The organism is Tsukamurella sp. DT100 (genome assembly GCF_049844855.1).
In the GTDB taxonomy this organism is placed as follows: Bacteria; Actinomycetota; Actinomycetes; order Mycobacteriales; family Mycobacteriaceae; genus Tsukamurella.
In genome coordinates, this window is the sequence record NZ_JBNCLV010000008.1 from 211,640 (window position 1) to 269,310 (window position 57,671).

Sequence of the window (57,671 nt, forward strand, 5' to 3'; positions counted from 1 at the left end):
TCGGTCCGGGAGCAGATCGTCGACCAGTTCGTGAGCCAGGCCGAGAACATCGGCATCGACCGCTCGCCCCGCTTCGTGCTCGCCGTGCACGGCTGGATCGCCGTCGTCGAGGAGACCCTCGTGCAGTGGCTCGACGAGAACACCGGATTCGCCACCATGACCCGCGACGAAGTCGTCGACCACCTCGCCACCATGTTCGTGGGGATGGCCGGGGCGGTCGGGCTGGATCTCACGTCGGGCGTGGCCTGACGGTGCGCCGCGGGCCTCGGCGTGGGCCGCGTGGGCCGGGCCGACCCTCGTGCGGCAGCCGTCCCACGTCGGGCCCTGCGTGCCCTCGTGCGGCACCTGGTCTCGAGGCGTCGGGGTTCGAGGGGCACGGCTCTCGGATTCTGACCGGATTGGACAGCGTGTCCGAAGTGGACAGGAATCGAGAGCGGCCGGCGGGGAAACATCAACCCGTCGGCCGTCGGTTGATCCGACCGTCGCGCCTGGAACGGCGCAACGAGAAGGGCCGGTCCTCCCCAGGGAGGACCGGCCCTTCTACTGGCTCAGCAGATCAGATGACGAAGGCCTCGTCGATGATCTGGGCCTGCTCCACGGCGTGCACCTTCGACGAGCCCGAGCACGGGGCCGACATGGCGCGGCGCGAGACGCGCTTGATGCCGATCAGGCGGCCGTCGAGCTCCGGCAGGGCGAGGCCGAAGAACGGCCACGCACCCTGGTTCGCCGGCTCCTCCTGCACCCAGCGCACGTCCGTGGCGTTGGGGTACAGGTCGAGCGTGGCGGGCAGGCGCCGCGAGGGCAGCGGGTAGAGCTGCTCCATGCGGACGATCGCCACGTCGTCGCGGCCGTCCTTCTTCCGGCGGGCCTCCAGCTCGTAGTAGAGCTTGCCGGAGACCAGCAGCAGCTTGGTGACCTTGCTGCGGTCGCCGCCCTCCACCTCGAACGCCGGGTCGTCGATGACCGAGCGGAACTTGCCGCTCGTGAAGTCCTCGACGGGGCTGACGGCGGCCTTGTTGCGCAGCATCGACTTCGGCGTCGCGACCACCATCGGGCGGCGCACGCCGTCGAGGGCGTGGCGGCGCAGGAGGTGGAAGTACGAGGCCGGCGTCGACGGCATGGCGACCGTCATCGAGCCCTCGGCGCACAGCTGAAGGAACCGCTCGATGCGCGCCGACGTGTGGTCGGGTCCCTGGCCCTCGTGACCGTGGGGGAGCAGCAGCGTCACACCCGAGGTCTGGCCCCACTTGGCCTCGCCCGAGCTGATGAACTCGTCGATGATCGACTGGGCGCCGTTGACGAAGTCGCCGAACTGCGCCTCCCAGCACACCAGCGCCGACTCGTCGGCCACGGAGTAGCCGTACTCGAAGCCCAGGCCCGCGAACTCGGTGAGCGCGGAGTCCAGCACCTCGAATCGACCGGGCGACGGGGTGCCGTCGGGCCCGAGGTGCTCGAGCGGGGTGTACTCGGCGCCCGACTGCCGGTCGATCAGGACCGCGTGGCGCTGCGTGAACGTGCCGCGGCGGCTGTCCTGGCCGGCCAGGCGGACCGTGCGGCCCTCCTCGAGCAGCGTGCCGAAGGCGAGCAGCTCGCCGAAGGCCCAGTCGATGCCGCCGTCGCGCGACATCTCGAAGCGGCGCTTGACGACGGGGGCCACGCGCGGGTGCACGGTGAAGCCCTCGGGGACGTTGGCGTAGGCGTCGCCCACCCGCTGGATCTGCTCCAGCGGCACTGCGGTCACCAGCGAGCTGGGCAGCGGCTGGTCGGCGATGATCGACGGCGCGGGCTCGGCCTGGAACTTCTCGAGCTCCTTGACCTCGTTGAACACCCGTTCCAGCTGGCCCTGGTAGTCGCGCAGCGCGTCCTCGGCCTCCTTGGTCGAGATGTCGCCACGACCGATGAGGGCCTCGGTGTAGGACTTGCGGACACCGCGCTTGGTGTCGATCACGTCGTACATGCCGGGCTGGGTCATCGACGGGTCGTCGCCCTCGTTGTGGCCGCGGCGGCGGTAGCAGACGAGGTCGATGACGACGTCCTTGTCGAACTTCTCGCGGAAGTCGACGGCCAGCTTGGCCACCCACACGCAGGCCTCGGGGTCGTCGCCGTTGACGTGGAAGATCGGCGCACCGATCATCTTCGCGACGTCGGTGCAGTACTTCGAGCTGCGCGAGTTCTCCGGCGAGGTGGTGAAGCCCACCTGGTTGTTCACCACGATGTGGATCGTGCCGCCGTTCGAGAAGCCGGGCAGGTTCGCCATGTTCAGCGTCTCCGCCACGACGCCCTGGCCGGCGAAGGCCGCGTCGCCGTGCAGCATCAGCGGCATGATCGGGTGCTCGCCCTCGGGCGGGTTCTTCATGTCCTGCTTGGCGTGCACGATGCCCTCGAGCACCGGGTCGACCGCCTCGAGGTGCGAGGGGTTGGCGACCAGCGAGACGGTGATCTCGTTCTCGCCGAACATCTGGTAGTACTTGCCCTCGGCGCCGAGGTGGTACTTCACGTCGCCGGAGCCGTGCGCCTGCGACGGGTTCAGGTTGCCCTCGAACTCGGTGAAGATCTTGCTGTAGGGCTTGCCGACGATGTTCGCCAGCACGTTCAGCCGGCCGCGGTGCGGCATGCCGATGACGACCTCGTCGAGCTGGTGCTCGGCGGCCTGGTCCAGCACCGCGTCCATCATCGGGATGACGGACTCCGCGCCCTCGAGCGAGAAGCGCTTCTGGCCGACGTACTTGGTCTGCAGGAAGGTCTCGAAGGCCTCGGCGGCGTTGAGCTTGCTGAGGATGTACTTCTGCTCGGCGACGGTGGGCTTGACGTCCTTCGTCTCCACGCGCTCCTGCAGCCACTTCTGCTGCTCGGGCTCGAGGATGTGCGCGTACTCGATGCCGACGTGGCGGCAGTAGGCGTCGCGCAGCACCGAGAGCACCTTGCGCAGCTTGAGCCGCTCGGCGCCGTGGAAGCCGCCCACGTTGAACGTGCGGTCCAGGTCCCACAGGGTGAGCTCGTAGGTGAGCACGTTCAGGTCGGGGTGCGACTCGAGGCTCTCGTTGTTGTAGCGCAGCGGGTCGACGTCGGCCATGAGGTGGCCGCGCGCCCGGTACGCCGCGATGAGCTCGAGGACGCGGGCGTCCTTGTCGATGCCGTGGGCGGGGATGTCCTGCCGCCAGCGGATCGGCTCGTAGGGCACGTGCATCGTGCGGAAGATGTCGTCCCAGAAGTCGTCGCTCAGCGTGAGCTCGTGGACGTACCGCAGGAAGTCGCCCGACTCGGCGCCCTGGATGATGCGGTGGTCGTAGGTCGAGGTCAGCGTGGTGAGCTTGCCGACCGCGAGCTCGGCGATCTTCTCGTCGCTCGCGCCCTGGAACTCGGCGGGGTACTCCATCGCGCCGACGCCGATGATGGCGCCCTGGCCGACCATCAGGCGAGGAACGGAGTGCACGGTGCCGATGCCGCCGGGGTTGGTCAGCGAGATCGTGACGCCGGCGAAGTCCTCGGCGCCCAGCTTGCCGGTGCGGGCCCGGCGGACGATGTCCTCGTAGGCGGCCACGAACTGGCCGAAGTCCATCGTCTCGGCTTCCTTGACGCCCGCGACCACGAGGCTGCGGCTGCCGTTCTTGCCGACCAGGTCGATGGCGATGCCGAGGTTCACGTGCGGCGGGGTCACCGCGTTCGGCTTGCCGTCGATCTCGGCGAAGTGCCGGTTCATGTTCGGGAAGGCCTTGACGCCCTGCACCAGGGCGTAGCCCAGGATGTGGGTGAAGCTGATCTTGCCGCCGCGGGTGCGCGCGAGGTGGTTGTTGATGACCACGCGGTTGTCGAACATCACCTTCACCGGCATCGAGCGCACCGACGTCGCGGTCGGCACCTCGCGGCTGGCGTTCATGTTCTTGACGACCGCGTTGGCGGCGCCGCGGAGCACGGTGCGCTCCTCCTCGGACGGGAACGAGGCGGGGGCCGGGGCCTTGGGGGCCGGGGCGGGCTTCGCGGGCGACGACGGTGCCGGCGTCACCGGGGCGGACGGCGCGGGGGTCAGCGTCGTGTCGGCCGTCTTCGGGGCCTTCGCCGCCGGCGCTGCCGCCGGAGGGGCGGGCTGCGCCGCGGGGGCCGCTGCGGCGGTGGCGGCCGCAGGGGCCGCGCCGTTACTCGCCGCGCTGCTACCCTCTGCAGCTCCCGGGGTGTACTTCGAGAGGAATTCGTGCCAGCTCGGGTCGACCGAATTAGGGTCGGCCTTGAACCGCTCGTACATCTCCTCGACCAGCCATTCGTTTTGGCCGAAATCCGATACAGAACTGCTGCTCACGGCAGGTCCTCGCCTCGATTCATCATCGTCGTATCAAGCGCGCGCCGCCCTGGATCGCAGAGGGCGCAGGTCCGCGCGGTCCAGGGTAGTCCACCACGGAAAACCTGTGTCGGTTACTCCCGTTCCGCGGCCCTGGATCAGTCGCTGCCGGGCGCCGGCAGACCGGGCGTGGATCCGTCGGAGACGGACCCGTCGATCACCCGCAGGTGGGCTGCGGGCCACGTGGTGGGGACGGGGCCGAAGGCCGTCCGGGAGTTCTTGATCACGCCCTTGCCCAGGACCCGGTTGCCGCCCGCGCCCACGACGGCGCCGATCCCCGCGGGGAGCAGCTTGCCGAGGATCAGCGGCGACTTCTTCGCCAGGAACCGGCGGCTGAACATCTTCATCAGCTGCTTGTTCAGGTTGCCCAGCCCGGGGAGCTGGGTGGGGTTCTTCTTGAGGTTCATCAGCGAGGCGTTCTTGGCGCCGACGGTGGCGCGCAGCGCGCCGAGGCCGGCCTCGCCGAGCACCGCGGTGAGCACCAGCGCCTTGCGCAGCTCACGGTCCTCGGGGGAGATGCCGTACACCTCCGCGACGGCCAGGGCGTACAGCGCCGAGGCCTCCATGAACACCACGGTCTCGGCGCCGATGGTGCCGATCGCGGCCAGGGTGCCGACGCCCGGGACGGCGGCGGTGGCGCCGGCCGCGCCGCCCGTGCCGGTCACGGTCAGCAGGTAGCGCTTCTCGAGCCGCTCGATGATCTGCGTGGGCGACTCGTCGGGGTGGTCGGCGCGCAGGCTCGCGACGTACTTCGCGACGGCGGGCGCCTGCAGGCGGGCGGCGCGGTCGATGACGGAGCCGAGGACGCCGCCACCGTCGCGCTGGACGGCGGGGAGCTGAGGCTCGTCGGACTGGATGCGGGCGGGCTTGTTCGCCATGGTGACCTCCGTGGGAAGCGATCCTGGTGACCTTGTACTCCATCTAACCCCCGGCAACCCCCGGAAAGTTCCCGACCGGCGCACGCACCCGCGCGCCGCGCGCGTACCGTCGGAGATCGTGCCGAGCATCGACGAGCAGCCGTACACCCTGGTCATCCCCACGCGGTGGAAGGACAACGACGTGTACGGGCACGTCAACAACGTCGTCTATTACAGCTTCTTCGACACGGTGATCAACACCTTCCTCATCCGCGAGGGCGGGCTGGACATCCACGACGGCGCCGTGATCGGCCTCTGTGTGGAATCTCACTGCCGCTACGACGCCCCGCTCGCCTTCCCGGAGCCCGTCACCGCCGGTCTCGCGGTCACCAAGCTGGGCCGGTCGAGCGTCACCTACGCCGTCACGCTGTTCGACGGTGCCGGCGCCCCCGCCGCCGAGGGCTGGTTCGTCCACGTCTTCGTCGACCGGGAGAGCCGACGCCCCGCCGGGGTTCCCGACGGGATCCGCGCCGCGCTGGAGCGCCTGCTCGTCAGTGCCCCGCAGTAGCCTGCGAACCATGGCCTTCCGCACCCCGCTGGAGCCCGTCACCCTGACGGGTCACCTCGTCACGCTCGCGCCGCTGGCGCATGACCAGCACGACGGCCTCCTCGAGGCGCTCGAGGACGGGCAGCTCTGGGACCGCTGGTACACCTCAGTGCCCGCCCCGTCGGGCCTGCGCGCCGAGATCGACGGCCGCCTGGACCTGCAGGCGAAGGGCGAGATGATCCCCTTCACCGCGATCGACACGGCGGGCCGGGTGCTCGGCATGACCACCTACTACGACATCGACCCGACGGTCCCGCGGATGGAGATCGGCTACACCTGGAACCGCGCCTCCGCGCACGGCACCGGCACCAACGCGGAGTCCAAGTTGCTGCTGCTCCAGCACGCCTTCGATGTGCTCGGCTGCGAGTGCATCGGCCTGCGCACCCAGTGGGTCAACACCCAGTCCCGGGAGGCCATCGCCCGGCTCGGCGCCAAGCAGGACGGCGTGCTGCGCAGCTACAAGCGGTACCGCAACGGCGCCCTGCAGGACGCGGTGCTGTTCTCGATCCTCCGGCACGAGTGGCCCACGGTGGACGCGCACCTGCGGCACCGCCTGCGCCACCGGCACGAGGCCTACCGCTCCGTCCCGGAGTAGTCGTGCCCCGCCCCCAGGCCGCGGCGCACGGGCTGTGGCGCCCGGGCCTCGGGCTCGCGCTGTGGTTCACCGACGAGGTCGGCGAGCCCACCGCCGATCCCGACGTCGCGGTGCTGCCCGCGCCGATCGCCGAGGTGCTCGGCGACCGCCGACCGCGCCGGTCGGTCGCCCTCACCGGGCCGCAGGGCCGGCTCGTCGCCCCCGCTCTCACCCTCGGCCCCGCCCGCGCCGCCGCGCTGCTCGACGAGCTCTCCCCGTCCGACGGTGCCGGCGACCTGCGCTACCTGCGCTGGGTCGCGAAGTCCGTCGAGCGGTTCGTCGCCGCCGGGGCCGTGACCCCGGCGCTCCGCAGCGACGACGGCGACTGGATCGTCCGCTGGGCGCCCGTCGAGTCCGTGCAGTGGCGCACCTGGGTGCAGACCGCGGCCGCCGCGATGCCGCCGGTGCTGCGCCGCACGGGCGACCTCGCCGCCGTCCTCGACATGGGCGCGGAACTCACTGACCGGTACGCCCGCCTGCGGCTCGGCGACGGGCCGTGGTCCTGGGTCGCGGCGCCGTCCCTGCGTGCCCTGGTCGACGGTGAGCCCCTCCCGCCCCGGTCCGTCGCCGATGCCGGGGCGGCCGCCGCGTGGACCGAGTGGGCGGGCAGCGTCCGCTCCGCCGAGACCCTGCTGGTGCTGCGCCTCGTCGAGCCCGACGGCCGCAGCGTGGGCGAGAACCCGCTGGCGCCGCGTGCCACGCCCGGCGGGACGCCGTGGCGGCTCGAGGTCTGCCGCCGCGTCCCCGGCGCTGCGCCCGTGCGGGCGGATCCGGCGCGGATGAGCCCCGTCGACCTGGACGATCTCGCGGGCGAGCTGGCGCGGGCCCTGGCCGTGTATCCGCCGCTCAAGCGGGTCGCGCAGGACGATTCCTCGCTGGACTTCCTGCTCACGACCGAGGAGGCGGAGGCGCTCTTCCTCGAGGGCGCGCCCGGGCTGACGAAGGCCGGGTACGAGGTGCTGCTGCCCGCCTCGATCGCGACGGTGCGCCCCGCGCTGCGGCTCGTCGGGCGGGAGCAGCCCGGGCGCACGGCGCTCACGGTGCAGGCCGGGCTCGCCGAGATCAAGGACTTCGCCTGGCAGCTCGCCGTCGGCGACACCGTGCTCACCGCGAGCGAGCTGGCCTCCCTGGCGAACTCGGCGTCCGGGCTGGTCGAGGTGCGCGGCAAGTGGGTGCGCGCCGACCGCCGCACCCTGGCACAGGCGGCGCGGTTCGTCGCCGAGCAGCGCTCCGCCGCCGAGTCCGGTACGGACCTGAGCGACCTGCTGGGGATGATCGCCGATCCCGCGGCCCTGCCCGCACCGCTCGCCGCCGTCGACGGCCTCGGCTGGCTCGACTCGGTCTACCGCGGCGGCACCATCGCCCCGGCTGAGGTGACGGCACCGTCGACGCTGAAGGCGGTGCTGCGCGACTACCAGCTGCGCGGGCTCGAGTGGCTGGTCACGCTGTGGCACAGCGGCATCGGCGCCGTCCTCGCCGACGACATGGGCCTGGGCAAGACGATCCAGGTGCTCGCGCTGCTCTGCCACGAGCGCGAGGCGGGGGAGTCGGTGCGGCCGACGCTGCTGGTCTGCCCGATGTCGGTGGTCGGCAACTGGGTCGCCGAGGCGCAGCGCTTCGCCCCGGGCTTGAACGTGCACGTGCACCACGGCACCGACCGGCCGACCGGCGAGGAGTTCGGGCGGGTCGCGGCGGCCTCGGACGTCGTGGTCACCACCTTCGCGCTCGCCGCGCGCGACCGGGAGCTGCTCGCGGGGCACCACTGGGGCCGCGTCGTGGTCGACGAGGCGCAGCACGTCAAGAACGTCAACACCGCCGCCGCGAAGGCGCTCCGGTCGATCCCCGCGGCGCACCGCGTCGCGCTCACCGGCACGCCGGTCGAGAACCGCCTCGAGGACCTGCGCGCCGTGATCGACCTGGTCAACCCGGGCCTGCTCGGCTCGGCCCGCACCTTCCGCAATCGGTTCGCGCTGCCCATCGAGCGGGAGCAGGACAAAGCGGCCGTGCGCCGGCTCAACACCCTGACCTCGCCGTTCATCCTGCGGCGCGAGAAGACCGACCCCGCCATCGCGCCGGAGCTGCCCGAGAAGGCCGAGTTCACGGTGCGCGCCTCGCTCACGTCCGAGCAGGCGGGGCTGTACCAGGCCACGCTCAACAGGCTCGTCGAGGAGCTGCGGGAGTCGCAGGGCATGGGCCGGCGCGGCCTGGTGCTGGCCTCACTGACCCGGCTCAAGCAGATCTGCAACCACCCGGCGCACTACCTCGGCGACGGCTCGCCGCTGCTGCGCCGCGGGCAGCACCGCTCGGGCAAGGTCGAGCTGCTCGCCGACATCCTCACCACCGTCGCCGACGAGGGCGAGCGCGCTCTGGTCTTCACCCAGTACGCCGAGTTCGCGCGCATGCTCCAGCCCTGGCTCACCGGCCTGCTTGGCGCCGAGGTGCCCGTGCTCGACGGTGCCGTGCCCCGCACCGAACGCGACGCGATGGTCGCGCGGTTCCAGTCCGGCGACGGCGCCCCCGCCCTCGTCGCGACGGTGCAATCCGGCGGTACGGGCCTCAACCTCACCGCCGCGAATCACGTGATCCACGTGGACCGCTGGTGGAACCCGGCGGTCGAGAACCAGGCCACCGACCGCGCCTTCCGCATCGGCCAGACGCGGGCGGTCCAGGTCCGCAAGTTCGTCTGCGCGGGGACGTTGGAGGAGCGGATCGACGGGGTGATCGCGGCCAAGAAGGAGCTCTCGTCGATGACGGTACAGACGGGCGAGGCCTGGCTGACCGAGCTGAACAACGACGAGCTCTACGAGCTGGTCGCCCTGCGCGACGAGGCGGTGGTCTGAGATGGCGCGATCGCCGAGAAAGGCGCGCGACACCGCGCGGCCCATGGGTGCGACGTGGTTCAGCCGGCGGCTCATCCAGCAGCGCGAGGAGGTCACGGAGCGGCGCAAGGTCCAGTACGCGCGACGGCTCTACCAGGAGCACCAGGTGTACTCGCTGGCCGTGGTGCCCGCGTCGATCACCGCGACGGTGCAGGGCAGTCAGCTGGACCCGTTCGGCGTCGCGCTCGCCCGGGTGCCCGGCGACGCGGCCGCGGTGGTCTCGCTGCTCGTCGCCCAGGGCGCGACGGCGGAGCTGCTCGGCGTCACCCGCGGCGAACTGGGGCGCACGCTGGGGGAGCTGGTGCTGCCCGAGACCGCCTCCGACGTGATCGTCGACTGCGCCTGCCCCGACGACTCCGGCGCCTGCGTACACGCCCTCGCCGTCACCTACGAGTTCTGCGCCGCCGCCGACGGCGACCCGTCGCTGGTCCTCGACTTCGCGGGCGTCCCCCTCGCCGGGCTGCTCGCCCGCGTCAGCACGTCCGAGCCGTCGCGGGCACCGTCGAGTCCGGAGGCCGACGGTGCCCGCGGCGACTGGGAGGGAGATTCCTGGGACGCCGGCGCCGCGGCCTTCTACGGGGAGGGCTACGACCTGCCACCGCTGCCCGAGCCGTCCCCGATCGATGCCATGACCCTGCTCGACCCGGCGCTGCTGCGCACGGCGCTGCGGCGTACGGGCGCGAAGCCCGCCGACGTCGCCGAGGCCCAGGACGAGCTCGCCGAGCTCTACGACCGCCTCCGCGACCCGCGCTGAGCTGCGCAATGTGGATGATGTTGGTAGTCTGCATACAGGCCCAACAAGGAGTTGCGCATGTCAGTCACACAGATCGACCTCGATGACGAGGCGCTGGCCGAGGTCATGCGGCTGGCGGGGGTCCGCACCAAGAAGGAGGCGGTGAACCTCGCGCTGAACGACTATGTCGACCGGTTTCGCCGTGTCGAAGCGCTTGCGCGCTCCCGTGAGCGGGCGAAAACGTGGGACTACGACGGGTGGGTCGCAGCACGTGCCGACGAGAAGGCGGTGCGTTGATTCAGTTCCTCGCGGATTCCTCGGCGGTGTGGCGCCTGCAGCGGGACCCTGAGCTGACGGGACAGTGGCTGGAAGCCCAGCTCAGCGGTGCGATCGGGTCGTGCGACCCTCAACGAGCCGAGTACCGCAGGTCTGCGCGGAACACCGATGAGTTCGACCAGATGAGTGCGATGTTCATCGACCTCTACCCGGACGTTCCGGTGCCGAGGACGGTCTGGAGCTGGATCGATGCGGCGCAGTACCGTCTCGCGAAGGTCGGCGCGGCCCGCGCATTGTCCGTCGTCGACCTGCTCGTGTGTGCGACGGCGGCATCCGGTGGCCTCGTCGTCCTCCATGATGACGCCGACTTCGAGCTCGCGGAACGCCACCTCCCGGATGTGCGGGCGCGACGTGTCGTCGGCACGGTGAACGAATGACCCGCGGAGGGATGACGGCACCGCGGGCCCCGATGGGCGCGACCGCCGGTCCCGGCTGCGGGCAGCAGCCGCTGCCGAGGGCACGTTGGATCAGGTGGGTTCGCCGACCGATGATCCGGAGCGTCGTCAGCGGGTCCTCTACGCCATGCGCAGTGGCGGTCCCGTCATCGATGATCTGATTGGCGAAGAGCGCGACAGGCGATGATCGCTTACCTGGATTCATCGGTGCTCGCGCGTGCGTACTTCTGGTCCGGACCCACGCGCTGCGGGCGATGGACGTCTGGCATGTTGCAGTCGCGGAAACGTGATTCCTCCGCTCTTGCGGCCCGGCGAGTCGCGCGTTCGTACCCCGCGACGATCAGCAGCACGCGGTGGCAGTCGCCCGCGGATTCGCGGCATTGCAGGCCGGTGTGCCTGCCTGGACTTGTCAGTGATCGCCGCTAGGTTCGTCGCATGGATGCAAAGGGATTCGCGACGGTGGTGTCCGAGTTCGGTGCGCGCACCAAGTCGAAGCTGTCGGCCACGATTTCCGGTGAGCCCGAGGAACAGCTGCGCGCGCCGATCGAGCACCTGCTCGAAGACATGGCAGCGGTCGTGGGGCTCGACCCGAAACACCTCGTGGTCGTGGGCGAAACCTCGCTATCGGACCTGAAGAGCCGTCCCGACTTCGCAGTGACGGATCAGAACGTCCTCGTCGGCTTCGTGGAGGTCAAAGCCCCGGGGAAGGGTGCGGATCCGCGGCGGTTCAAGGGGCACGACAAGCAGCAGTGGGAGCGCCTCAAGGCCTTGCCGAATCTCATCTACACGGACGGCAACGCCTTTTCGTTGTGGCATGACGGTGAGCTTGCCGGCAAGATCATCCACCTCGACGGTGACGTCGAGAGCTCCGGTGCTGCGCTCGCGGCGCCGGAATCGCTGCGCGGGTTGTTTCACGACTTCTTCCGGTGGGAGCCCACGCCGCCGCGGCGCGTCACCGAACTCGCCACGTTGAGTGCGCGGCTGTGTCGCCTTCTGCGTGACGAGGTGCGAGAGCAGCTCGCCGCCGGCGATTCGGATCTGGAGGCACTGGCTCAGGACTGGCGGAAGATGCTGTTCCCCACCGCTGACGATGCCGAAGTCGCCGACGGATATGCGCAGACCGTGACGTTTGGCCTCTTGCTCGCCCGGTCACGGGGCATCGATCTCGATGATGGGCTGTACAAGGCAGCGGTGGAACTCGGTCACGTGCACTCGCTGGTCGGCACCGCTCTGCGGGTGCTGACTGATCCCGCAGTCGCGGACGTCGCTTTGCGGACTTCGGTGAAGACGATGCAGCGGGTTCTCAATGTTGTCGATTGGTCCGCCGTCACGAAAGGCGACGCGAACGCGTGGCTGTACTTCTACGAGAACTTCCTGCAGGAGTACGACCCAGCGTTGCGGAGGAAGACGGGTTCGTACTACACGCCTGTCGAGGTGGTCGAGTCCATGACCAGACTGGTCGACGATGCGCTGGCTCAGCGGTTCGGGATCAGCCAGGGGCTCGCCGACAAAGGTGTCACGGTGCTGGATCCGGCAGTCGGCACGGGTACTTTCCCTATCGCCGTTCTCGAACGGATCGCCGCTCGCGTAGTGCAGGATCAGGGGCCCGGTGCGAAGGGGGCGGCCATCACCGCGGCGCTGAATCGCCTGATCGGGTTCGAGCTGCAGCTGGGGCCTTTCGCCGTCGCACAGCTTCGCGTACTTGCTGAGCTCGCAGAACTCGGCTCTGACGCCTCGCCGACGAGCCTGCGGATGTACGTCGCCGACACATTGGCGAATCCCTACATCGAGCAGCAGGAGCTCGGCGCGGTGTATGAGCCGATCGCGAAATCCAAGCGGGAGGCCGACAAGATCAAGGCCTCGGAGTCGATCTTCGTGGTGCTCGGGAATCCGCCTTACGACAATCGTGCGAAGGGGCGTGGCGGATGGATCGAGTCGGGCAATCCAGCCGTCGGTCAGGTGCCACCGCTCGATGACTTCATTCCCCCTCGGGACTGGGAGGTGGGTCGGCACACGAAGCACCTGCGGGATATGTACGTGTACTTCTGGCGCTGGGCGACGTGGAAGGTCTTCGACTCCGGAGACGAGGACACCGGCATCGTCTGCTTCATCACCCTCGCGGGCTTCCTCGACGGTCCGGGGTTCCAGCGGATGCGCGAGTACCTGCGGCATCGCTGCGACCATCTGTGGGTCATCGACGCGAGCCCGGAAGGACAGCAGCCACCGGTCAATACGCGGATCTTCCAGGACGTGCAGCAGCCGGTGTGCATCGTGCTCGCGGCGCGGACGAAGGCGAAGGATGATGCCGAGCCCGCGGCCGTGCACTACCGCGAGCTTCCGGCGGGCGACCGTACTGTGAAGTTCGACGCGCTCGCGGAGCTGACACTCGACGATGGGTGGGACGACGGCGCTACCGGGTGGCGGGATCCCTTCCGTCCCAAGGTGGGCGGCGCGTGGGCGACCTTCGTGCCGCTGGATCAGATCTTCTGGTGGAACGGCTCCGGCGTGATGCCTGGGCGTACCTGGGTCATCGCGCCAGACGCGAAGAACCTCACGGATCGGTGGGGCGCGCTGAAGAAGGCATCCCCTCTGGACCGGCAGCGGGAGTTGTTCTCGGAGCACGAGGATCGTCGCATCGACGGTGCGCAGCGGGACGGGCTTCCCGGCTTCCCCGCCCGGACTACGTCGGTCCTGGCTGACACCGGTGCCTGTCCGCCGCCGATCCGGTACGGATTCCGCTCCTTCGACAGGCAGTGGATCATCCCCGACAAGCGCCTCATCAACCGGCCGAATCCGACACTGTGGAAGGTCCGCTCCGACCAGCAGGTGTATATGACGGCGTTCGAGCGTGTTGTGCCGGGCACGGGGCCGGCGGTCACCTTCTCGGGGTTGGTTCCCGACCTGGACCATTTCCGAGGAAATCATGGGGGAAGGGCGTTTCCGCTGTTGGCGGATGGCGTCACGGTGCCGAACACTGCCCCCGGGCTGCTGAGCCTGCTGACTGCGCGATACGGATTCGCAGTCAGCGGCCCCGATCTTATGGCCTACCTGGCGTGCTTGCTCGCTCATCCGGGATTCCTGATTCGCGTCAAGGACGAGTTCAGCTCCCCGGGTATTCGCGTCCCTCTCACTGGCTCTGGCGAACTGTTTGCACGCTGCGTGGAACTCGGTCGTCGGGTCATCTGGCTGCACACGTACGGCACGAGGTTCACCGATCCAGCCGCGGGCCGGCCAGCAAGTGCGCCGCGGATTGCCGCTGGGCAAGCGCCATCAGTGGTGGCGGCGATCCCCTCGGATCCCGACTCAATGCCGAACGAACTGGGCTACCACGCGGCACAGGAGGAACTCCGAGTTGGGTATGGCCGCGTCGCGAACGTCACCGAAGGCATGTGGGACTACCAGGTCTCCGGCGTGAACGTGCTGCACAAGTGGTTCTCGTACCGGAAGCATGATCGGGAACGCCCCGTTATCGGGGACCGCCGAGTCTCAGACCTCATGAAGATTCAGACCGATCACTGGCTCGCCGACTACACGTCTGAGCTGATCGACCTCCTCAACGTTCTGGGGCTGCTGTGCGAGCTGGAACCGCAGCAGGATGCCCTGCTCGCGGAGGTCGTTGTTGGGCCCCTCATCGAATGGGCGGCGCTGGAGCAGTCGCTGGGGAATCCCACGGCGGGGAATCGAACTCCTCCTACGTCCGAATCTGTTGCAGACGAAGGCGATACGTTGTTCTGATGTTCGCGTATTGTCGTGTCCATGGCGGCGATCATCAGATTCCGGCCTGAGGCGCACGATGCGCGGATCATTCAAGCGGCGAAGCGCGACGGTGAGTGCAAGAGCGACGTCATTCGGCGGGCGCGCCGATTGTTGGAGCGTGAAGCGTGGCTCACACAGGCGCGGCACGATGCGGAACGGCTGGCTAAGGAAGTTCTTTCAAATGAGCCGGACGCCTGGTGATTCCGCGGGTCGTCCATCATCCCCGGGTCGCTGCCGGAACTTGTCAGTGCCGATCACTACCCTGAAAGCGACGGACGGCGAGGCTCGAGGAGGGATGGCATGCGGTTTCTGCACACGGCGGACTGGCAGCTGGGGATGACCCGGCACTTCCTCGACGCGGACGCGCAGGCCCGGTTCACCGACGCCCGGCTGGACGCGATCTCCCGCCTCGGCGCCGTCGCGGCGGAGCGGGACGCGGAGTTCGTCGTCGTCTGCGGTGACGTCTTCGAGGACAACCGGCTCGCCCCCGCCGTCGTCGCCCGCAGCCTCGACCGGATCGCCGCGATCGGCTGTCCCGTCTACCTGCTGCCCGGCAATCACGATCCGCTGGATGCCGCCTCGATCTACACGTCCGAGGTCTTCCGGCGGCACCGCCCGGCCAACGTCGTGGTGCTCGAGAGTCCCGGCGTGCACGAGGTGCGTCCGGGCGTCGAGCTGTTGGCCGCGCCGTGGTTCTCCAAGCACCCCGCCGGGGATCCGCTCACCGAGGCCGTCGCCGCGGCCGCGCCGCCGGCCGCGGGCGTGATCCGGATCGCCGTCGGGCACGGCGGCACCCTCCCCGTCGGCGCGCGGGACCAGCGCCTCATCGACGTCGCCGCCCTGTCGGAGCGGATCGCCGCGGGCGAGCTGCGCTACGTCGCCCTCGGCGATCGGCATTCGGTCACCGAGGTCGCCCCGGGCGTCTGGTACTCCGGCGCCCCCGAGGTCACCAACTTCGACCACAAGGAGACGGGGTCGGGCTCGGTCCTCGTCGTCGACGTCCCGGACGAGGGTCCGGCGCGGGTCGAGCCGGCGCGGGTCGGCACGTGGCGGTTCGCCTCCCGCGAGTTCCCGCTCACCGCCGAGCGCGACGTCGACGCGGCCGTCGGCGCGCTCGCCGCGCTCCCGGACAAGGACCGCACGGTGGTCAAGGTCGGCTTCACCGGCACCGTCGGGCTGGCGGCCAAGGCTCGGCTGGACGCCGAGATCGAGGCCCTGCGGGCCCGGTTCGCGGCCGTCGAGCTGTGGGAGCGCAAGACCGACCTCGCGGTGCTCCCGGGCGAGGAGGAACTGGACGCGCTCGAGCTGACGGGCCCGGCCGCCGATGCCGCGCAGGAGCTGCTCGGCGTCGCGCGCAGCGGCGGGGAGCGCGCGGCCGACGCCTCCGGCGCGCTCGCGCTGCTGTACCGCCTCACCCGCCAGGAGGTGGGCGCATGAGGCTGCACCGCCTGGCGGTCAAGGATTTCCGCGGCGTCACCGAGCGCGAGATCGCGTTCGCCGACACCGGCGTCACGCTGCTGCACGGCCCCAACGAGGCCGGTAAGTCGTCGATGGTCGAGGCGCTCCAGCTGCTCCTGGAGGTCAAGGCCACGTCGAAGTCGCAGCGGGTCGAGGCCGTGTGCCCCGCGCACCGCGACGCCGGCCCGTTCGTCGAGGCCGAGCTGACCGTCGGCCCGTACCGTTTCGTGTACGCCAAGCAGTACCACCGCCGCCCCGGCACCGTGCTCACGGTGCTCGAGCCCACGCCGCTGCAGCTCACCGGCGGCAGCGCCGAATCGTGGGTCGCGGAGCAGATGGCCGCGCACGTCGACGGCGACCTGCTCGCCGCGCTCACCGTGCTGCAGGGCCCCGGCCCCGGGCAGCCCTCGCTGCGCGACAGCGCCGCGTTCGCGAAGGCGCTGGACTCGGCGTCCGGCGGCGCGGGGGAGGACGAGCCGGGTGCCGAGCGGCTGGCCGAGGCCGTCGCCGCGGAGCGGGCCCGCTACTTCACCCCGACGGGGCGCCCGACGGGCGAGCTGTCCGCCGCCCGCGCCCGCGAGGCCGCCGCCCGCACCGCGCTGGACGAGGCCGAGGCCGCGCTGCGCGAGGTCGACCGGGTCGTCGAGCAGCACTCGCTCGCCTCCGCCCGCCTCGGCGCCCTGGTGGAACGACGGTCCGCTGCCGCCGCGGCGCTCGAGGCGCTCAGCGCGGATCAGGAGCGGATCGGCGCGCTCCAATCGCGGCTGGCGCAGTCCCGCTCCGTGCTCGAATCGTCGGTGCTGCGCGAGCAGCACGCGGGCGACGCCGCCAACCGCCGGCGGCGGCTGATCGACCGGCAGGCCCTCGCCGTGGAGCGCACCGCGCAGGTCCGGACCCAGCGCGACCGGGCGCTCGCGGACCGCGAGGTCCTCGCCGCGGAGGCGTCCTGGCTCGAGACGACGGTGCACGAGCTGTCGGCGGTCTCGGCCGACCGGCGGGAGCGGAAGTCGCAGGCGCAGTACGCCGTCGACTACGCCCGCGAGTCCGTGGGCTATCAGCGCACCGTGAAGCGGATCGAGCAGGCGCAGCTGCTCGGTAAGGACGTGGAGGACGCACGGAACAGGCTCGCCGCGAACCCGATCGACCGCCGTGCCCTGCAGACCATCGCGGTCGCGGAGCAGCGGTACGAGAAGGCGCAGGCCCGGTTCTCGGCGCTCGCCGCGACGCTGACGCTCGAGCGGCTCGGCTTCTCCGATGTGCTCGTCGACGGCCGCAACATCGGCGAGGAGCCGGTCGAGGTCGTCGCGGGGAACGGCACCGTGATCGAAGTGCCCGGCGCGGTCCGGATCGAGGTCGTGCAGCGTGGCGAGAGCGCCGACGCCGCCGCTGAGGTGAAGGCCGCCCACACCGCGCTGCTCGCCGCCTGCCGCGACGCGGGGGCGGAGGACGTCGCCGCGGCCCGCGAGCTGCACGAGCAGCGTGACGCCGTCGAGATCGAGCTACAGGAGGCGCGGATCGCCCTCGCCCACGCGCTCGGCGACAACACCCTCGCCGAGCTCCGGCAGCTGGCGGAGGAGTCGGCGGAGCGGATCGTCGCGCTGGAGGCCGCGGTCGACCCCGAGCTGCTGGCAGTGGACCCGGAGCGGGCCAAGGCGAACCTCATGGACGCCACGCAGGCGGAGGTCGCCTCGCGCGGCGAGGAGCGGCAGACGCGCGAGCAGCTCGGGCAGAAGCAGCAGGAGCTGCATCGGGCGACCACCGACGCGCAGGTCGCGGCCGATCGGCTGCAGCACTTCGACCAGCAGGCCTCCGAGCTGACGGCGGAGCTGGAGCGCGCCCGGGCGGAGTCCGCCGACGACGCCGTGGGCACCGCCGCGGACGCCGCCGTCGCCGCGCGGGAGGCCGCCGCGGCCGAGGTCGCCGCGCACGAGGCCGCTGCCCGGGAGGCCGACGTCGCCGGTTTCGCCGCCAGGCTCGCGGCCGCCCGCGCGCAGGACGAGCGGGCCCGCGCCGCGGAGGCGTCGGCGCGGGAGGAACTCGCCGGCCTGAACGGTCAGCTGCAGCTGTTCCAGGCCGACGGCCGCCGCGACCGGCTCGACACGGCCGAGGCGGAGCACGTGCACGCGGCCCGCGCCCTGACGTCGGTGGAGGAGCGCGCCCGCGCGGCGGCACTGCTGCACGAGACCCTGACGGCGCACCGCGACGCCCGCCGCGCCCGCGTCCAGGCGCCGTACCAGCGGGCGCTGGAGGAGCTGGGCCGCACCGTCTTCGGCGATCCCCTCACCATCACTGTCGGCGACGACCTGACCATCGCCTCGCGCACCGTCGACGGGGTCACCGTGCCCTTCGACTCCCTGTCGGGCGGCGCGCAGGAGCAGCTGGGCGTGCTCAGCCGGCTCGCCTGCGCCCGCCTGGTCGACGGTGCCGACGGCGCTCCCGTCATCTTCGACGACGCCCTCGGTCACAGCGACCCCACGCGCCTCGGCGCGATGGCCGACGCCCTGGTCGAGGCGGGGCGCGGCGCGCAGGTGATCGTCTTCAGCTGCGTCGCCGGCCGGTTCGACGCCCTGCGCGGCCGCGACGGCGTCACCGAGGTCGCCCTCGGCTAGACGGGGCCATTTCACCGGCGCCGAGGACGCTCCTCGACTACACCTGCTCGCGGAGCTTGAACTTGAGCACCTTGCCCGCGGGGTTGCGGGGGAGGGCGTCCACGAGGTGCAGGGCCAGCGGCAGCTTGTACGGCGCGAGGGAGTCCTTCGCGAAGTCGCGGACCTCGTCCAGCGTGAGCGAGGCCTCGGGCTTGAGCGCGACGATCGCGGTCACGGCCTCGCCCCACTTCTCGTGCGGCGTACCGATGATCGCGACCTCCGCGATCGACGGGTGGCGGTAGAGCACGGACTCGACCTCGGCGGGGTAGACGTTCTCGCCGCCCGAGATCACCATGTCCTTCACGCGGTCGACGACGGTGACGTAGCCGTCCTCGTCCTGCTCGCCCACGTCGCCGGTGTGGAACCAGCCGTCGGCGTCGATGGCGGCGCCCGTGGCGTCGGGGTTCTGCCAGTAGCCGGGCGTGACCTGCGGGCCGCGCACGCAGACCTCGCCGCGCTCCCCGGCCGGGGCGGGGGCACCGTCGGGCCCGAGCAGCGCGACCTCGGAGAGCGGCAGGACGTGGTGTCCGGCGGCGCCGATCTTGCGCGCGGTGTCGTGGACGTCCATGACCAGGGCGAGCGGCGCGGTCTCGGTGAGCCCGTAGCCCTGGCAGAAGGGGATGCTGCGGCCGTTGTACAGCGCGATGAGCGGCTCGGGGACCGGCGCACCGCCGCAGGTGAACTGGCGGACGCTGGAGAGGTCGGCGGTCTCGAAGGCCGGCACCTGGCTCATGAACAGGAACATGGCGGGCACGCCGAACATCGTGGTGACGCGGTGCTTCTCGATGAGCTGCAGCGCGGCGGTGGGGTCGAAGGCGGGCAGGATCACCAGCTGTCCGCCCTTCTGCAGGGTGATCAGCGTGGTCACGTTGAGGCCGCCGATGTGGAACAGGGGCGCCGCGACGAGGCTGATGTCGGTCGACATGGTGTCGAGGCTGAGCAGCGCGTTCATGTTGTTCCAGAACATGTTCCCGTGCGTGAGCATCGCGCCCTTGGGACGGCCCGTGGTTCCCGAGGTGTACATGATGAGCGCGAGATCGTCCTCCGCCGGCGACTGCGGTTCCGCGATCGGCGCGCGGTCCGCGAGGAGGGCGTCGAGCTGCTCCCAACCGTCGACGGGCTCCAGCGCGATGGCGCGCGCGAGGCCCGACGAGGCCCGCACCGGTTCCACGACGGCGGCGCGGTCGGCGTCGGCCACCAGGGTGTGCACGCCGGCGTCGGTGAGGATGTACTCCAGCTCCGCCGAGGTCAGGCGGAAGTTCAGCGGCACGAAGACCGCGCCGGCCCGCGAGGCGGCGAACATCGTGGTGAGGAAGTCGGGGTGGTTGAAGCCCACGTAGCCCACGCGGTCGCCGGTCCGCACGCCCCCGGCCACCAGGTCGGCGGCCAGTCGGTCGACCCGATCGGCGAGTTCCCGGTAGCTCCACGTCGCGTCGCCGTAGGTGACGGCGGGGCGGTCCCCGCTCACGGCGGCGCGGCGCGCGATCCAGGATCCGAGGTCGACGGCGGGGCGAGCGGGCATGGTGACTCCTTGACGTGCGGGGAAGGTGGCACTGATCTTCTCCGCCCGCGGTGCCCGCGGGTGCCGATTTGCCAGATTCTCAGGTCCGTGGGCGCTCGGCGGGCTGGTGGTCGGCACCGGTCCGCCGAGCGGAGTGCCTAGCGGTTCTCCGCCCGCGCCTTCAGGGCGGCGAGGCCCTTCTCGAAGTCCTTACCGACGAACCTGTCCATCGGGACGATCCTGCCGAGAAGCGAGAACAGGCCGCTGGTCTCGCCCGTCATGGTCCAGGTGACCTCGACGCCCTCCCGCGACGGGACGATGTCGAAGCGCACGTGGTTGTTCGAGGACATCGGCTTGATGAACTCGAGGTCCACGTCGACCGAGCTGCCGGGTTCGACCGCGGAGATCGTCATCCGCCCGGCCCCGGCCTTGCGGTTGCCCTTCCAGGCGTAACTCGCGCCCGTGCCGCTCGGCGGCCCCGTGTACTCGCGGTGCAGCTGCGGGTCGATGTCCTCCCACGGCGACCACAGGCGCCACTCGTGGAAGTCGGCGATGAGGCCGTAGACGGTGTCGGCGGGCGCGGCGATATCGGTGGATCGCTCAACGGTGAAGGCGGTCATGCGCGGAAGACTACTTTGCTATCGCAGTCGGAGCGCGGCGAGCGCGATCACCAGCAGCAGCACCGTCAGGCCCGCGAAGCCCGCGCTGAGTCCCGCGGCGGCGGCGAGCGCTCCCACCAGCAGTGGTCCACCCGCGTCGCCGAGCTCGCGACCGATCTCCGCGGACCCCATCGTCTGGCCCATCCGCTCCTTGGGGGAGTTCTGCGCCAGGTGCGCGAAGCCGAGCGGCGTCACCAGCCCCACGCCCGCGCCGATGGCGATCGCGGACACCACGATTCCGGCAGGTCCGGGGATGCTGATGGCGACCAGCCCGAGCGCGCTGAGGACCAGGCCCGCGGCGATGCCCGCACCGTCGGACAAACGGCCTGCGTCCCGCGCCCGACCCGCGCGCGGCTGGATCAGTGAGGCGGTCAGCGCGAGCACCGAGACCACCGCGCCGGTGAACAGCGGTCCCATGCCGTGCTGCGACCCGGCGACCGGCAGGAAGCCCACGCCGACGGCGAGCACCCCGGTGGAGCCCGCGAGCGCCGCCGTGGGGAGCAGGAAGGACCTCGAGCCGAGGCGGCGCGCCAGGTCGACGACGGTCTGCCGCTGCCGGGGCAGGGGCGGGAGCACGGGCACGGCGGCGATTGCCCACGCGGCGACGAGCGCCGAGACGCCGCCGAGCACAGCGAACAACAGGGGGTAGCCGCCGGCCCAGATGAGCGCGCCGCCGAGCACCGGACCCAGCGTGTAGCCCAGGCCCTTCCATGCGCCGTAGCCGCCGAAGGCGCGGCCCTGAGCGGTGTCCGGGGTCAGCCGGGAGACCATCGCGCTGGCGGCGGGGGAGAAGGCGGCGGCCGCCGCGCCCTGCGCGAACCTTGCCAGCGCGAGCCACCCTGCGTCGCCCGCGAGCACGAAGGCCGCCGACGCGACCGCGAACGCCACGAGGCCACCGAGGAGCACTGGGCGGGGCCCGATCCGGTCGGCGAGCGTGCCGAAGACAGGCTTGAGCAGGACCTCGGCGCCGTCGTACAGAGCGAGCAGCAGCCCGAGCGTCAACAGCTGGGAACCGACCGTGCCCGTGAGGCCGCCGAGGCTCGCCGCGATGCTGTGGGCGCCGAAGGCGGTCGTGAAGCCCGCGGCGTACAGGGGGTACAGAGCGCGGCGCCGCGTCGTCGTGGTCACGAGGGGAACCTAACAACACGCGGTGTCACGGGCATCACCACAAGGCCGCGAGCGTGAGGGCGTCATTAGACTCGCGGTCATGACTGCTGCCCCCGACACGACCTCCGGCGTCCCCGCGTCCGGCCTCACCGCGGCGCAGGTCGCGGAGCGGGTACGCGACGGCCGGGTCAACACGCTGCCCAACCGGTCGGGCAGGAGCACCTGGGACATCGTCCGCGCCAACGTCTTCACCCGAATCAATGCGATGCTCGGCGTGCTGTTCCTGCTGGTGCTGTTCACGGGCTCGCTCATCAACGGGCTGTTCGGCCTGCTGATCGTCTTCAACTCGGGCATCGGCATCATCCAGGAGCTGCGCGCCAAGAAGACGCTGGACTCGCTGGCCATCGTCGGGCAGGCCCACCCGGTGGTGCGGCGCGACGGTGTCGCCACCGAGGTGGGGCAGTCGGACGTCGTGCTCGACGACGTCATCGAGATCGGCCCCGGCGACCAGATCGTGGTCGACGGCGAGACCATCGAGTTCGAGGCCCTCGAGGTCGACGAGTCGTTGCTCACCGGCGAGGCCGATCCCGTCGACAAGCAACTCGGCGACGAGATCTTCTCCGGCAGCTTCGTGGTCTCCGGCTCGGGCGCCTACCGCGCGACGAAGGTCGGCGCCGACGCCTACGCCGCGAAGCTCGCCGACGAGGCCAGCAAGTTCACCCTGGTCAACTCCGAGCTCCGCTCCGGGATCGACAAGATCCTGCAGGTGATCACCTGGCTGCTCGTCCCCGCCGGCGTGCTCACCGTCTTCAACCAGCTGGTGATCTCGAAACAGGAACTCAACCAGGCGATCTTGGGCATGGTCGCGGCGCTGGTCCCGATGGTCCCCGAGGGGCTGGTGCTGATGACCTCGATCGCCTTCGCGGTCGGCGTGGTGCGTCTCGGGCAGCGCAAGTGCCTCGTGCAGGAGCTGCCCGCGATCGAGGGCCTGGCCCGCGTGAACGTGGTGTGCGCCGACAAGACGGGCACGCTCACCGAGAACGGCATGCGCCTCTCGGAGCTCGACGTCCTCGACGGGGACCGCGCCGACATCGAGCGCGCGCTCGCCGCCGTCGCCGCGCTCGATCCGCGGCCCAACGCCAGCGTGCAGGCCATCGCCGAGGCGTACCCCGACGCGCCGTCGTGGCGCTCCTCGGCCGTCGCGCCGTTCAGCTCCGCCAAGAAGTGGTCCGGGATCTCGCTCGCGGACGGCTCCGCGCCGCAGGGCAACTGGATCCTCGGCGCCGCCGACGTCCTCCTCGACCCCGAGTCCGACGGTGCGCGGCGCGCCACCGAGCTCGGCTCGACGGGGCTGCGGGTGCTGCTCGTGGCCTCGACCGACGTGGCGGTGGACACCGAGGTCGACGGGCCGGAAGCGCCGGGGAACCTGGTGCCGCGGGCGCTGATCGCGCTGGAGCAGCGGGTGCGCGTCGACGCCCGCGACACCCTCGACTTCTTCGATTCGCAGGGCGTCGCCGTCAAGGTGATCTCCGGCGACAACGCCGTCTCGGTGGGCGCGGTCGCGCACTCGCTGGGACTGGGCTCGCCCGATTCGTCGGTCGACGCGCGGAAGCTGCCGTCGGACAACGACGAGCTGGGCGAGGTCGTCACCGACAACGTGACCTTCGGCCGGGTGCGCCCCGACCAGAAGCGGGCGATGGTCAAGGCGCTGCAGTCGCGCGGCGACACCGTCGCCATGACCGGCGACGGCGTGAACGACGTGCTGGCGCTCAAGGACTCCGACATCGGCGTGGCGATGGGCTCCGGCAGCTCCGCCGCGCGGTCGGTCGCGCAGATCGTGCTGCTGGACAACAAGTTCGCCACCCTGCCCTACGTCGTCGGGGAGGGGCGGCGCGTGATCGGCAACATCGAGCGCGTCGCGAACCTCTTCCTCACCAAGACCGTCTACGCCGTGCTCCTGGCCTGGCTCGTGGGCCTGGCCGGGCTCGGCGCCAAGATCTTCGGCTTCGCGCCGATCTCCTACCCGTTCCAGCCGATCCACGTGACGATCGCGGCGTGGTTCACCATCGGTATCCCAGCCTTCGTCATGTCCCTGGCGCCCAACAACGAGCGGGCCAAGACCGGGTTCGTCGGGCGGGTACTGCGGCTGGCGGCACCGTCGGGCGTGGGGATCGGCCTGGCGACCTTCCTGTGCTACCTCGTGGTGAACCCGGGCGGCTCCGGCGCGGCGCTGGGCGGGAAGGCCGCGACGTTGAGCGTCGAGCAGATCCAGGCCTCGACGGCCGCTCTGATCACGCTGCTCGTCGGCTCGCTGTGGGTCCTCGGGATCGTGGCACGCCCGTACACCTGGTGGAAGATCCTGCTGGTCGGCGGCTCGGTGGCGTTCTACGTGGTGCTGTTCTTGATCCCGCTGGCGCAGGAGAAGTTCTTCCTCGACATCAGCGATCCTGCGATGGTGGGCACCGGCTTCGCCTTCGGCGGGCTGTCGATCGTGCTGGTCGAGGTCCTGCGGCGGGCGGCACCGTCGGTCTTCCGCGCGGTGGCGCACCGTCGGGCCTGAATCCTCACCCGGGCAGCGGCGTTCCCCAGTGCCCGGTGGTGCCCGCATCGATCACTCCGACGCACCACTCCTCGGTGATGCCGCCGTCCCGCAGCGCCGTCAGGCACCCGAGGAGCGCGGCCTCTTCAGGCGTGCGCGGTACGCCGCACTCTTCGATGAGTCTGTTGTGGCTGCGGGTCGTTCGCGGCAGCTCCGGAGAGAAGGTCGCAGCGGCCTCGTCCGGGGCGAAGAAGTCCTCGTCGACCACGGAGCGGCGGATCACCATGTCTCGATCGTAGGCGGCGGGCGATCGGACTCATGGGCCGTCACGCTCGGGCCCGTCGCGAGCGGGGCGGTTCGGCGCGCGGCGACGGGTTCAGCCGTCGATCGTGGTGGTCCGGTTCCGCCCCGCGGTCTTGCTCGCCTTCAGTGCGCGATCGGCGCGGTCGTTCAGGTCGTCGAACACGGCCTCCGCGGTGCGCGTGGAACGGCCCGTCGGGGCGTGGTCCACGTGGACGAGCCCGATGCTCAGGGACACCGCGCTGCCGTCGGGCAGTCGCACCGGGTCTCGGTGGATGGTTTCGGTCAGGAAGGTCGAGTCGTGCTCGGGGTCTGCGCTGATGACGGCGAACTCGTCGCCGCCGAGGCGGGCGACGACGGCGTTCGGCGTGGTCCCGGTGGCGATCAGGCGCGCGACGTTGCGCAGGACGCCGTCTCCGACGGTGTGGCCGAAGCGATCGTTGATGGTCTTGAACTGGTCGACGTCGATCGCGGCGACGAGCAGATCGCCGGTCGCGCGGTGGAGGAGTCGGTCGCTCGAGAACGCGAAGCCCCGACGATTGAGGACGTTCGTCAGCGGATCGAGGGACGACTCGAGCAGTTGCTTGCTGATCAGGCGCTGCATCTCGACGGTGTACCGGCGCAGCAGCTCCACCACGGCATTGGCCACGACGATCGCGACGACCATTGCGACGACGACGCTGACCGGCTGGAAGCCGGCGACGAGCAGCCTCGCCCCGAGCACCAGGATCACCGTCGTCGAGAAGGCGATGTGGAGGGCCATGACCCGTCCGCCCACGAAGTGCGCCACGTAGGCGCCGATCACGGAGAACAGGCCCGTGCCGATCAGCGACGCTTGGGTGTTCTGAAAGCACAGCACGACGCCGGCGAGGCCGAGGTCGGCGTAGGCGACGAAGGCGATGCTGCGCTTGTCCCGTGGCCCCTTCGTCCACCACGCGCCGGCGAGTGGAGTCCTGGCGACGATCGCCGCCGCGGGGAAGACGCTGAGGCAGATGAGCCCGATCGTGATCTGTCGCCACCGGCTGTCGCCGGCACCGTCGGGGGAGAAGATGGTGATCGCCCCGAACGCCCCGAAAGCGAGGGTCAGAACTGTGATCGCATACCGCCACACCCTGTCCTGCAACTCGATGCGGCGGAGGAGGTGGCGCGGCGCCCCGGCTCCGGGTTTCATCTCCTCCATGGGGACATCGTCCCACGGGTGAGCGCCTCCGAGTTCAGAATCGCAACAGCCTCGGGATGGCAGCGGTCCGGGGGCGCCGGGTACGGGCGCTGGTCAGTGGTCGATGGTCGTGGTCCGGTTCCGCCCTGCGGTCTTGCTCGCCTTCAGTGCGCGATCGGCGCGGTCGTTCAGGGCGTCGAGTACGTCCGCGGTGGTGTGCGCGGTGCGGCCCGTCGCGTCGTGGTCCAGGTGCGCGAGTCCGATGCTCAGGGACACCGCGCTGCCGTTGGGCAGTCGCACCGGGTCTCGGTGGATGGTCTGGGTCAGGAAGATCGCGTCGCGGTCGGGGTCTGCGCTGATGACGGCGAACTCATCGCCGCCGAGGCGGGCGACGACGGCGTTCGCCGTGGTCCCGGCTGCGATCAGACGCGCGACGTTGCGCAGGACCCCGTCTCCGACGGTGTGGCCGAAGCGATCGTTGATGGTCTTGAACTGGTCGACGTCGATCGCGGCGACGAGCAGATCGCCGGTCGCGCGGTGGAGGAGTCGGTCGCTCGAGAACGCGAAGCCCCGACGATTGAGGACGTTCGTCAGCGGATCGAGGGACGACTCGAGCAGTTGCTTGCTGATCAGGCGCTGCATCTCGATGGCGTACCTCCGGAGGAGGGCCACCACGGCATTGGCCACGACGAGCGCGACGACCACTTCGAGGCCCACGGTCAGCGGGTAGAACCCTGATGCGAGGAGCGTCCCTCCGAGTACGAGGATGACCGCCGTCGAGAAGGCGATGTGGAAGGGCCATGACCCGCCCGCCCACGAAATGCGCCACATAGGCGCCGATCACGGAGAACAAACCGGTGCCGATCAGTGCCGCCTGGGCGTTCTGCATGCACAGCACGACGCCGGCGAGTCCGACGTCGGCGTAGGCGACGAAGACGACGCTTCCCTTGCCCCGGGATCCCTTCGACCACAGCGCGCCGGCGAGCGGAGTCCTGGCGACGATGGCGGATGCAGGGACCACGCTGAGGCAGATGAGCCCGATCGTGATCTGTCGCCACCGGCTGTCGCCCGCACCGTCGGGGATGACGATGGTGACCGCGCCGAACGCGCCGAACCCGAGCGTCAGGGCCGCGATGGCGTACCGCCACAGCTGATCCCGGAGCTCGATGCGGCGGAGGAGGTGGCGCGGTGTCCCGCCTCCCAGGGGCATCTCCTCCATGCGGCCCATCGTCGCACGACCACTCCTGCCGCGATCGCGATTGCAACGGCTTTGAGATCGGCAAGAGCCGGTGTCGATGACTGCGTCGATGGCGTGACCGGCTCCACGAAATCTAATTGGTCCAAACAAAAGTCATGTCCGTTGGTTACGGCAGAGCGTGGAGATCTCGCGCGCGGGGTGACCGTCACTCCGGCGCCTACGGCCGGGGTCGCGAATGAACATTCGAGTGTGTGGTATGTGTTCGAACGGGACCGTATGATCGAAAGGGAGCGAGGGGGTGAGTTCGAATGAATTCCTGTACGGCAGAGGAATATCTCGACGCCCTCGTCGTGTTCGAGCGGGCCGCCGAGCGGCTCGCCGCGGCAGATCCGGTGATGCTTTCCTCGCAGCAGGTGCTCGAGTGTCTGCGCCGCCTGGAGACGGCCGCCCGCAAGGTCCCGTACGGCCAGAACGTGCTGGCCGGGGTCGCGTTCGAGCAGGGGCTGCCCGCGGAGCTGGGGTACACCGGGCTCAAGGAACTCCTCGTCGACCAATTGCGCCTGGCCGGCGCGGAGGCGCGTGACCGGATGCACGGCGCGTACAACCGGGTGCCGCGTCACGCCCGCGGCTTCGCGCCTGAGCCCAAGTACGAACTCATCGCGGAGGCGCAGCGCGAGGGCAGGATCTCCGAACGGCACGCCACGGCGATGGGGCGGATCCTCGACAAGTGCTACCGCCTCAACGGCGGCGACCTCGACGATGTCGAAGAGATCCTCGTGACGGCGGCGGAGAGTGTGCCGCCGGAGGACATCGGTCAGATCGGTAAGCGCGCCGTCGCCCTCCTCGATCCCGACGGTGCCGAGCCCGACCAGGATCGCATCCGGCGCTCGCGCGAGCTCACCGTGAGTGCCCAGGGCGACGACCTGATGTCCGACATCGGCGGCGCGCTCTCGCCCGAGTGCCGCGCCCTGCTCGATGTGGTACTCGAGATGTTCGCCCGCCCGGGCGTGGGCCATCCCGACGACGTCGCGGCCCCGGTCGATCCGAGCGACGCGGACGCGGTCCGCGCCGCCGCCGCGCGCGACACCCGGAGCGCGGCGCAACGCAACCACGACGCCCTCGCCCATGCGCTCGGCATCGTCATCGGTTCGGGTGGACTCGGCAGCCATCGAGGGCTGCCCTGCGTCCCGATCATCACTGTGGGGATCGATCAGCTCGAGTCGGAGACCGGCATCGCGACCACCGCCACCGGTGGCCGGCTCCCGGTCGCCGACGCGCTACGCATGATGGGCGCCAATCCGAAGTACGTCCTCGTGCTTGACTTGGCTTCTCGGCCACTGTTCCTGGGCCGGGAGAAGCGCCTCGCGTCCGCGGATCAGCGGATCGCGCTGTACGGCTCCGAGAAGGGCTGCACCGCACCCGGATGCGACGCGCCCGCCACCCGCTGCCAGGTCCACCACGTCACCGAGTGGGCCCACGGCGGCGCCACCGACGTCACCGCGCTCACCCTCGCCTGCGACGCCCACCACGGCAAGGTCGTCCCCGACCTCACGGAGAACCCGCGCGGATGGGAGACCATCACGATCCCGCACGGCGAGCCGTACGCCGGGCGGACCGGCTGGCGCCGCGGCGCCGATCCCGCAGGGATGCATCGCGTCAATCACCGGCGCCACGCCGAGGAGCTCCATCGCGAGGCGCTCGTCCGCTGGCGCACCCGGTGTGCGCAGTTCCGGGACGCGTGGGTCGAACAGGACCTCCGCCGCCAGTTCGAGGACAGTTGTGCCGACCACGAACTGATCGCGAAGGTCCTCGATGGTCCGCACGGCCCGCCGCTCCTCGAGCAGTTGCTCGCCGACCACGATGCCGACACCGCCTGGTGCGCACCGTCGAACACCGGCGCCCACGCGGCCTGAGGCGTCAGAACCGGCTCCGCCAGGCGGCGGCGTCGGGGAGGCGGGCATCGGGCGCGGTCGTCCAGAAGGCGGACGTCAGGTCGTAGCCGTCGTGCACCAGTCCTGCTCGCGCCGGCCAGTGCTCGGCCGCCCACTCGGGCTCGTTGTGCATCGAGTCGATGCCCGCGCGCACGCCGCCCTCCAACTCGAAGTGCAGGTGCCGGGCCGCCTCGCGGGCGGACTCGGCGCCCACCGGCACGGCCGCGGCGGCGGCGACGAGATCCGTGGCCGCGCCACGGATCCGACGATCGGTCCAGGCGAACGTCCGACGGTGCGCGCCCGGGTCCAGCAGGTACATCGCGAGCAGCGCGATCACGACTCCCACCAGGGTCTCCAGCAGGCGGTCGCGCATCACCGGTCCCGCCGCCCCGCCGGTGACGCCCGCCCCGCTCGCCAGCAGCGCCACCGGGGTGATCACCACCACCGCCGCGGCGTAATTGCGTACGACGAGGATCTCGATGCAGAACTGCAGTGCGGCGACCACCGCGATCAGCGCGTAGCCCTGCGGAGCCGCCGCGTGCAGGCCCGCGAACAGAACCAATCCGACTGCGGTGCCGAGGAATCGGTGCAGCGCCCGCACGGTCCCGTGCACGCGGTCGACCCCGGTCTGCAGCACCACGAGGGCGCTGATCGCCGCCCAGTGCGGCCGCTCGAAACCGAGCGCGATGCTCACCGCGCCCGCCGCGAGGCACGCGACGCCGACCCGGCCCGCGGTGATCGCGGCGTGGGAGGAGGGACTGAGCGAGCGGCGCAGGCGGTGGCCCACCGTCGGCCGAAGCCGCGACGTGGTGACCGCGCGCGTGGGGTCGGCCTCCGTGTCCGCGTCGTCGGACGAGGCGGCGGCGAAACGCCGGTTGGCGTCCCGCAGGTCGGCCAGCAGCGCCGCATCGGCGGGGCGGCTCGCCGCCCGGGCGTCGTCCATCGTCGACCAGGCCGCGACCAGGGCGGAACCGGCGGCGTGCCGGCGCTCGGCGGAGGGCGGACCGTCGGTGGCGAGATACGCGTTCACCGTCCCGATCGCGCGCCCCGCGGCCTCCCGCTGCGGCGCCGACGGATCGACCAGCACCCCGGACATCGAGACCAGCACCGACGAGATCGCGCCCAGGGAGGCACCGACTACCAGCATTGCGGGATCGGCGCCGGATTCGACGGCGATCAGCCCTCCGGACCCGACGAGCGCGAAGAACAGGGCGCCCGGCGGACCCAGCCGCAGCGCGTCGACCACGAAGACGGCCGCCACGGCGGGGATGACCGTCATCAGCACGGCGCAGGTCTTGAGAAGGGCGCCGCCCGCGGGCACGGCCCACCCGATCGTCGCCCCGATGGACACCGCGACCAGCAGCGCCAGCCCCGCGGCCGCCACCACGTGCCCGCGTACGCGGTAGGCGCGGCCCTCGCCGTACAGCACGGCGAAGGCGCCGAAGGTGGTGAAGAGGGCCGAGCTCGCGTGCCCCGCCGCGACCAGCCCGGCCCCGGGGATCGCCACCGCCGCCGCAGCCCGCAGGCCGGCCCGCCACCGCCAGACGGGCGCACCGTCGGCGAAGACGAGCGAGCGGACCCGCGCGACGCGGGGCGGGGGATCGTGGAGTGGTTCGCTCACCGGACCATTCCAACACCGCCGCCGCGGCGGCGCACACGCGGCAGTGCGGGGGAGAGATCGGGGCGAAGAATGCAGTGACGCAGAAGAAAGTGCCCCCGGCAGGATTCGAACCTGCGGCCTTTCGCTCCGGAGGCGAACGCTCTATCCCCTGAGCTACGGGGGCGCAGGGCGTAGCAAGGTTAGCGCATAGGGCAGGCCCGGCGGAAACCGGGCGGTCAGGCGCACCTTAGGATGGACCGGTGACTCCCGCTGACCTTTCGGAACTCCTGCACGCCACCGCGACCACCGTGCTCACCGAGCGCGGCCTCGACGTCTCCGTGCTGCCCGAACGCGTCACCGTCGAGCGGCCCCGCAACCCCGAACACGGCGACTACTCGACCAATATCGCGATGCAGGTCGCGAAGAAGGCCGGCGTCAATCCGCGCGACCTCGCGACCTGGCTCGCCGAGGCCCTCGGCAACGCCGACGGCGTCGACGAGGCCACCGTCGCGGGCCCGGGCTTCCTCAACATCCGGCTCGCCGCGGACGCGCAGAACCAGCTCGTCGTGAACATCCTCGAGCAGGCGGGCGCGTTCGGGCAGGGCAAGGCGCTCGACGGTGCGCTCATCAACCTCGAGTTCGTCTCCGCCAACCCGACGGGCCCCGTCCATCTCGGCGGCGCGCGCTGGGCCGCCGTGGGTGACAGCCTCGGCCGCGTGCTCGAGGCCCAGGGAGCCGAGGTCACTCGCGAGTACTACTTCAACGACCACGGCGCGCAGATCGATCGGTTCGCCCGCTCGCTCGACGCGGCCGCCCGCGATCAGCCGACGCCCGAGGACGGCTACGCCGGCGACTACATCGGCGAGATCGCGGCGACCGTCGTCAAGGACCACCCGGGCATCCTCGACCTCCCCGAGACCGAGCGGGTGGAGGCCTTCCGCGCCGACGGCGTCGAGCTGATGTTCGGGCACATCAAGCGCACCCTGCACGAGTTCGGCACCGACTTCGCCGTGTTCACCCACGAGGACGAGATGTTCAGCTCGGGCCTCGTCGAGAGCAGCGTCCAGCAGCTCAAGGACAACGGCAACCTGTACGAGAAGGACGGCGCCTGGTGGCTGCGGGCCACGGACTACGGCGACGACAAGGACCGCGTCGTCATCAAGTCCGACGGCAACGCCGCGTACATCGCGGGCGACATCGCCTACATCAAGCACAAGTTCGACCGCGGCTTCACTCTCGCGATCTACATGCTGGGTGCGGACCACCACGGCTACATCGGCCGGCTCAAGGCCGCGGCCGCCGCGCTCGGCTACGACCCGGCGCAGATCGAGGTCCTGATCGGCCAGCTGGTGAACCTGGTCAAGGACGGCAAGCCCGTCCGCATGAGCAAGCGCGCCGGCACCGTCATCACCCTCGACGACCTGGTGGACGCCGTCGGTGTCGACGCCGCGCGCTACTCCCTGGTGCGCAGCTCGGTGGACACCTCCATCGACCTCGACCTGGATCTCCTCGCCCAGGCGAGCAACGAGAACCCCGTCTACTACGTGCAGTACGCGCACGCCCGGCTCTCGGCCATCGCGCGCTCGGCGGCCGAGCTCGGCGTCGTCGCCTCGACGGAGCACCTCGGCCTGCTCGACCACGCCCGCGAGGGCGATCTGGTGCGCACCCTCGGCGAGTTCCCCGCCGTGGCCGCGGGCGCCGCGAATCTCCGTGAGCCGCACCGCATCGCGCGGTACCTCGAGGAGCTGGCCGGCGCCTACCACCGCTTCTACGGCGAGTGCCGCGTGCTGCCGATGGGCGACGAGGAGCCGACCGACCTGCACCGCGCCCGCGTGGCGCTGTGCGCCGCCACCCGTCAGGTGCTCGCCAACGGCCTGGCGCTCGTGGGTGTTTCGGCACCCGACCGGATGTGAGAGGCCACCACTCGTGAGTGAACTGGATCGGGCCGTGTGGCCCGCCCACGCGCGCCGGGAGGCCGACGGTGCCGTCTCCGTCGCCGGGGTGCCCGTCACCGCGCTCGCGGCCAAGTTCGGCACGCCGCTGCTCGTGATCGACGAGGACGACTTCCGGGCCCGCTGCCGCGGCATGCGGGAGGCGTTCGGCGCGGACGCCGCGGTGCACTACGCCTCGAAGGCGTTCCTCTCCATGGAGATCGCCCGCTGGGTACGCGACGAGGGCCTGAACCTCGACGTCTGCAGCGGCGGCGAGCTCGCCGTCGCCCTGCGCGCCGGCTTCCCCGCGGAGCGGATCGCGCTGCACGGCAACAACAAGTCGGTCGCCGAGCTGGACTACGCCGTCGAATCGGGCATCGGGCACGTGGTCGTGGACTCGCTCTCGGAGATCGCGCGGCTCGACCGCGCGGCAGGGGAGCGGAACACCGTGCAGGAGGTGCTGATCCGCCTCACGCCGGGCGTGGAGGCGCACACCCACGAGTTCATCTCCACCGCGCACGAGGATCAGAAGTTCGGCTTCTCCCTCGCGTCGAACGGCTCCGATTCGCCGGCCATGAAGGCGGTCACCGCCGTCTTCGCCGCCGACAACCTGCGGCTCGTGGGCCTGCACAGCCACATCGGCTCGCAGATCTTCGACGTCAACGGCTTCGAGATCGCCGCCCGCCGCGTGCTCGAGCTGCTGCGCGACGTCGTCGCACGCTTCGGCGCGGAGAAGACCGCGCAGCTGAGCACCATCGACCTCGGCGGCGGCCTGGGGATCTCCTACACCCCGCACGACGACCCGCCGCCCGTCGCCGACCTCGCGGTCAAGCTGCGGCACATCGTCGAGACCGAGTCCGCCGCACTGGGACTGGCGACGCCGCACCTCGCCGTCGAGCCCGGTCGCGCCATCGCGGGCCCGCCCGGGATCACGCTGTACGAGGTGGGCACGATCAAGGACGTCGTGGTGGACTCCGAGGACGTCGGCCCGCAGGGTTTCCGGCGCTACGTGTCGGTGGACGGTGGCATGAGCGACAACATCCGCACCGCCCTGTACGGCGCGGAGTACACCGCCGTGGTCGCGAGCCGCGATCTGCAGGGCGAGCCCGTGCTCTCCCGCATCGTCGGCAAGCACTGCGAGACCGGCGACATCGTGGTCCGCGACACCGACACCCCCGGCGACCTGGCGGAGGGCGACCTGATGGCCGTCGCCGCCACGGGGGCCTACTGCTATTCGATGTCCAGCCGCTACAACATGCAGCCGCGTCCCGCGGTGGTGGCGGTCAAGGACGGCGCGGCGCGGCTCATCCTGCGCCGGGAGACCGTGGACGACCTGGTGAGCCTGGAGGTGCTCTGATGACCGAATCCGCACAGCAGAGGGAACTGGGCGTCGCCCTCCTCGGCATGGGCACCGTGGGCACCGAGGTGGCGCGCATTCTCGTGGAGAACGCCGACGACCTCGCGGCCCGCGTCGGCGCGAACCTCGTCATCCGCGGGATCGCCGTGCGCGACACCACGAAGGACCGCGGCCTCAAGGCCCTCGGCCTGAAGAAGAGCCTGCTCACGGACGACGCGGAGGCCCTGGTCGGCCGCGACGACGTCGACATCGTGGTCGAGGTGATGGGCGGCATCGAGCCGACCCGCACGCTGATGCTCAGCGCGTTCAAGGCCGGCAAGTCGGTGGTCACCGCGAACAAGGCGCTGCTCGCCGAGTACACCGGCCAGCTGGCCGACGCCGCCAACAAGGCCCGCGCCGACCTGTACTTCGAGGCGGCCGTGGCCGGCGCGATCCCCGTGATCCGCCCGCTGCAGCAGTCCCTCGCGGGCGATTCGGTGGGTCTCGTCGCGGGCATCGTCAACGGCACCACCAACTTCATCCTCTCCAACATGGCGGAGAAGGGCGAGGCCTACGAGACCGTGCTCGCGGAGGCCGGCCGCCTGGGCTACGCGGAGGCCGATCCGACCGCCGACGTGGAGGGCTACGACGCCGCGTCCAAGGCCGCGATCCTCGCGTCGATCGCCTTCCACACCCGCGTCAAGGCCGACGACGTGCACCGCGAGGGCATCACCGGCGTGACCGCCGCGGACATCGAGGCGGCGAAGGCCTTCGACTGCACCATCAAGCTGCTCGCGATCTGCGAGAAGATCACCGATGCCGAGGGCGCGCAGCGGGTCTCGGCCCGCGTGTACCCGGCGCTGGTGCCCTTCAAGCACCCGCTCGCCAGCGTCGACGGTGCCTACAACGCCGTCTTCGTCGAGGCCGAGAACGCCGGCCGCCTGATGTTCTACGGCGCCGGCGCGGGCGGCGCGCCCACGGCCTCCGCCGTGATGGGCGACCTGGTGGCCGCGGCCCGCAACAAGGTCGTCTCGGGCCGCGGACCCCGCGACTCGGCGTACGCCAAGCTGCCGATCGCGCCGATCGGCGAGGTGCTCACCCGCTACTACGTGGCGATGGAGGTCGCGGACCGGCCCGGCGTGCTCAGCGCCGTCGCGAACGAGTTCTCGGCGCGGAGCGTGTCCATCAGCACCGTCCGTCAGCAGGCCGACACCCCCGAGCGGGGCGCGCGCCTGGTGATCCTCACCCACAAGGCACCCGACGCGGCCCTGTCGGCCACCGTCGAGGCGCTGAAGAACCTGGACGTGGTGACCGCCGTGTCCTCCGTGCTCCGTCTGGAGGGAACCAGTGACTAATTCCGCTGCCACCGTGCACACCCCGTGGCCCGGCCTGATCGAGGCCTACCGGCACCGTCTGCCCGTGTGCGACACGTGGGAGCCGGGCTGGGCGCCCGTCACCCTCCGCGAGGGCGCGACCCCGCTGCTGCCCGCGCGGGCGCTCTCCGAGCTCACCGGCTGCGACGTGCACCTCAAGGTCGAGGGCCTCAACCCCACCGGCTCCTTCAAGGACCGCGGCATGACCATGGCCGTCACAGAGGCCAAGGCCACCGGCAAGAAGGGCGTGCTGTGCGCGTCCACCGGCAACACCTCCGCCTCCGCCGCGGCGTACGCCTCCATCGCCGGCCTCGAGTGCGCCGTGCTGGTGCCCGCGGGCAAGATCGCCATGGGCAAGCTGGCCCAGGCCGTGATGTACGGCGCCAAGATCATCGAGGTCGACGGCAACTTCGACGACTGCCTCGAGCTGGCCCGCAAGACCACCGCCACCTTCGACACCATCTCGCTGGTGAACTCGGTGAACCCGGTGCGCATCGAAGGCCAGAAGACCGCGGCGTTCGAGATCGTCGACGCCCTCGGCAAGGCCCCCGACGTGCACGCGCTCCCCGTCGGCAACGCCGGCAACATCACCGCGTACTGGAAGGGCTACAGCGAGTACGCCGCCGACGGCATCATCTCCGCGCGCCCGCGCATGCTCGGCGTGCAGGCCGCGGGCGCCGCGCCGCTGGTCAACGGGGCCCCGGTCAAGGACCCCGAGACCATCGCCACTGCCATCCGCATCGGCAGCCCCGCGTCCTGGAACCAGGCCGTCGCCGCCCAGCAGGAGTCGAACGGCCAGTTCCGCGCCGCCACCGACGAGAAGCTGCTCGAGGCCTACCGCCTCATCGCGAAGACCGAGGGCGTCTTCGTCGAGCCCGCGTCGGCCGCGTCCGTGGCCGGCCTCCTCGCCGCCACCGCCGACGGCTGGATCGAGAAGGGCTCCACCGTGGTGTGCACCGTGACCGGCAACGGCCTCAAGGACCCGGACACCGCGCTGAGCAGCCTGCCCGAGATCGCCCGCGTCGGCATCGACCCCGTCGCCGTGGCCGCCGCCATGGGGCTGACGGAGTAGCCGCGCCCGTGTCCCCCGCCTCGAACGCCCCGCTCGTCCTGCCCGTCGGCCTGAAGGCCACCGTGACCGTCCCGGCCTCCAGCGCCAACCTCGGCCCCGGCTTCGACACCCTCGGCCTCGCGCTCGGCCTCTACGACGACGTCACCGTCGAGACCGTCGATCCCGGGACCGACGGTGACCTGACCGTCGTGGTCACGGGGGAGGGCGCCGGGGAGGTGCCCGACGACGACCGTCACCTCGTGGTCGTGGCGCTGCGCCGCACCCTCGCGCACCTCGGGGTCACCGCGACCGGGCTCCGCCTGACCTGCGTCAACCGCATCCCGCACTCGCGCGGCCTCGGCTCGTCGGCCGCCGCCGTCGTCGCCGGGATCGCGGCCGCCGCCGCGCTGGCCGCCGACGCCGACGCGCCCCGCGGGCTCACCACCGACGAGATGGTGCAGCTGGCCTCCGAGTTCGAGGGCCACCCCGACAACGCTTCCGCGAGCGTGCTCGGCGGCGCGGTAGTCTCCTGGACCGTGCCCGCGGTGCCCGTCCCCGACGTGGCCGGCTACCGCGACCACGCGGCGGCGAGCGCGGCACCGTCGGCGCCCCTGCACTACGGGGCCCGGCGCGTGGACGTGCACCCCGACATCCGGGCCTACGCCTTCGTGCCCGACGTGCAGTCCTCGACGTCGGTGACGCGCGGCATGCTGCCCCGCCTGGTGCCGCACGCCGACGCCGCGTTCAACGCCTCGCGCGCCGCGCTCATGGTGCTGGCGCTCACCGCGCACCCGGACCTGCTGCTGGACGCCACCGAGGACCGGCTGCACCAGCGGTACCGGGCCGCCTCCATGAAGGAGTCGTTCGCGCTGGTCGAGCGGCTGCGCGCCGCCGGCGTGGCCGCCGCGATCTCCGGCGCCGGGCCCACCGTGCTCGCGTTGACCCCCCAGGCGCTGCCGACCCGCCTCGCGGACGCCGCCGTCGAGGCCGGATTCGTCGTGCGCGAGCTGCCCATCGCCGACGGGGTCGTGCGCGGCTGAGCGCGCGGTCCCGGGGGTGGTGATTGCCGGGCGCCGGTACCCGCGCTATCATGGCAAAAGTGTCCGACCAGTGTGCGGACGCTGTTTCGGCACATTGCCATTCCACGCCCAGCAACCAGCCTCGGACGTGTTGGCGCGCCGGTCTCCACATCAGGCCGAGACATCTGTGCCCCCGCCGGAAACGCGGGGCCCGGCAGCCGAAGCGCAACAAGCACCTTCGTCATTCGTGCGTCGCCCGCGAAAACACCTGTGCACCAACGCAGGACAGCCCGGCGAGCACGGTAGGCCCCTGCTTCCGCAGTGCGCGAACAGGGAATTGAAAGGAACTCCGTGACCGAAACGGACGTGACCACCAGCCCGGAGACGGCCACCGCCGCGGCCAGCACCACGCGGGCCGACGAGCGTCGCCGCTCGGGCCTCAACGGCATGGTGCTGGCCGAACTGCGAGGCATCGCGAGCGAGCTGGGGATCAAGGGGGTCTCCGGGCTCCGCAAGGGCGATCTCATCGCCGCGATCAACGACCACGGCGGCGCCGCCAAGACCGCGCCGAAGGCCGCCAAGGCCGAGGCTCCCAAGGCTGAGGCTCCCAAGGCTGAGGCTCCCAAGGCTGAGGCTCCCAAGGCTGAGGCGCCCAAGAACGAGGCGCCCACGAACGACGCCCCCAAGGCGGAGGCGCCGCAGGCCGAGGCCGCCGACGCGCCGAAGACCGAGGGCCGCACGGCCCGCGCCCCGCGGGGCGAGCGGGCGGCGAAGGCCGACCGGGCACCGTCGGACAACGGCGACGCGAGCGCCCAGGCCGACGCGCCCCAGGGCGACGCCCCGAAGAACGAGGGCGAGCAGGGCCAGCAGGGTCAGCGCCGCGAGCGCAACCAGCGCCGCAACCAGAACGCCGACGGCGAGGGCCGCCAGCAGGGCGAGAACCGCCAGGACCGCCAGCAGGGCGACCGCCAGCAGGGCGAGAACCGCCAGGACCGCCAGCGCAATCAGAACAACAACCAGGGCGGCCAGGGCAACAGCCAGGGCAACCGCAACCAGAACAACGGCCCGGACGACGACGGCGACGGCACGGGGCGCCGCGGGCGCCGCTTCCGCGAGCGCCGTCGCGGCCGCGACCGCAACCAGAACGACGGCGAGCCGCAGGTCAGCGAGGACGACGTCCTGCAGCCGGTGGCCGGCATCCTCGACGTGCTCGACAACTACGCATTCGTGCGCACCTCGGGCTACATCGCCGGGCCGAACGACGTCTACGTCTCGATGAACATGATCCGCCGCAACGGCCTGCGCCGCGGCGACGCGATCACGGGCGCCGTGAAGATGCCCCGCGACGGCGAGAGCTCGGGCGACACCGGCGGCAACCAGGGCGGCGGCGGTGGCCGCGGCAACCAGGCGAACCGGCAGAAGTTCAACCCGCTCGTGCGCCTGGACTCGGTCAACGGCCAGGACGTGGAGTCGGCGAAGAACCGGCCCGAGTTCAACAAGCTCACGCCGCTGTACCCCAACCAGCGACTGCGCCTCGAGACCGCGCAGAACATCCTCACCACCCGTGTGATCGACCTGATCATGCCGATCGGCAAGGGCCAGCGCGCCCTGATCTCGGCGCCGCCGAAGGCCGGTAAGACCACGGTGCTGCAGGACATCGCGAACGCGATCGCCACGAACAACCCCGAGTGCTACCTCATGGTGGTGCTGGTGGACGAGCGCCCGGAGGAGGTCACCGACATGCAGCGCAGCGTGCGCGGCGAGGTGATCAGCTCCACCTTCGACCGCCCGCCGGGCGATCACACCTCGGTCGCCGAGCTGGCGATCGAGCGGGCCAAGCGGCTCGTCGAGGGCGGCAAGGACGTGGTGGTGCTGCTCGACTCGATCACCCGCCTCGGCCGCGCCTACAACAACTCGAGCCCCGCGTCGGGCCGCATCCTCTCGGGCGGTATCGATTCGACGGCCCTGTACCCGCCGAAGCGGTTCCTGGGCGCGGCGCGCAACATCGAGAACGGCGGCTCGCTGACGATCATCGCCACGGCGCTGGTCGAGACCGGCTCCACCGGCGACACCGTGATCTTCGAGGAGTTCAAGGGCACCGGCAACGCCGAGCTCAAGCTGGACCGCAAGATCTCGGAGCGGCGCGTCTTCCCGGCCGTCGACGTCGCGGCGTCGAACACCCGTAAGGACGAGCTCATCATGGCGCCCGACGAGGCTGCCGTGGTGAACAAGCTGCGCCGGCTGCTCGCCGCGCTGGACAGCCAGCAGGCCATCGACCTGCTGATCAGCCAGCTCAAGAAGACGCAGAACAACATCGAGTTCCTCATGACGGTGCAGAAGAACAGCGGCTTCGGCGACAACGACTGACCGCATCACGCAGACGACGGCGCCCCACTCCTTCGGGAGTGGGGCGCCGTTGCGTGTTCAGGGGTGTTTCGGTACGTTCTCCGTCGTGCGCACCATGAACACGTCGACGGCGTCCTCATGCACCGTCTCGAACCCATGGCGTTCATACAGCCGCCGGGCCGGGCTGCCGAGCGGGACGTCGAGGCGGACCGTGTCGGCGGTGGTGAGAACCTCGCCCAGCACAGCGGTGCCGATGCCTTGGCCCTGAGGAGCCTTCCCGCGGGAGGTGTTCACAGAGTCCGGGGTAGCGACCCGATGATCGGTGAGGAACTCCCGCGGGAGTGGACGGGCGTGTAGGCGACCGGCGCCGGAGTGAAGAACCCCCGCGGGAGCGCCGTGGGGCGCTGCGGGAGACGACGGCACCGTCGGGCGGGCCGACGGGGCGCGCCTACTGCGGCAGGAACGGCGTGATCGCCGCGGCGATCTCCGTGCCGCGGTTGCAGTCCCGGTTGCCCACCTTCTGCAGTCCGATGTAGAGGACGCCGTTGGTCAGCGACTTGTACGCGGTGATGCAGTAGTCGGGTGTGTTCGTGTTCGTGCTCGGCACCGTGAAGGAGCGCCACTTCGTCGTGCCCGACACCGACACCGCCGCGCCCGTCTCCCACGAGTTCGACGTCTCGAAGGTCGCGAACTTCACGTCCGCGTTGCTGGCCTTCGAGTCGGAGCCCTTGCAGGCGTACTTCGCGCCGGCGGTGCCCGACCGCTGCCCCGGGTCGTCGGCGAGCGGGCTGATGCCCAGCGTCGAGATCGTGGTGGGCGGTAGCAGGCACGGGTCGATGAAGCCGTCGCGCACCGTCGAGGTGTTGCTCACCGGTGTCGTGGTCGCGGGCGTCGACGGCGCGCTGCTGGCGGCGGTGCTGGTCGGGGAGGCGACGGCATCGTCGGAGCTCGTGCTGAGCGCGAGGATCGAGACCGCGGCCACGGCCACCACCGCGACCGCGGCGATCGCGCCGATGACCACGCCCTTCTTGGTGCCGCCCTGCTGCGGCGACTGCCCGGCGAGGCCCACCGGCCCGCCCTGCCACGTGCCCTGCGGGCCCGCGACCTGCGGATTCGACACCGGGCCCGACGGCCGGGCGAAGGGCTGCGAGGGCACGCCCTGGAACGGCGGGGGAGTCGCGGGACGGAAGCCCGCGCCGGGCGGCGGCGTCGCGACCCGCGTGGTCGGGTTCGACGGTGCCTGCCCCTGCGGGTACGCGCCCGCCGCGGCGGCGTGCAGGGCCTGCGCGAAGTCGTGGCACGTCGCGTACCGCTGCTGCGGCGCCTTGGCCATTCCGCGGGCGATCACGGCGTCGATCGCGGGCGGGAGGCCCGGGCGCTGCCGCGACGGTGCCGGGGGCGGGGCCATCAGGTGGTCGCGGATCACCGCGGTGCCGCTGCTCGCGCCGAAGGGCTTGGCGCCCGTGAGCAGCTGGACCGTGGTGCCGGCGAGGCTGTACTGGTCGCTGCGGCCGTCCACCGGGTCGCCGCTGAGCTGCTCCGGCGAGGCGTAGTCGAGGGTGCCGACCACCATGCCGACGGATGTCAGGTCGCTGTGCTCCTGCTGCTGGCGGGCGATGCCGAAGTCGCCGAGCATGACGCGCGGCGTCGAGCCCGTGGCGTCGATCATGATGTTGCCGGGCTTGACGTCGCGGTGCAGCAGGCCCTGGGTGTGCGCGTAGTCGAGCGCCGCCGCCACCGCGTCGACGATGGTCAGCACCTGGTTCACCGGCAGCCCGGTCGGGTTGCTCGCGAGCAGCGCCGAGGCGTCCTGGCCCGGGACCAGCTTCATGGACATCCACAGCCGGCCGTCGTCGTTGCCGCGGTCGTACACCGGGACGATGTTCGGGTGGTCGAGCCGCGCAGCCATGTCGGCCTCGCGCTCGAACCGCGCCCGATACGTCGGGTCGTGGGAGAAGGCCGTGGGGAGCACCTTCAGGGCGTCCACGCGCGGCAGCCGCGGGTGCCGCGCGGCGTACACCGCGCCCATGCCGCCCGCGCCCAGCAGGCGCTCCACGACGTAGCCGCCGATCACGGTCCCGGCGGGCTCGATCGCCGGTCCATTGCCTGACTCGTTCACGTCTTCACTCCCGGATTTCTCGAGAACTCGGCCCGCTCGCTTCGCTCCCGGCGCCGGTCTGGTGACAGCTCGTAGCTAACACCGGCGGACTTGCGGCGCGCCAGTCAACCACCAAACGTCCGCCGCATCGTGACCACGGCGTCGTCGCCCACCTGCGGGAGCCGGGAATTTCTCGAAGCCCAGTGCGTTCTGGCATACTGGAACGTCGGTATGGGTTCCGGTTCACGGTCCTGGCGCACGCCAGGGTCGACCCGGCGACCACGAACGAGAAGGACGGCAATCATGAAGCAGGGTATCCACCCCGAGTACGTGGCCACCACCGTTGTGTGCGGTTGCGGCAACACGTTCGAGACGCACAGCACCAAGGCCGACGGCCGCATCAACGTCGAGGTCTGCTCGCAGTGCCACCCGTTCTACACGGGCAAGCAGAAGATCCTCGACACGGGCGGCCGTGTCGCGCGCTTCGAGAAGCGCTACGGCAAGCGCGCCGGTAAGGCCACCGAGGCCGCAGCCGACTCGCAGTAGCTGTCCCGCCGACGCCCGTCCTGCCCCGCAGGCCGGGCGTCGGCGCGTTTCACGGGTACCCCAGCTCCCGCATCGCCCCGCCCCGTCCGAGAAAGGCACCGCCGCCATGAGCGCCTCGTCCCCCTCCGCGATCGACGACATCCTCGCCGAGTACGCCGGCCTCGAGCAGCAGATGTCCGACCCGGCGCTGCACAACGACCCGGCCGCCGCGCGCAGGGTGGGCAAGCGCTTCGCCGAGCTGGCGCCGGTCATGGCGACGCACCGCAAGCTGGAGGCCGCCCGCGAGGACCGCGCCGCCGCGCAGGAGCTGGCCGCCGACGACGCCTCCTTCGCCGAGGAGGTGACCGCGCTGGGCGAGCAGATCGTGACGCTCGAGCAGCAGCTCACCGACCTGCTCGCGCCGCGCGATCCGCACGACTCCGACGACGTGGTCCTCGAGGTCAAGTCGGGGGAGGGCGGCGAGGAGTCCGCCCTGTTCGCCGGCGACCTCGCCCGCATGTACCTGCGCTACGCGGAGCGCCGCGGCTGGAAGGTCGAGACCCTCGGGGCCACCTACTCCGACCTCGGCGGCTACAAGGACGCCACGTTCGCGATCAAGTCCCGCGGCGCCGGCGCCGACGGGAGCATCGACGGGGTGTGGGCCCGGATGAAGTTCGAGGGCGGCGTGCACCGCGTGCAGCGCGTCCCCGCCACGGAGAGCCAGGGCCGCATCCACACCTCCGCGGCCGGCGTGCTCGTCTACCCCGAGCCCGACGAGGTCGAGGAGGTGCAGATCGACGAGTCCGACCTGCGCATCGACGTCTACCGCTCCTCCGGCAAGGGCGGGCAGGGCGTCAACACCACCGACTCCGCGGTCCGCATCACGCACCTCCCGACGAACATCGTCGTGACCTGTCAGAACGAGCGCTCGCAGCTGCAGAACAAGGCCCGCGCCATGCAGGTGCTGGCCGCGCGCCTGCAGGCCCTCCGCGAGGAGGAGGCCGAGGCCGCCGCGTCGGACTCCCGGGCCGCGCAGATCCGCACCGTCGACCGCTCCGAGCGGATCCGCACCTACAACTTCCCCGAGAACCGCATCGCGGACCACCGCATCGGCTACAAGTCGCACAACCTCGACCAGGTCCTCGACGGCGAGCTCGACGCCCTCCTGGACGCCCTTCAGGCGGCCGATCGCCAGGCGCGCCTCGAGGCCGAGTAACCCGGCGTGACCCGACCCACGATGCTGGCCGCCGCCGCGACGGCCCGGCTGGCGGAGGCCGGCGTCCCGTCGGCGCGGTTCGACGCGGAGGTCCTGCTCGCCGAGGCGCTCGGCATCGACCGCGGGCGGATCCCGATCGCCGACGACGCCACCCCGGAGCAGGCGGCCGCGTACGAGGCCCTGCTGGCCCGGAGGGCGGCCCGGGAGCCGCTGCAGCACATCCTGGGCCGCGCCTACTTCGGCCCGCTCACGCTGGCCGTGGGGCCCGGCGTCTTCGTCCCGCGGCCCGAGACCGAGCTCCTCGCCGTCTGGGCCGCCCGGCAGGTCGGGCGCGGCGCCGCCGTCGTCGACCTCTGCGCCGGCTCCGGCGCGCTGGGCCTGTACCTCGCGGCGACGGTGCCCGACTCCCGCGTCGTGCTCGTCGAGCGCGACCCCGCGGCCCTGGACTACCTGCGCCGCAACGCCGACGCGGCCGCGCTCGCGGGCTCGGCGACGGTGCTCGACGCCGACGTCCGCGACCCGGCGCTGCCCGCGCGCCTGACGGAGCTGCTCGGCACCGTCGACCTGGTGGTGTCCAATCCGCCGTACGTGCCCGAGGGGGCGGAGCTCGACCGGGAGGCGGCCGCCGACCCCGCCGTCGCGCTGTTCTCCGGCGCCGACGGGCTGGACCTGATCCGCGACCTCGCGCCGCTCGCCGCTCGACTCCTCGCCGCCGGGGGCGCCGTGGGCGTCGAGCACGACGACAGCAACGGCGCCGGCACCGCCGAGCAGTTGCGCGCGGCCGGCTTCGGCGGCGTCGCCGAGCACCGGGACCTCGCGGGAAGGCCCCGGTACGTGACTGGCAGGATGGACCCGTGAGCATCGCCAGCCGCGCCTTCGACTGCACCGACCCGGAATCCCGTGCCGCGGGCCTCAGCGCCGCCCGGTCCGCGCTGAAGGGCGGCCACCTCGTGGTGATGCCGACCGACACCGTCTACGGCATCGGCTGCGACGCGTTCGACGGGCGCGCCGTCGCGGCCCTGCTCGCCGCGAAGAACCGCGGCCCGGACATGCCCGTCGGCGTGCTGGTGGGCTCGTGGAACACCATCGACGGGCTCGTCAGCCGCGTCAGCGACGCCGCCCGCGAGCTGACCCGCGCCTTCTGGCCCGGCGCCGTCTCCCTCGTCGTCGAGCAGGCGCCCAGCCTCGCGTGGGACCTCGGGGACACCCGCGGCACCGTGATGCTGCGGATGCCGCTGCACCCCGTCGCGATCGAGCTGCTGCGCGAGGTCGGGCCGATGGCGGTCTCCAGCGCCAACGTCTCCGGCCGGCCGCCCGCCGCCACCATGCTGGAGGCGCGGGATCAGTTGGGCGACTCGGTCGACGTCTACCTCGACGGCGGGCCCTCCGAGCACGCCGCGCCGTCGAGCATCGTCGACCTGTCCGGGCCGCAGCCGCGCGTGCTGCGCGAGGGCGCCGTGAGCACCGCCCGGATCGCCGAGGTCCTCGGCGTCACCGTCGAATCGCTGGCCTGAGCTACTTCGTCGGGCCAGCGGTGCCGCCGACGTCGGTGATCAGCCAGTTCTGCGCCTTGTCCAGCGTCACGTCGTAGCGGGTGAGCAGCTCGCGGCCGGCGGTGGCCTGCACGTTGTTCGCGGTGACCGTCACGAACACGGCCACCTTATAGGTCGAGTCGCTACGGCTGGTCACCACCGCGACGGGGTCGGTCCCCTTCGACACCCACTGCAGCGGCTGCAGCAGCTGGTTCATCGCGCCGGCCGTCGCCTCGAGCTTCGCCTTCAGCGCCGGCGAGACACCGGTCGTGATCGCGGTGCGCCACGGGGTGAGGTCGCGGTAGTCGAAGGTCGACGACCCGATCGCGTACTTCCCGGCGACGTCCTCGGCCTTGGCGTCGTCGGCCGCGGCCTGCTGGGTGGTTGCCAGCTCGGCGCGCGTGTCGTCGGCGCGGCCCTGGGCGCCGCTCCACAGCACGGCGAAGGTCACCGTCGACGCCAGGAGCGCGAGCACGAGGACGGACGCGACCACCAGCCCGGCCACCAGGCCGGCCGAGCGGCGCGGTGGGGGAGTGGGGGCGCCGAACCCCTGGGGCGCGTAACCCTGGGGCGCGTACCCCTGAGGTGCGTATCCGGGCGGCGGGTTCTGCGGCTGATTCACCATTCGATGATCGCACGTTCATGAGAACAACGAAGCGCCCGGACCCCCTGCGGGATCCGGGCGCTTCGGCGGGACGGCTGCGGCGTCAGTTGCCAGGAGCGGGCGTTTCCGCGGGCGTCTGCGCGCCCTCGGTCGGTGCCGCCGGGGTCGGCTGAGTGGCCTGCGAGGACGGATCGGCGAGCGAGCCGCCCACGTCGGTGATCTGCCAGTCCTTGTCCTTGTCCAGGGTCACGTTGTAGACGGTGACCACCTCGCGGCCGCTGGCGGCCTGCACGTTGGTGGCTTCGACCTTGACGTAGGCGCTGACCTTGTAGATCGGGCCCGACTGCGAGTTGACGACGGCGTCCATCACGGTGCCCTTGGACACCCACTGCAGCGGCTGCAGCAACTGGTTCATGGCGCCGGCGGTGGCGTCCATCCGCGTCTTGAGGTCGGGGGAGACGCCCTTGACGATGGCCGCGCGCCACGGTCCGAGGTCGCGGTAGTCGAAGGTCGAGGCGCCGGCGGCGTACTCCGCGGCCACCTTCTCGGCCTGCGACTTCTCGGCGGCGGCGGCCTTCATGTCGCTGTTCTCGGACTTCTGCAGGCCCCACAGCACGCCGAAGGTGATCGACGCCGCGAGCAGGGCCAGGATCACGACGGTGATGACCACCGTGGTGACGGTCGCGCCCGCGGTCAGGCCCGCGGCCTGGTTCCGCGTCGCCGCGGCCCGGGCCGACGCCTTCGGGCGGCGCACGGGCGCCTCCACGACGTCGTCCTCGTCGTCCTCGACCGGGGGAGCGGGGCGCTTGGCCGTCTTCGCGGCGGGCGCGGCCTTCTTCGCGGTCGAGACCTTCTCGGTCGGAGCCTCGTCCTTCGTCGCGATCTCCTCGGTCGCGTCGGCGGTCTCCTCGGCCGCCTCGTCGACGGTGTCCTGCACGGTCTCCTCGGTCGCCGCGGCCTCGTCAGCGAGGTTCTTGTCGTCCGGGGTGGAATCAGTCACTTGTCGCGTAGCCAATCGTGTCGGGGTTCGTCGGTCCGGTGGAGCGCTACTTCTTCGGCGGGATGACCACCGTGAGGTTCGCGGCACCGTCGGAGCCGACCGTGTTCAACGCCTGCGAGAGTAGCGCGGCCATGTCGATCTGGGGCAGCACGTCCGTCAGGGCCTGCACCACGGGCACCAGCGGCTCGGTCATCGGACCGAGGTTCGACAGGAGCTTGCTGGTGTTCGGGGCGATCTTCATCAGGAACGGGTTGACCGACTTCGTGAGCATCTCGGGCCCGTTGATGCCCTTCATGAGGACGTCCAGCGCCTTGAGCACCTCGACGTCCTTGACCACGAAGGTGCGGGTCGCGGGACCGAACTCGGAGATCGCGCCCGGCAGCCAGTCCATGTCGGCCTGGTAGTCCTGCGTGTTCTCCATCATGCGGCGGATGTTGGGCATCCGGGCAGTCAGGGTACGGGCCAGCAGATCACCGGCCTGCGAGATGTTCGGCAGCGAGCCCTGCGTGTTGCTGGTCGCGTCCGCCAGGGTCTCGGTGATGCCGCCGAGGTCCGTCGAGTTGATGTTGCTGGTCAGGCCCGAGATCAGCTGGAAGGTCTCGGGCAGCGACAGCGGCTCCTTGATCTTCGCGATGTCAATCGTCGACCCGTCGGCCAGGTACGGGCCGTTGAGGTTCTCCGGGCGGAAGTCGATGTACGGCTCGCCGACGGCGGACAGCTGCTCGATGCGCAGGCCCGTGTCCGACGGGATCTTGTACTTCCCGTCGTAGCGGAACTTCACGACGACCTTGCCGTCCTTGCGGTCGATCGTCTCGACGTTGCCCACCTTGACGCCGCGCAGCAGCACGGAGGAGTCGGGGAGCAGCTGGTTCGCGTTGTCGAGCTTCATCGTGACCGAGCGGTAGTCCGCCAGCGGCCGCCAGTGCAGCACGCCGAAGGCGATGTACGCCGTGCCCAGCACCATGACCAACGCGAAGGTCAGGAGGCTCAAGAAGGTGCTCTTTTTCACGGAACTGCTCCCACCATCCGAAGGTTGTTGACCGCCTGGCGGGCGGCATCGGAAGTGGGCACGTTCCCGTTGGTGCCCAGCTCCTTGACGTTGACCTTGGCCCCGCTGGAGAGGAACGGCAGGATCTTGTTCTTCAGCAGGTCCTCGAGGTTCGCCAGGTTCGCCTGCCGGCCGTTCATGTTCGGCCAGCCGGGGAACATCAGCGGCTTGATCACGCCCGCGACGGTCGCCGTCGAGGCGTCGAGCAGCGGCGCGGTGAAGATCAGCGGGGAGAGCGCGTCGGACAGCCGGCTGAGCAGCTTGATGGCGCCGGTGGTCAGGTCGAGCGTGTCCCCGAACCAGTCGTCCGTCGGCTTGAGCAGGGCGACGAGGATCTGGTCGTTGTCGTTGACCGTCGTCACGAGGCCGCCGACCGACGTGATCGCCTGGCTCACGTTGTCGCTCTGCGCGCCGAGGTCGACCACGGTCTGCGAGACCGTCTTGACCAGGCCGGAGAGCTTCTGCGGGTCGGCCGGCAGGTTGCTGTTGATCCGGCTGAAGGTGTCCTGCAGCTGCATCAGGCTGCCGCTGCCGAGGAAGTTCGCCAGGTCGGCGAGGATGTCCTCGATCTGCGTCGGCGGCTTGGTCTGCGTCGTCGGCAGCGTGTCGCCGCCCTTCAGCGGCGTGCCCGGCTTGCCCGGCGTGGTCTTGAGGGCCACGTAGGTGTCGCCGAGGATCGTGTCCTGCTGCAGCGTCGCGGTGACCGTGTTGGGCACCTGGACGCCGTTGTTGATCTTGACGTCGACGACGGCCTTGCCCTCTTCGAGCGTCACCTTCTGCAGGCGGCCGGAGACGACGCCGTCGAAGACGACGCGCGCCCGGTCGGGCAGGTTGAGGACGTTCGTGAAGTCGAGGTGCACGACGTAGCCGTCGCCGCCGCCCGGCTGGCCGGGGGCGGGGATCGCCGACGGGTTGAAGGGCACGGAGCCGCAGCCGGCCAGCACCGCGCCGGTGGCGACGGTGGCCACGCCCATCGCGAGGGCCCGCCTGGTGAATGGATTGCGCATCAGTACGCCGCTCCCGTCGCGCGCAGGACCGTGGAGATGAGCTCCACGTTGACGTGGCCCGCATCGGCGACCTTGCACTGGCCCGGCGCGAACCGGTTCAGGTTGTTGCAGGTCTGGGCCGGGTTCTTCGACGGCACCAGCGCTGACGGCGGCCGGTACGTGATCTTGGTGGCCAGGGTCTTCTTGTCGACGCTCACCTGGAAGGCCCGGATCAGCGGCGGCAGGATGTTGAGCAGGTCGCCGAACTGCTTGGTCGTCGCCGCCAGCAGGGTCGTGGTGGGGACCGTGACCTCGAGCAGGGGAGCGATGAAGGCGCCGTACTTGTCGAAGACGGTGGCCAGCACCTTCACCAGCGGGACCAGCTGCGGGAAGGCGCCGATACCGGTGTCCATCAGCGGCTCGCCGACGTTCTTGATCCGGAACGCGTACTTCGTGAGGAAGGCGCGCATCTCGTCCCAGTTCTGGACCAGGCCGTCGGACGCGGGGGCGAAGGCGTCGAGGATCGCCGCCACGTCGCCCATGCCGGGGCCGGGGTTGCGCATCAGCTCGCCGAGCTTGTTGGTGAGCGCGGAGATCTCCGGGCCCGTGCCCTGCGTCGCCTTGTTCAGCGCGGGGATGGAGGCCATCGCCTTGCGGAACTCCTCGTCACCGCCGCCGACGGTCAGATCGTCGACGACCTTCGAGACCGCCTGGAGCGACTCGGTGATCGACAGCGGCGTCTTGGTGTTGGTGATGCACTTGCCGGGCTGCCACGTCGGGCCGCCGGTGTAGGTCTGGAGGAGCTCCAGGCGGCGCTGGGCGACCAGCGAGTCCGCGATCGCGACGACACCGACGTTGGTCGGCAGCTTGCGGTCGGCGGGCAGGTCGAAGTCGACGCGGGTCGTGGCGCCGTTCGGGGTGATCTTGGTGATCTCGCCGATCGGGTAGCCGAACTGCGCGACCTTGCTGCCGGTGAACAGGCCCACCGAGTTGTCGAGCTCGGCGCAGTACGCCGTGGTCTTCTCGGTGAGGCCCTTGAAGGCCACACCGCCGAGGACCAGAGCGGCGGCGACGATGACCACGAACGCGGACATCGCGCCGCGGGAAGCGAGGAACTTACGCATCAGCAGGTCACCCCCGGGCTCGGAATGCAGACATTGGTCGCGAGGAAGGTCTGCTCGGACTGGTTCAGCTGGATCGTGCCGTCGGGCGCGATCGTCTTCTGCAGGCCGGCCAGCATCTCCTTGGCGTTGGCGATCGCGGGCTCGGCCTGCTGCACCACCTCGCGGGCCTTGGCCACCAGCGCGTCGAAGCGGCTGGCGAGCGGGTCCACGTTGTTGAGGTAGACGTTGAGCAGGGGACCGAGGCGCTGCACGAGCTGCGTGGTGTTCGACAGGTAGCTCTTGAAGCCGGCCAGGTTCACCTCGGCGGCGGAGAAGAACGTGCTCATGTTCCGCATCAGCGAGAGCAGCAGGTCGCCGTTCTGGTTGATGGTCGTCGAGTACTCGCCCATCACCTTGACGAAGTCGCCCGCCTGGTCCTGCTGACGCAGGATGTTCTCGAACATCTTGTTGAAGGTGCCGACGGTGTTGCGGATCGACTCCGGCTGGTCCTCGAGCGCCTGGTTCAGCTGCGACATGGACTCGCGGATCGGGGTCGCCTTGATCTTCTCGACCTTCGGCGTGGCCTGCTGGAAGGTCTCCAGGAGGCTGTACGGCATCGACACGCGCTCCGGCGGGATCGGCTTGTCGCCGAGGCTCGTCGTGCCCATCGGGGTCAGCGCCATGTAGTAGCCGCCGACGGTGGTCAGCATCTTCATCGACGCGGTGGTCGCGTCACCGAGGAAGACGTCCTTGTCGACGCGGAACTTCACGCGCACCCGGTCGTCGAGCAGCTCGACGTCGGAGATCGATCCGACGCTGATGCCGGCGACGCGGACGTCGACGCCCGAGCGCACGGCCTGCGCCTCCTTGAAGTCCGCCGAGTACTCCTTGGTGCCCGGCTGGAAGACGAAGAGGTAACCGCAGATCGCCAGGACGATGACGGCGATCAGGGCGCCGACGATGCCCCAGTTCAGCTGGTACCGGCGGTCCTGCGCCGCCGTCGGCAGCGGACGGTTGAAGAGGTTCACTTTGGATTGCATACCGTCACCTTCTGACCTGCGACGAAGAGATTCATCATGCCGGGGAGCTTGGCCTGGCCCTTGCTGCAGGTCGCCGAGACCGCGGGCCCCGCCTGCGGCTTCGTGCCCTCGTTCAGGAGCTGGACGATGCCGGGGAGGGTCGCGAGCGCGTTCACCAGCTGCTCCGCCATGGGCATCGCGTTGCTGACGATGGCGTCGAGCGGCGGGTTCTCGTTGGGCGTGAGGCCCAGTGCCGCGAGCAGCGCGTTGGTGCGGCTCACCACACCCGAGGTCTTGTCGGACCACTCGCGCATCGAGTCGATGTTGCTGGCCAGCGTGCGGGCGAAGACGTCCAGCTGCTGGAGCACCTTCGTCAGGCCGGGGGAGGCCCCGCCGATGGACTCCGATACCGAGCCCAGGTTCGTGATGAGCTGGGTCAGGACGCGCTGCCGGTCGTTGCTCACGGCCATCAGCTTGTCGAGCGAGCCGAGCAGCGGGCCGAGGCCCTCGCCGTTGCCCTGGATCACCGCGAGCACCGACTGCGACAGGTGGTTGATGTCATCGGCGTTCAGCGTCGACAGGACCGGCTTGAGGCCGACGAAGACCGACGTGATGTCGAACGAGGACTGCGTGTACTTCTCCTCGATCGTGCTGCCGGGCTTCACCTCCGCCGCCGTGCTCTTCGGCGTGGGCCGTACCTCCAGGAACCGGGAACCGGTGAGGTTCTGATACCGGATGGCCAGCGTGTCGTCGGCACGGAACTTGCGGTCGCGCTGCACCGAGAACGTCACGGCCGCGTTGGAGAGCCGGTGGTCCGAGGACTGCTTGACCGCGATGTCCTTGACCTTGCCCACCTGCACACCGAGCATGCGCACGTCGTCGCCGACCTTGAGGCCGGACACGTCCTTGAACTCGGCGTGGAAGGTGTCGAGGTCGCCCTGGGGCGGCCGGGTCAACGCCTGCATCACCAGTACGAGCAGCAGGATCATCACCGCGGCGAAGACCACGATCTTGATCGAGGTCGCCTTCATTGACTTCATCGTTGGCTCAGCTCCCAGGCTTCGTGGACGTCGGGGTGCTCGGCTTCGCGGACGACGGTGCGCCCTGCGACGGCGTCGCCGGCTTGGTCTCGCCCGGCTTCGCCTCGGTGGGCTTCTCGCCCGGCTTCGGCGGGATGTAGGTGAACGTCGGTGCCGGCGGCAGCATCGCGCCGATGGCAGGGTAGTCGACCGACAGCCGCAGGTTCAGCACCGGCCCGTTCGGGGTGTTCGGCATGGCCTTGCGGACGTTGTCGATCAGCTGCCCGATCTGGATCCCGACGCCCGTCGCGCTCCCGTTGGGGAAGGCGTTGAGCAGCGGCTGCATCAGGGCCACCAGCATCGGCGTCGCCGTCTGGAGTCCCGCCAGGGCCTTCGGGTCGAGGATCTTCTGCAGTGCGGCGGTCAGGCTGTCGCGCTCGTTGGTGAGCGAGTCCAGCGTCGCCTTGCCGCGGTTGACCCACGCCTTGTCGTGCACCGGCGCGTAATCGAACAGCGTCTTCACGGCCGGGATGAGCGCCGTGGTCGCGGAGTCGGCGCTCTCGATGGCCTGCGTGATCACCGGGAAGGTCTGCGCGGTCGTGAGCCGCTGCGTGTCCTGCACTGCCTGCGCGACACTGCCGAGGGCCGTGAAGAGCGGGAGCATGGCCTTCGACGAGGCGTCGAAGTTCAGCAGGATCTGGCTCATGTGCGGGCGCAGGGCGTCGCTGTTGACGTCGCCGATCGTCATGATCATGTTCGAGACGGTGTTGTCGGTGATCGGCTTGGTGGGCGCGATCTGGGCGCCGTCCTGCAGCGTGCCGCCGCCGTCGTGCGGGGTCAGGATGACCTCGGAGACGCCGAACAGGTTGCCGGCGGAGTACGCGGCCTCGAGGTTGTTGGTCAGCGACTTGCCGTCGGCCGACTTCATGGTGACCTTCACGCCCTGCTGGCCGTTGCCCAGGGCGGAGATACCGGTGACCTCACCGACCTTGATGCCCTGGATCCGGACGGGCGCGCCGTCCTTGATGCCGGCCGCCACCGCGGGGGAGCGGAGCGTGAACGAGAACTCGTCCTTGGGCCACAGGGCCTTGACCAGCCACCCGACGAGCAGGATCGCGAGGATGACGGCGACAGCGATGAGCCCGCGGCGCCGCAGCACCGACCGCTCGATCGACATTCCTGGTACGGAAACGACTCCCATTGGTTACCCCTTGAAGTAGACCGGGGAGGTGAAGCCCCACAGCGCGACGGTCATGACGAGGTTGAGGACGACGACGGCCACGAGACTGGCGCGGATGGCTCGGCCGGAGGCCGTACCGACGCCCTCCGGACCACCGGAGGCGAAGAAGCCCTGGTAGCAGTGGATGATGATCACGGCGGTCAGGAACACGGCCACCTTGATCACGGAGAAGACGATGTCCGACCCGCTCACGAACTGACTGAAGTAGTGGTCGTACGTGCCGGATGGCATGCCGTACACCGATTTCACCACCCAGGCGCAGGAGAGCCAGGACAGGATCAGGGTGATCAGGTAGACGGGGACCACCGCGATCAGGCCCGCGAGCACGCGGGTCGTCACCACGAAGGACACCGAGCGCAGGCCGAGGGACTCGAGCGCGTCGATCTCCTCGTTGATGCGCATGGCGCCGATCTCGGCGGTCATTCGGCAGCCGGCCTGTGCCGCGAAGCCGACGCCCGCGAGCATCGGGGCGAACTCACGGGTGTTCGCGAACGAGGCGACCACGGCCGTCAGGGGGCCCATGCCGAGCATGTTGAGGATGGCGAAGCCCTGCACGGCGACGATGCCGCCGACGGTGATGCCGAGGACCGCCAGCACCGGCGCGGTGCCGCCGCCGACGACGAGCGCGCCGCGGCCCCACGTGATGTCCGTGAGGATGTACATGATCTGCGACCGGTAGTGCTTGATCGCGTGCGGAACGGTGCGGATCACCTCGGCGATGAAGGAGACGACGTGGCCGATGGTGTCGAAGAGGCTCCAGGCCGATCCGGATGCTCCGAACAGGTTGAAGAACCAGCGTGTGCCCCGAGGGCGATAAACGGTTGCCATGTATCAGCTCACCTGTTCAGGGACGAAGGCGGTCGGTACGGCGGTGCAGGAGGTCATGGGTCAGCCGACCTGCGCCGGGGATGAAGAGGGTTGTGCCCTGCGTGAGTGGGTCATGGGTCAGCCCACCTGCATCGGGAAGAACATCGTGGTGACCTGCGTGATGAGCAGGTTCAACCCGAAGATGACGACGAACGAGAGGACGACGGTGGCGTTCACCGCGTCGGCGACGCCGCGCGAGCCGCCGCGGGCCTCGAGGCCGCGCTGGCAGCCGATGATCGCGATCACGGTGCCGAAGATGAAGGACTTGATCAGCGAGATCCACACGTCGACGGGGTGCGCGAAGGAGCCGAACGACAGCCAGTAGGCGCCGGGCGTCACGCCCTGGCCGCCCACGGCCACCAGGTAGCCGGCGAGCGTGCCGATGGCGATCACGAGGATGTTGAGCAGCGGCGCGACGATCCATGCGGCGAGCAGTCGGGGCACCACGAGGCGGTTGAGCGGGTTGATGCCCATGACGCGCATCGCATCCGTCTCTTCGCGGATCGTGCGGGCGCCGAGGTCGGCGGCGATGGCGGAGGCGCCGGCGCCGGCGAGCAGCAGGCCCGTGGCGATCGGGGCGCCCTGCGTGATGACGGCGAGGCCGCCGGCGGCACCCTGGAGCGAGTCGGCGCCGAGCTGGGCGATGATGTTGCCCACCTGGATCGAGATGACGATGCCGAACGGGATGGCGATGAGGACGCCCGGGAAGGTCGTGACGCCGATCATGTACCAGACCTGGTTCAGCGCCTCCTTCCACTGGAGTCGGCCGCGGACCGTGTCCGTCACCATGGCCACCAGCGACATGATCAGCATCCGAACGCTGCGACCGATCGTGCGGATCGAATCCACGACGGTGCTGGAGAAGTTCTTGCTGATGATCGACCAGTAGGAAGGTCGCCTGGCAGGCGTCGAGCCCTGCACAACGGATTGCGTCACCGCGAACGTCTCCTCTCGACTGTGGCCACACTGTGACCCACATACTGCGTTCTCAGGTGTATGACCGAGGACACTATAACGGTCCAACGAGTGATGTGCGTCATTGGCCTGCTTCGCGGAGGCTATGTGAGCGACTCGTCAGTAACATTCGGGCAGTCGGGTGGATCGTGTCCATCCGCTCAGGTCAGGCGGGGTGCGACGAAGTGTCATCGCAAAGCCTCGGCCCGCCGGAAGCCGTCGGCTCGGGGGTGCGAGTAGATTCGCACGCGTGCACATCGAGATGCTGGGCGGGGGGGTCGCCGGGGCCGGCGCTGCCGGGGTCCCGATGCGGGAATTGCTGGTAGTGGGACTGACAGCTGCAGTTGTCACATTCTTCGCGACGTCGCTGGTCCGGGTCGTGGCGACCCGCTTCGGGGCGGTCGCCGTTCCGCGTGCGCGCGACGTCCACGTGGTTCCCACTCCGCGTCTCGGGGGCGTGGGCATCTACATCGGGATGGTCGCGGGGATCTTCTTGGCCGCGCAGTTGCCCGCTCTTACCCGGGGCTTCGCCTATTCCAAGGATGCCGTCGCCGTTCTGGTCGCCGGCGCGGTGATCGTGGTCGTCGGTGTCATCGACGACCGGTGGGGCGTCGACGCCCTCACGAAGCTGGTCGGACAGATCTTCGCCGCCGCCCTCCTGGTGGTGATGGGGGTGGCCTGGAACGTGGTCTACGTCCCGGGGATCAATACGACGGTGGTGCTCGACCAGCTGCAGGCCGGCCTGCTCACCGTGGTGGTGGCGGTCGCCACCGTCAACGCCATGAACTTCATCGACGGGCTCGACGGCCTCCTGGCGGGGGTGGCGGCCCTCGCGGCCCTCGCGATCCTCATCTTCTCCGTGGGGCTGATGTTCGACTCGGGCGGTGACGCACCGTCGTACCCCCCGGCCCTGATCACGGCCGCGCTCTTCGGCGCCTGCATGGGCTTCCTGCCGCACAACTTCCAGCCCGCCAGGATCTTCATGGGCGACTCGGGCTCGATGCTCCTCGGCCTCACTCTCGCCGCTGCGTCGACGTCCGCGTCGGGCCGCATCTCCCAGAACGCCTACGGCACCACCGACATCTTCGCGCTGCTGCTGCCGCTCCTCCTGGCGGTGGCGGTGATGTTCGTGCCGATGCTCGACCTCCTGCTGGCCGTCGTGCGCCGCACGCGCGCCGGGGTGCACCCGTTCACCGCCGACAAGATGCACCTGCATCATCGGCTGCTGCAGATCGGACACAGTCAGCGCCGCGTCGTCGTGGTCATCTACCTGTGGGTGGGTGTGCTGGGCCTGAGTGCCGCGGCGTCCACGATGCTGCCGCCGACCCTCATCGCGCCCCTGTTCGGAGCGGGCCTGCTGTGCGCCCTCGTCGTCACCGTGGTGCCGCGGATCGTGCCCCGCCTGCGGGAGCGCTACTCCGAAACCGCGAGGTCAGATACATCGCCCAAGACGGGTGCCCGGTAACGCAGGACGGCCGTCCTGTTGTACTATCGTGTGTAGTTGATCGGCTGGATCACGGCGCAGCCCCGATGTGGGGAGTGCCCCTACTTCTTGGTAGAGTCTCAGCCAATCACAAAGAATTCGTGATGTGACCCACGCTACGGATTCGGCAGACGCCGCCCCCCGTTCGCCGCGAGACCCTTCGCGTGAGCGACCCTGACCCCGAAGGAGGGGACATGACGACGCCCGCCCCCTCGGCCGATCGCACAGCGCCCCGCGGCGTCGTGACGTTCGCCAACCCCTTCGTGATCCTCGCGGGCATCTCCGTCGTCGTCGCGGGCATCGCCGCCGCGTACGGCGAGATCTGGTTCGGCGCGTGGTTCTTCGTCGGCGGGCTCATGGCCCTCCTCAACGCGAAGCTCGCGGTTCTCAAGGTCTCGGTGATCACCGCGGACGACGAGCCGCGGAAGGCTCCCGTCGCGGTCAACTCGATGGTGCGCCTCGCCGTGGTCACGGTCGTCGCGCTCGTCATCGCCTACTTCCTCCGGCCCGCAGGCCTGGGCGTGATCTTCGGCCTCGCCGTCGGTCAGGTCGTCCTCGTCCTGAACACCGTCATCCCCGTTCTGAAAGGGCTTCGCCAGCAGTCATGAACACCAACCTGTACGCCGAAGGCGCGATCAAGGTAGCCCACTACAAGTCGTTCGAGTTGTGGGGCATGACCTTTCACTGGGACACGATCCTGGCGACCGCGATCGCCGCGACGATCGTCCTGATCTTGGCGTTCATCCTGAAGGCGAAGGTCACCTCGACCGGCGTGCCGAGCGGTGTTCAGCTGTTCTGGGAGGCCGTCACCATCCAGCTCCGCGGCCAGGTCGAGGGCGCGATCGGCATGAAGGTGGCGCCGTTCCTGCTGCCGCTGGCGATCGCGCTGTTCACGCTGATCCTCTTCGCGAACTGGCTCGCCGTACTGCCGCAGCAGTACTCCGGTGAGGGCGGTACCCCGACCGAGATCTTCATGCCGCCGGCGGCCGACGTGAGCTTCGTCTACGCGCTCGTGCTGGTCGTCTACCTCGGCTACCACTTCGCCGGCTTCCGCACCCACGGCATCTTCGGCTACCCCGCGAAGGTCGTGAAGGGCCACGCGATCGGCCTGGCGCCGATCAACGTGATCGAGGAGCTCATCTCCAAGCCGCTGTCGCTCGCACTGCGACTCTTCGGCAACGTCTTCGCGGGCACGGTTATGGTCGCGGTCATCGCGCTGCTGCCGGCCTACATCCTCTGGTTCCCGAACTCCCTGTGGAAGTCCTTCGAGCTCTTCGTCGGCCTCATCCAG

47 protein-coding genes, 1 tRNA gene and 1 pseudogene (2 of these 49 running past the window's edge) are annotated in these 57,671 nt (G+C 70.5%); 27 read left to right on the forward strand and 22 right to left on the reverse strand.

The annotated features are described in order from the left end of the window. On the forward strand, positions 1 to 249 hold the 3' end of the coding sequence (locus tag ACLQ3K_RS19745) for a TetR/AcrR family transcriptional regulator (protein ID WP_426001201.1). Its footprint begins 411 nt before the window's first position; the window shows 249 of its 660 coding nt (coding positions 412–660); its start codon lies beyond the left edge, outside the window; it ends in the stop codon at positions 247 to 249. A 307-nt stretch (positions 250 to 556) separates the two neighbouring features. On the opposite strand, the gene ACLQ3K_RS19750 is transcribed toward ACLQ3K_RS19745, so the two are convergent. Together ACLQ3K_RS19750 and ACLQ3K_RS19755 are read right to left on the reverse strand one after the other, a co-directional pair. Next, positions 557 to 4,294, reverse strand: coding sequence for a multifunctional oxoglutarate decarboxylase/oxoglutarate dehydrogenase thiamine pyrophosphate-binding subunit/dihydrolipoyllysine-residue succinyltransferase subunit (locus tag ACLQ3K_RS19750; RefSeq protein WP_426001202.1), 3,738 nt, complete (start codon positions 4,292 to 4,294; stop codon positions 557 to 559). Positions 4,295 to 4,431: 137 nt separating this feature from the next. Further along, the gene (locus ACLQ3K_RS19755) at positions 4,432 to 5,211 is read right to left on the reverse strand and encodes a hypothetical protein (RefSeq protein WP_426001204.1); all 780 of its coding nucleotides are present in this window, start codon (positions 5,209 to 5,211) and stop codon (positions 4,432 to 4,434) included. Positions 5,212 to 5,329: 118 nt separating this feature from the next. Between ACLQ3K_RS19755 and ACLQ3K_RS19760 the strand changes: the two genes are divergently transcribed. The 10 genes and pseudogenes from ACLQ3K_RS19760 to ACLQ3K_RS19805 all read left to right on the forward strand — a co-directional run bounded on the left by ACLQ3K_RS19760 (position 5,330) and on the right by ACLQ3K_RS19805 (position 18,597). Then, entirely contained in the window at positions 5,330 to 5,758 is a 429-nt protein-coding gene (locus tag ACLQ3K_RS19760; RefSeq protein WP_259140398.1) for an acyl-CoA thioesterase, read from the forward strand. 10 nt (positions 5,759 to 5,768) lie between these two features. After that, a complete protein-coding gene (locus ACLQ3K_RS19765; protein ID WP_426001205.1) occupies positions 5,769 to 6,392 on the forward strand; it encodes a GNAT family N-acetyltransferase in 624 nt (207 codons plus the stop codon). 2 nt (positions 6,393 to 6,394) lie between these two features. Further along, a complete protein-coding gene (locus ACLQ3K_RS19770) occupies positions 6,395 to 9,271 on the forward strand; it encodes a DEAD/DEAH box helicase (protein WP_426001207.1) in 2,877 nt (958 codons plus the stop codon). Positions 9,272 to 9,314: 43 nt separating this feature from the next. After that, positions 9,315 to 10,064, forward strand: a complete 750-nt coding sequence (locus ACLQ3K_RS19775) for a hypothetical protein (RefSeq protein WP_426001209.1) — start codon at positions 9,315 to 9,317, stop codon at positions 10,062 to 10,064. A 57-nt stretch (positions 10,065 to 10,121) separates the two neighbouring features. After that, positions 10,122 to 10,274, forward strand: a pseudogene (locus ACLQ3K_RS19780) (type II toxin-antitoxin system VapB family antitoxin); the annotation flags it as partial. A 101-nt stretch (positions 10,275 to 10,375) separates the two neighbouring features. Next, a complete protein-coding gene (locus ACLQ3K_RS19785) occupies positions 10,376 to 10,756 on the forward strand; it encodes a VapC toxin family PIN domain ribonuclease (protein ID WP_426001241.1) in 381 nt (126 codons plus the stop codon). A gap of 453 nt (positions 10,757 to 11,209) precedes the next feature. Then, positions 11,210 to 14,509 carry a type ISP restriction/modification enzyme gene (locus ACLQ3K_RS19790; protein WP_426001210.1) on the forward strand — a complete coding sequence of 1,100 codons (3,300 nt, stop codon included), beginning with the start codon at positions 11,210 to 11,212 and terminating at the stop codon, positions 14,507 to 14,509. 21 nt (positions 14,510 to 14,530) lie between these two features. Continuing rightward, positions 14,531 to 14,731 carry a hypothetical protein gene (locus ACLQ3K_RS19795; RefSeq protein WP_426001211.1) on the forward strand — a complete coding sequence of 67 codons (201 nt, stop codon included), beginning with the start codon at positions 14,531 to 14,533 and terminating at the stop codon, positions 14,729 to 14,731. A gap of 99 nt (positions 14,732 to 14,830) precedes the next feature. Beyond that, positions 14,831 to 15,967, forward strand: coding sequence for a metallophosphoesterase family protein (locus ACLQ3K_RS19800; RefSeq protein WP_426001212.1), 1,137 nt, complete (start codon positions 14,831 to 14,833; stop codon positions 15,965 to 15,967). Then, complete coding sequence (locus ACLQ3K_RS19805) at positions 15,964 to 18,597, forward strand: AAA family ATPase (RefSeq protein WP_426001213.1); 2,634 nt, start codon at positions 15,964 to 15,966, stop codon at positions 18,595 to 18,597. The genes ACLQ3K_RS19800 and ACLQ3K_RS19805 overlap by 4 nt, the downstream gene beginning before the upstream one ends. Positions 18,598 to 18,634: 37 nt before the next feature. Here the strand turns inward: ACLQ3K_RS19805 and ACLQ3K_RS19810 are convergent, their stop codons facing one another. The 3 genes from ACLQ3K_RS19810 to ACLQ3K_RS19820 form a co-directional block, all read right to left on the reverse strand. Beyond that, a complete protein-coding gene (locus tag ACLQ3K_RS19810) occupies positions 18,635 to 20,158 on the reverse strand; it encodes an acyl-CoA synthetase (protein ID WP_426001214.1) in 1,524 nt (507 codons plus the stop codon). A gap of 137 nt (positions 20,159 to 20,295) precedes the next feature. Further along, positions 20,296 to 20,757, reverse strand: a complete 462-nt coding sequence (locus tag ACLQ3K_RS19815) for an SRPBCC family protein (protein WP_426001215.1) — start codon at positions 20,755 to 20,757, stop codon at positions 20,296 to 20,298. An 18-nt stretch (positions 20,758 to 20,775) separates the two neighbouring features. Next, the gene (locus tag ACLQ3K_RS19820; RefSeq protein WP_224647891.1) at positions 20,776 to 21,924 is read right to left on the reverse strand and encodes an MFS transporter; all 1,149 of its coding nucleotides are present in this window, start codon (positions 21,922 to 21,924) and stop codon (positions 20,776 to 20,778) included. A 79-nt stretch (positions 21,925 to 22,003) separates the two neighbouring features. On the opposite strand from ACLQ3K_RS19820, the gene ACLQ3K_RS19825 reads away from it, so the two are divergent. Then, positions 22,004 to 24,463, forward strand: coding sequence for an HAD-IC family P-type ATPase (locus ACLQ3K_RS19825; RefSeq protein ID WP_426001216.1), 2,460 nt, complete (start codon positions 22,004 to 22,006; stop codon positions 24,461 to 24,463). A 4-nt stretch (positions 24,464 to 24,467) separates the two neighbouring features. On the opposite strand, the gene ACLQ3K_RS19830 is transcribed toward ACLQ3K_RS19825, so the two are convergent. The 3 genes from ACLQ3K_RS19830 to ACLQ3K_RS19840 form a co-directional block, all read right to left on the reverse strand. Continuing rightward, complete coding sequence (locus ACLQ3K_RS19830; protein ID WP_426001217.1) at positions 24,468 to 24,728, reverse strand: hypothetical protein; 261 nt, start codon at positions 24,726 to 24,728, stop codon at positions 24,468 to 24,470. A 90-nt stretch (positions 24,729 to 24,818) separates the two neighbouring features. Then, positions 24,819 to 25,922 carry a diguanylate cyclase domain-containing protein gene (locus tag ACLQ3K_RS19835; protein ID WP_426001218.1) on the reverse strand — a complete coding sequence of 368 codons (1,104 nt, stop codon included), beginning with the start codon at positions 25,920 to 25,922 and terminating at the stop codon, positions 24,819 to 24,821. Between the two features lie 93 nt (positions 25,923 to 26,015). Beyond that, positions 26,016 to 26,618 (reverse strand): GGDEF domain-containing protein, encoded by a 603-nt coding sequence (locus tag ACLQ3K_RS19840; protein ID WP_426001219.1) that lies wholly within the window; start codon positions 26,616 to 26,618, stop codon positions 26,016 to 26,018. 49 nt (positions 26,619 to 26,667) lie between these two features. Here ACLQ3K_RS19840 and ACLQ3K_RS19845 point away from each other — a divergent pair, with 49 nt between their 5' ends. Further along, positions 26,668 to 27,411 (forward strand): hypothetical protein, encoded by a 744-nt coding sequence (locus ACLQ3K_RS19845; RefSeq protein ID WP_426001220.1) that lies wholly within the window; start codon positions 26,668 to 26,670, stop codon positions 27,409 to 27,411. Next, on the forward strand, positions 27,408 to 29,012 hold the full coding sequence (locus ACLQ3K_RS19850; RefSeq protein ID WP_426001221.1) for a DUF222 domain-containing protein: 1,605 nt from the start codon (positions 27,408 to 27,410) through the stop codon (positions 29,010 to 29,012). The genes ACLQ3K_RS19845 and ACLQ3K_RS19850 overlap by 4 nt, the downstream gene beginning before the upstream one ends. Before the next feature lie 4 nt (positions 29,013 to 29,016). Here the strand turns inward: ACLQ3K_RS19850 and ACLQ3K_RS19855 are convergent, their stop codons facing one another. Both ACLQ3K_RS19855 and ACLQ3K_RS19860 read right to left on the reverse strand, forming a co-directional pair. After that, entirely contained in the window at positions 29,017 to 30,651 is a 1,635-nt protein-coding gene (locus tag ACLQ3K_RS19855; protein WP_426001223.1) for an FUSC family protein, read from the reverse strand. Positions 30,652 to 30,741: 90 nt separating this feature from the next. Then, positions 30,742 to 30,814, reverse strand: a tRNA-Arg gene (locus ACLQ3K_RS19860). 76 nt (positions 30,815 to 30,890) lie between these two features. On the opposite strand from ACLQ3K_RS19860, the gene argS reads away from it, so the two are divergent. From argS to rho, 6 genes are all read left to right on the forward strand, one after another. Further along, the gene (argS, locus tag ACLQ3K_RS19865; protein ID WP_224647882.1) at positions 30,891 to 32,543 is read left to right on the forward strand and encodes an arginine--tRNA ligase; all 1,653 of its coding nucleotides are present in this window, start codon (positions 30,891 to 30,893) and stop codon (positions 32,541 to 32,543) included. Next, positions 32,518 to 33,918 carry a diaminopimelate decarboxylase gene (gene lysA, locus ACLQ3K_RS19870; RefSeq protein ID WP_426001225.1) on the forward strand — a complete coding sequence of 467 codons (1,401 nt, stop codon included), beginning with the start codon at positions 32,518 to 32,520 and terminating at the stop codon, positions 33,916 to 33,918. The genes argS and lysA overlap by 26 nt, the downstream gene beginning before the upstream one ends. Then, the gene (locus tag ACLQ3K_RS19875; protein ID WP_224647881.1) at positions 33,918 to 35,252 is read left to right on the forward strand and encodes a homoserine dehydrogenase; all 1,335 of its coding nucleotides are present in this window, start codon (positions 33,918 to 33,920) and stop codon (positions 35,250 to 35,252) included. Before lysA ends, ACLQ3K_RS19875 begins: the two co-directional genes overlap by 1 nt. Next, entirely contained in the window at positions 35,245 to 36,342 is a 1,098-nt protein-coding gene (thrC, locus tag ACLQ3K_RS19880) for a threonine synthase (RefSeq protein WP_426001226.1), read from the forward strand. The genes ACLQ3K_RS19875 and thrC overlap by 8 nt, the downstream gene beginning before the upstream one ends. A gap of 8 nt (positions 36,343 to 36,350) precedes the next feature. Further along, entirely contained in the window at positions 36,351 to 37,361 is a 1,011-nt protein-coding gene (gene thrB / locus ACLQ3K_RS19885; RefSeq protein WP_336671864.1) for a homoserine kinase, read from the forward strand. A gap of 330 nt (positions 37,362 to 37,691) precedes the next feature. Further along, positions 37,692 to 39,707 (forward strand): transcription termination factor Rho, encoded by a 2,016-nt coding sequence (gene rho / locus ACLQ3K_RS19890; protein WP_426001227.1) that lies wholly within the window; start codon positions 37,692 to 37,694, stop codon positions 39,705 to 39,707. A 57-nt stretch (positions 39,708 to 39,764) separates the two neighbouring features. Here rho and ACLQ3K_RS19895 read toward each other — a convergent pair whose 3' ends face one another. Both ACLQ3K_RS19895 and ACLQ3K_RS19900 read right to left on the reverse strand, forming a co-directional pair. Then, on the reverse strand, positions 39,765 to 39,980 hold the full coding sequence (locus ACLQ3K_RS19895) for a GNAT family N-acetyltransferase (protein WP_336671862.1): 216 nt from the start codon (positions 39,978 to 39,980) through the stop codon (positions 39,765 to 39,767). Between the two features lie 154 nt (positions 39,981 to 40,134). Next, complete coding sequence (locus tag ACLQ3K_RS19900) at positions 40,135 to 41,805, reverse strand: serine/threonine-protein kinase (protein WP_224647877.1); 1,671 nt, start codon at positions 41,803 to 41,805, stop codon at positions 40,135 to 40,137. A 282-nt stretch (positions 41,806 to 42,087) separates the two neighbouring features. On the opposite strand from ACLQ3K_RS19900, the gene rpmE reads away from it, so the two are divergent. The 4 genes from rpmE to ACLQ3K_RS19920 all read left to right on the forward strand — a co-directional run bounded on the left by rpmE (position 42,088) and on the right by ACLQ3K_RS19920 (position 45,039). Next, complete coding sequence (gene rpmE / locus ACLQ3K_RS19905; protein ID WP_224647876.1) at positions 42,088 to 42,330, forward strand: 50S ribosomal protein L31; 243 nt, start codon at positions 42,088 to 42,090, stop codon at positions 42,328 to 42,330. 106 nt (positions 42,331 to 42,436) lie between these two features. Beyond that, entirely contained in the window at positions 42,437 to 43,525 is a 1,089-nt protein-coding gene (gene prfA, locus ACLQ3K_RS19910; protein ID WP_426001229.1) for a peptide chain release factor 1, read from the forward strand. Between the two features lie 6 nt (positions 43,526 to 43,531). Beyond that, positions 43,532 to 44,383, forward strand: a complete 852-nt coding sequence (prmC, locus tag ACLQ3K_RS19915; protein ID WP_374201329.1) for a peptide chain release factor N(5)-glutamine methyltransferase — start codon at positions 43,532 to 43,534, stop codon at positions 44,381 to 44,383. Next, positions 44,380 to 45,039, forward strand: coding sequence for an L-threonylcarbamoyladenylate synthase (locus ACLQ3K_RS19920; RefSeq protein ID WP_224647874.1), 660 nt, complete (start codon positions 44,380 to 44,382; stop codon positions 45,037 to 45,039). The genes prmC and ACLQ3K_RS19920 overlap by 4 nt, the downstream gene beginning before the upstream one ends. A 1-nt stretch (position 45,040) precedes the next feature. Here the strand turns inward: ACLQ3K_RS19920 and ACLQ3K_RS19925 are convergent, their stop codons facing one another. The 10 genes from ACLQ3K_RS19925 to ACLQ3K_RS19970 form a co-directional block, all read right to left on the reverse strand. Beyond that, a complete protein-coding gene (locus tag ACLQ3K_RS19925) occupies positions 45,041 to 45,679 on the reverse strand; it encodes a hypothetical protein (protein ID WP_426001230.1) in 639 nt (212 codons plus the stop codon). Positions 45,680 to 45,764: 85 nt separating this feature from the next. Then, positions 45,765 to 46,661 carry a hypothetical protein gene (locus ACLQ3K_RS19930; RefSeq protein ID WP_224647872.1) on the reverse strand — a complete coding sequence of 299 codons (897 nt, stop codon included), beginning with the start codon at positions 46,659 to 46,661 and terminating at the stop codon, positions 45,765 to 45,767. A gap of 46 nt (positions 46,662 to 46,707) precedes the next feature. After that, positions 46,708 to 47,652, reverse strand: coding sequence for an MlaD family protein (locus ACLQ3K_RS19935; RefSeq protein ID WP_426001231.1), 945 nt, complete (start codon positions 47,650 to 47,652; stop codon positions 46,708 to 46,710). Between the two features lie 14 nt (positions 47,653 to 47,666). Continuing rightward, the gene (locus tag ACLQ3K_RS19940; protein WP_224647870.1) at positions 47,667 to 48,716 is read right to left on the reverse strand and encodes an MlaD family protein; all 1,050 of its coding nucleotides are present in this window, start codon (positions 48,714 to 48,716) and stop codon (positions 47,667 to 47,669) included. Then, positions 48,716 to 49,819, reverse strand: a complete 1,104-nt coding sequence (locus ACLQ3K_RS19945; protein ID WP_336671858.1) for an MlaD family protein — start codon at positions 49,817 to 49,819, stop codon at positions 48,716 to 48,718. Before ACLQ3K_RS19945 ends, ACLQ3K_RS19940 begins: the two co-directional genes overlap by 1 nt. Further along, complete coding sequence (locus ACLQ3K_RS19950) at positions 49,819 to 50,838, reverse strand: MlaD family protein (protein ID WP_224647868.1); 1,020 nt, start codon at positions 50,836 to 50,838, stop codon at positions 49,819 to 49,821. The genes ACLQ3K_RS19945 and ACLQ3K_RS19950 overlap by 1 nt, the downstream gene beginning before the upstream one ends. Further along, on the reverse strand, positions 50,823 to 51,848 hold the full coding sequence (locus tag ACLQ3K_RS19955; protein WP_224647867.1) for an MCE family protein: 1,026 nt from the start codon (positions 51,846 to 51,848) through the stop codon (positions 50,823 to 50,825). Before ACLQ3K_RS19955 ends, ACLQ3K_RS19950 begins: the two co-directional genes overlap by 16 nt. 16 nt (positions 51,849 to 51,864) lie before the next feature. After that, a complete protein-coding gene (locus ACLQ3K_RS19960) occupies positions 51,865 to 53,013 on the reverse strand; it encodes an MlaD family protein (protein ID WP_336671856.1) in 1,149 nt (382 codons plus the stop codon). Positions 53,014 to 53,040: 27 nt separating this feature from the next. Continuing rightward, positions 53,041 to 53,904: an ABC transporter permease gene (locus ACLQ3K_RS19965; protein ID WP_224647865.1), complete on the reverse strand. Its 864-nt coding sequence runs from the start codon at positions 53,902 to 53,904 to the stop codon at positions 53,041 to 53,043. A 117-nt stretch (positions 53,905 to 54,021) separates the two neighbouring features. Further along, a complete protein-coding gene (locus ACLQ3K_RS19970) occupies positions 54,022 to 54,879 on the reverse strand; it encodes an MlaE family ABC transporter permease (protein WP_224647864.1) in 858 nt (285 codons plus the stop codon). Between the two features lie 280 nt (positions 54,880 to 55,159). Here ACLQ3K_RS19970 and ACLQ3K_RS19975 point away from each other — a divergent pair, with 280 nt between their 5' ends. The 3 genes from ACLQ3K_RS19975 to atpB form a co-directional block, all read left to right on the forward strand. After that, positions 55,160 to 56,362 carry a glycosyltransferase family 4 protein gene (locus tag ACLQ3K_RS19975; protein WP_224647900.1) on the forward strand — a complete coding sequence of 401 codons (1,203 nt, stop codon included), beginning with the start codon at positions 55,160 to 55,162 and terminating at the stop codon, positions 56,360 to 56,362. A gap of 212 nt (positions 56,363 to 56,574) precedes the next feature. After that, a complete protein-coding gene (locus ACLQ3K_RS19980) occupies positions 56,575 to 56,988 on the forward strand; it encodes an ATP synthase subunit I (protein ID WP_224647863.1) in 414 nt (137 codons plus the stop codon). Continuing rightward, positions 56,985 to 57,671, forward strand: the 5' portion of a protein-coding gene (gene atpB / locus ACLQ3K_RS19985) for a F0F1 ATP synthase subunit A (RefSeq protein WP_224647862.1). It continues 66 nt past the right edge of the window; 687 of the gene's 753 nt are visible here — the first part of the coding sequence; it begins with the start codon at positions 56,985 to 56,987; its stop codon lies beyond the right edge, outside the window. Before ACLQ3K_RS19980 ends, atpB begins: the two co-directional genes overlap by 4 nt.

Excerpts from the sequence above, each read along its gene's own strand:
- ACLQ3K_RS19755 (WP_426001204.1), bottom strand. The coding sequence starts at position 5,211 with ATGGCGAACAAGCCCGCCCGCATCCAGTCCGACGAGCCTCAGCTCCCC.
- ACLQ3K_RS19765 (WP_426001205.1), top strand. The coding sequence starts at position 5,769 with ATGGCCTTCCGCACCCCGCTGGAGCCCGTCACCCTGACGGGTCACCTC.
- ACLQ3K_RS19775 (WP_426001209.1), top strand. The coding sequence starts at position 9,315 with ATGGGTGCGACGTGGTTCAGCCGGCGGCTCATCCAGCAGCGCGAGGAG.
- ACLQ3K_RS19790 (WP_426001210.1), top strand. The coding sequence starts at position 11,210 with ATGGATGCAAAGGGATTCGCGACGGTGGTGTCCGAGTTCGGTGCGCGC.
- ACLQ3K_RS19795 (WP_426001211.1), top strand. The coding sequence starts at position 14,531 with ATGGCGGCGATCATCAGATTCCGGCCTGAGGCGCACGATGCGCGGATC.
- ACLQ3K_RS19800 (WP_426001212.1), top strand. The coding sequence starts at position 14,831 with ATGCGGTTTCTGCACACGGCGGACTGGCAGCTGGGGATGACCCGGCAC.
- ACLQ3K_RS19805 (WP_426001213.1), top strand. The coding sequence starts at position 15,964 with ATGAGGCTGCACCGCCTGGCGGTCAAGGATTTCCGCGGCGTCACCGAG.
- ACLQ3K_RS19810 (WP_426001214.1), bottom strand. The coding sequence starts at position 20,158 with ATGCCCGCTCGCCCCGCCGTCGACCTCGGATCCTGGATCGCGCGCCGC.
- ACLQ3K_RS19815 (WP_426001215.1), bottom strand. The coding sequence starts at position 20,757 with ATGACCGCCTTCACCGTTGAGCGATCCACCGATATCGCCGCGCCCGCC.
- ACLQ3K_RS19825 (WP_426001216.1), top strand. The coding sequence starts at position 22,004 with ATGACTGCTGCCCCCGACACGACCTCCGGCGTCCCCGCGTCCGGCCTC.
- ACLQ3K_RS19830 (WP_426001217.1), bottom strand. The coding sequence starts at position 24,728 with ATGGTGATCCGCCGCTCCGTGGTCGACGAGGACTTCTTCGCCCCGGAC.
- ACLQ3K_RS19835 (WP_426001218.1), bottom strand. The coding sequence starts at position 25,922 with ATGGAGGAGATGAAACCCGGAGCCGGGGCGCCGCGCCACCTCCTCCGC.
- ACLQ3K_RS19845 (WP_426001220.1), top strand. The coding sequence starts at position 26,668 with ATGACCGCCGTCGAGAAGGCGATGTGGAAGGGCCATGACCCGCCCGCC.
- ACLQ3K_RS19850 (WP_426001221.1), top strand. The coding sequence starts at position 27,408 with ATGAATTCCTGTACGGCAGAGGAATATCTCGACGCCCTCGTCGTGTTC.
- ACLQ3K_RS19875 (WP_224647881.1), top strand. The coding sequence starts at position 33,918 with ATGACCGAATCCGCACAGCAGAGGGAACTGGGCGTCGCCCTCCTCGGC.
- rpmE (WP_224647876.1), top strand. The coding sequence starts at position 42,088 with ATGAAGCAGGGTATCCACCCCGAGTACGTGGCCACCACCGTTGTGTGC.
- prfA (WP_426001229.1), top strand. The coding sequence starts at position 42,437 with ATGAGCGCCTCGTCCCCCTCCGCGATCGACGACATCCTCGCCGAGTAC.
- ACLQ3K_RS19940 (WP_224647870.1), bottom strand. The coding sequence starts at position 48,716 with ATGCGCAATCCATTCACCAGGCGGGCCCTCGCGATGGGCGTGGCCACC.
- ACLQ3K_RS19945 (WP_336671858.1), bottom strand. The coding sequence starts at position 49,819 with ATGCGTAAGTTCCTCGCTTCCCGCGGCGCGATGTCCGCGTTCGTGGTC.
- ACLQ3K_RS19950 (WP_224647868.1), bottom strand. The coding sequence starts at position 50,838 with ATGCAATCCAAAGTGAACCTCTTCAACCGTCCGCTGCCGACGGCGGCG.
- ACLQ3K_RS19955 (WP_224647867.1), bottom strand. The coding sequence starts at position 51,848 with ATGAAGGCGACCTCGATCAAGATCGTGGTCTTCGCCGCGGTGATGATC.
- ACLQ3K_RS19960 (WP_336671856.1), bottom strand. The coding sequence starts at position 53,013 with ATGTCGATCGAGCGGTCGGTGCTGCGGCGCCGCGGGCTCATCGCTGTC.
- ACLQ3K_RS19965 (WP_224647865.1), bottom strand. The coding sequence starts at position 53,904 with ATGGCAACCGTTTATCGCCCTCGGGGCACACGCTGGTTCTTCAACCTG.
- ACLQ3K_RS19975 (WP_224647900.1), top strand. The coding sequence starts at position 55,160 with ATGCTGGGCGGGGGGGTCGCCGGGGCCGGCGCTGCCGGGGTCCCGATG.
- ACLQ3K_RS19980 (WP_224647863.1), top strand. The coding sequence starts at position 56,575 with ATGACGACGCCCGCCCCCTCGGCCGATCGCACAGCGCCCCGCGGCGTC.